Genomic DNA, 57,309 nt, shown 5'->3' with positions numbered 1-57,309 from the left:
GGCAGCACCGGGATCAGGGCCCGCTCGGCGAGCGCGCCGTGCCCGATCTCGCGCCGCTTGGGCGAACCGACCCGGCCGGTCTCGCCGGTGGAGAACGGCGGGAAGTTGTAGTGGTGCATGTACCGCTTGGAGGTTTCCGGCCCCAGCGAGTCGATCTGCTGGGCCATCTTGACCATGTCCAGCGTGGTCACGCCCAGGATCTGGGTTTCGCCGCGCTCGAACAGCGCGCTGCCGTGCGCCCTCGGGACCACCGCGACCTCGGCCGAAAGGGCGCGGATGTCGGTGATGCCGCGGCCGTCGATGCGGAAGTGGTCGGTGAGGATGCGCTGGCGGACCAGCTTCTTGGTCAGCGAGCGGAAGGCGGCGCTGACCTCTTTTTCACGGCCTTCGTAGGTGCCGGCCAACCGCTCGAGGACCTCCGCCTTGAGCTCGTCGGTGCGCGCGTCGCGCTCGGCCTTGCCGCCGATGGTCAGCGCCTTGGCCAACTCATCGGTGGCCACCGAGGCGACCGAGTAGTAGACGTCGTCAGCGTAATCGGGAAACGTCGGGAAGTCACCGGTGGGCTTGGCGGCCTTTTCGGCCAGCTCCTGCTGGGCAGTGCACAGCGCCGCGATGAACGGCTTGGCCGCCTCGAGGCCTTCGGCCACAACGGTTTCCGTGGGCGCCTGGGCGCCACCCTCGACGAGCTCGATGACGTTGTCAGTGGCCTCGGCCTCGACCATCATGATGGCTATATCTTTTTTGCCGTCGGCTTCACCGACAATGCGGCCGGCGACGACCATGTCGAACACCGCCCGTTCGAGCTGCTCGACCGTGGGGAACGCGACCCAGGTGCCGTCAATCAGCGCCACCCGCACGCCCCCGATCGGGCCGGAGAACGGCAGGCCGCTCAGCTGGGTGGAGGCCGACGCGGCGTTGATCGCGAGCACGTCGTACAGGTCGTTGGGATCCAGGCTCAGGATGGTCACGACGACCTGGATCTCGTTGCGCAGCCCGTTGACGAACGACGGGCGCAGCGGCCGGTCGATCAGCCGGCAGGTCAGGATCGCGTCGGTGGAGGGACGGCCCTCGCGACGGAAGAACGAACCGGGGATCCGACCGGCGGCATACATCCGCTCCTCGACATCCACGGTCAGCGGGAAGAAGTCGAAGTGCTCCTTGGGACTCTTGCTGGCGGTGGTCGCCGACAGCAGCATGTTTTCGTCGTCCAGGTATGCGACGACGGCGCCGGCGGCCTGCTGGGCCAGCCTGCCGGTCTCGAAACGGACGGTGCGGGTGCCGAAGCTCCCGTTGTCGATGATGGCGGTCGCCTCGAACACGCCCTCTTCAATTTCAGCTACAGACATGGGTGTCCGTATGGCCTCTCTCAAGTTATTCGGCTTTTTCGCGCGCCCACGCAGAACCCGGAGAGCACAAGTCTGGATGCGGCTGCGGCCATCGATCGAAGCGGCCGACCTGCTCCAGATCCGGAGAGCCCGGCAGCCACTACCGAAGACCGCCCGATGCAGACTGGGCTGCTTCCTTGGACGTGCATAGCGGCACGCTGGAACGGCACGCGCGGATCTGCGCGGACCGCACCGTTTGCTCGGGCCGAACCGGCCCAGAACGCTCCCACTCTACACGGGCGAACCTGGCCCGCCAGAGGGCTGGTGGATTTGCCAGGCCGTCAGCGACGCAGACCCAGGCGCTCGACCAGCGAGCGGTAGCGCTCCACGTCGATCTGGGACACGTACTTGAGCAGTCGGCGCCGGCGACCCACCAGCAGCAGCAGTCCCCGCCGCGAGTGGTGGTCGTGCTTGTGCACCTTGAGGTGCTCGGTCAGGTCGGCGATCCGCTTGGTCAGCAGCGCGACCTGCGCCTCCGGCGAGCCGGTGTCGGTGTCGTGCAGGCCGTAGGTGCCCAGGATTTCTTTCTTCTGTTCGGCAGTCAGCGCCACGAAAATATCTCCATCAATTGGTCCGCGATGTGAATTTCCGGCGTGGCCACCGCGAACCGCAGCACGCGCCGATGTCGACCGGCAGTTTAGCAGCCGCGCGTCGCCCGCCCCGAATCGTCGGTCGGATGGTGGCGACCCGCTACGCCCGGCTACGCCGCGCTTGCGATCGCCAGTCGGATGGTGGCGACCCGCTACGCCCGGCTACGCCGCGCTTGCGATCGCCGGTCGGATCGTGGCGACCCGCTGCGCCCGGCTACGCCGCACTTGCGATCGCCAGTCGCGCCCTAGTCGGTGAGCAGGGTGCGGGCGCGCTCGGTGTCCGCGCCCATCGCGGCCACCAGGTCCTTGACCGAATCGAACTTGCACTGTCCGCGGATGCGCGCGACGAAGTCCAGCGCGACGTGCTGCCCGTACAGGTCGGCGGTGGTGTCTAAGACGAACGCCTCGACGGTGCGGGTGCGGCCGGAGAATGTCGGGTTGGTGCCGACGGATACCGCGGCCTGGTAGCGCTCCCCCGGGATGACGGTGCCGGTCACCGGCCCGTGCCCGAGCACGGTGAACCAGGCGGCGTACACGCCGTCGGCCGGGATGGCCGAATACATCGGCGGCGCCACGTTGGCGGTGGGAAAGCCCAGCTCGGCGCCGCGGCCGTAACCCCGGACGACGACGCCCTCGACGCGATGCGGGCGGCCCAGCGCCTCGGCGGCCGCCACCACGTCCCCGGCGTCCACGCAGGACCGGATGTAGGTCGACGAGAACGTCACGGTCTCGTTGCTGTGGTGCTCGGACAGCAGCGACATGGACTCCACCGCGAACCCGAACCGCTCGCCGGCGCGCCGCAGGGTCTCGACGTTGCCCGCGGCCTTCTTGCCGAAGGTGAAGTTTTCCCCCACCACGACCTCGACCACGTGCAGGTTTTCCACCAGCAGCTCGTGGACGTAGCGCTCCGGGGTGAGCTTCATGAAATCGCTGGTGAACGGCATCACCAGGAAGACGTCGATGCCCAGCTCCTCGACGAGCTCGGCGCGCCGGGTGAGCGTGGTCAGCTGCGCCGGGTGGCTGCCGGGATAGACGACTTCCATCGGGTGCGGGTCGAATGTCATGAGCACGGCGGGCACGTTGCGCGCGCGGCCGGCCTTGACCGCGTGCGCGATCAGTTCGGCGTGGCCGCGGTGCACGCCATCGAACACCCCGATGGTGAGCACGCATCGGCCCCAGTCCGTGGGAATCTCGTCTTGGCCGCGCCACCGCTGCACGACGCAAGCCTACGGCGCCGCGCCGGTCCATGGCGTGCCAGATCACGCGTCGGGCTGTGGGCGCCGAGCCTGCGCCCAGATCGCCACTTGGCGACTCGCGGGCGCTCTCACCGCAGGCTCGGCGGCGCCGGGTGGTGGCGACTGGCCAGACAGGCGCCGGATTAGGCCTGGGTTGCCTAAACTTTGTGCTTGTGAGGGCGGATGACGAGCCTGGCGGCATCACCGCGGTCGGCCAGGACTATCTCAAGGTCATCTGGAATGCCCAGGAGTGGTGCACCGACGGGCGCCCCGAAAAGGTCAGCACCAAGATGCTGGCCGACCGGATCGGGGTGTCGGCCAGCACGGCGTCGGAGTCGATCCGCAAGCTCGCCGAGCAGGGTCTGGTCGATCACGCAAAGTACGGCGCGGTGACGTTGACGGAGGCCGGGCGGCGAGCGGCGCTCGAGGTGGTGCGACGACACCGGCTGTTGGAGACCTTCTTGGTCAACGAGCTCGGTTACGGCTGGGACGAGGTGCACGACGAGGCCGAGGTGCTCGAGCACGCGGTGTCGGATCGGCTGGTGGCCCGCATCGACGCCAAGCTTGGGTTCCCGCGGCGCGACCCGCACGGCGACCCGATCCCGGCGTCCGACGGGCAGGTGCCCACGCCGCCGGCCCGTCAGCTGTGGGCGTGCGGTGACGGGGAGACCGGGACGGTGGCCCGCATCTCCGACGCCGACCCGGAGATGCTCCGCTATTTCACCGACGTGGGGATCAGCCTCGACTCCCGGCTGCGAGTGCTGACCCGCCGCGAGTTCGCCGGCATGGTCTCGGTGGCCATCCAGTCCGCCGACGGGGTCGAGAACACCGTCGACCTGGGCAGCCCCGCGGCGCGGGCGATCTGGGTGGTGGGCTGACCCCGGCGACCGCCAACGCGGCGACGCCGGGCGCAGCTTGTAGTCCCCTCTAGGGTGGCGCGACGGCAAGTTCCCACTCGGTGCCGCTCGCGCATAAATATGAGTTTTCTATGTGTTGGAGCAGACGGCGTTCATCCGTTGCGACAATTGCATACTGTATGCAATCAACAGCAGGCGCAGGCGAAGAGTGGGGGCCACGGATGGATTTCGGGGCGTTGCCTCCGGAGGTGAATTCCGGCCGGATGTATCGGGGGCCCGGACCTGCCACCCTGCTCGCCGCGGCCGCGGGATGGGAGGGCTTGGCCTACGAGATGTACACCGCGGCCGGCTGCTACGAATCGGTGATCACGGCTCTGGCCGGCGAATCGTGGACGGGCCCTTCATCGAGGGCGATGGCGGCCGCCGTCGCGCCCTACCTGCTGTGGATGGGGGCCACAGCGGCCCAGTGCGAGGAAGCGGCCAACGGGGCCACTGCGGCGGCGGCGGCCTACGAGACGGCGCACGCGATAACGGTGCCGCCACCGATGGTCGCCGCCAACAGAATTCAGCTTGCGGCGTTGATCGGCACCAACACCTTCGGGCAGAACACGCCGGCGATCATGGCCACCGAGGCCGAGTACGGCGAAATGTGGGCCCAAGACGCTTCGGCGATGTACGGCTACGCGGCCAGTTCGGCTGCCGCCGCAACCCTTTCGGCCTTCGCGCCGCCGCTGCCCACGACGAAACCGGGCGGCCCTGTTGTGCCCTCGGCGCCGCGAATGCTGCAAGCACTGGCAAGACCTGGATCAGGGTGGAGTTCCGCAGGGTCGTCGACCGCGGTGGGCGCCGGGGCACCGCTGGCATCATCGGGGGCTTTCGCACCGGTTGCGGCCCTGTCCGGCATGGCCGGCCCCCTCGACCAAAAGCGCCACCCGCACCGCGGGTTTGGGTACCCAAGCCGCCTCGCAGCTAGCCTCCGCCGCGATGACAAGCTTGTTGACCGCCGGCACCGCCGCCACGCCTGAGCTCGGTACGCACGCATTCGGGCTGGCGTCAGACGGCTTCGGGCTGGGAAGCGATATAAGCGGGCTCGGCTTGGACCTCGCCGGTTCCGGCCTCGAATTCGTCGGAAGTGATTCGCTCGTGGGCGCCGCGGAAGTTGCAGCTCCGGCCGAGTTGGGCGCCGTGGAACCGCTGCAGGGCCTAGGAGGCTTCGCCGATCCACTGGCAGGAGCCGACGGCGGGGCGTATGCCGTTCTGGGTCAAGCGCCTTCGCTGGGAACGTTATCGGTACCGCCCAGCTGGGCCGAAGCGCTACCGGCTGCGTCGGCCGACTCGGCCGGGACCACGGGGCTTCCGGCCGCCCACCTCCGGTCAATCGGAGCCATGGTCGGCCGTGGGTCCGCAGCAGCGGCTCACCGAGTCGGCTCACACGTCTTTCTGATCCCACGCTCGCCGGTCGGGGGCTAGCTCGGCCAGGCCCGAACATGCGCCGGACGGCTTGCTTGATTCGTCCAAGCTATCAACGGATCACGAATGTCCATCAACGACGGGTCCACACGGGTGCCGGCGGTATATATCCTTGCGGTGGAACGCATTGGAATGGGATGCAAGGTATTACGGCCCTCGCCAACGACTGAGTGGAGGAAACCCGTTGATCCGCCCCTCGATAGGCGACGCGATACGTGAGTTGCTCTTCAGCCACCACCGCACGGTCGATGACGTCATGAACGCGTTTTTCGCCGACGACTACGAGCATCGTGACAACGGAAAAGCCTACACCCGCGCTGAATTCGCAAGCGCGGCATGGGCGGCACGAGCAAACATCTCGCACGGGACCGTCATCACGCTCGATGAGCTTCGATACTGGAACCGCTACGCCGAACGGCATATTCTCGAGGTCACGAAGGTCGACGGCTCGGTAGAATGCACGGAGGTGTACGTCATCGGCCGTTACGCCATCGACGGGCGATTCGCCACGCTGCATGAGGCTCGTCTCCCGTTGGCAAGCCCGAACGAGACACCGTCGCGGCCCGAGCCCGAACGCAGGGTCGCTCGTTAGCCGGTCAAGAGAGCCGGGGCCTTTGTCTCGCAGCGCTTTCCATGCAACGGCCGATTCGCTGAGCCCGGACTATCAGCTGTTCACGCTTCGGGCCGGGCGCGACAAGTGCAGTGATCGGCCGAGTGCCAGACCAAGGGCCGTAGCGCCGCTGACCATGCCGTAGCGCACCGCTACCGAACCCAGCCGCCGGTGAATCACGCGGCCCAACATCGAGACCGCATCACCAAACGTGCCCCGTGCGCCGCCGCGGCCACCCGTCCACCGGGACGGCATCCCACGGCGCATCGCTCCTTCGGCCTCCTCCACGATGCGTGCCATCGTGGCGACCGCATGTGCCGGATACGCCCCGACGCTTGTTTCGGCCGAAAGCATGACGGCGTCGGTGCCGTCCAAGACGGCATTGGCGACGTCGGAGACTTCTGCCCGGGTGGGACGCCGGTCCGAGACCATCGAATCGAGCATGTGCGTCGCCACGATCACCGGTTTCGCCGCCTCCCGGCACAGGCGTATCACCCGCTTCTGCACCAGCGGCACCTGCTCCAAAGGCATTTCGACACCGAGGTCACCGCGGGCCACCATCAAGCCGTCGAAGGCCCCGACGATCGCCGGTAAACACGAGACCGCCTCGGGTTTTTCCAGTTTGACGATCAGCGGCACTCTCCTGCCCACCCGATCCATGACGGTGTGGGCCAGCTTTGCCTCTTCGGGGGCGCGCACAAACGACATGGCGACCATGTCCACACCGAGCCGCAAGGCAAACTCCATGTCATCGATGTCTTTGTCGGACAACGGTGGAGCGCTGACGGCGACTCCGGGTAACGAGATGCCCTTGTTGTCGCTGACCGGTCCGCCGTGGATGACCTCGCAGCTCACGTCGCCCCCGTTGACCCGCACCACCGCCAGGTCGACCTTGCCGTCGTCGACGAGGAGGCGATCGCCGGGTTTGACGTCCGTCGCCAATCCGTCGTAGGTCGTGGAGACCCGGTCGTGATCGCCCGGACAGGTCTGCGTGGTGATCACCACCTGCTCGCCGGCGCTCCACACGACGGGCCCGACAGCGAATCGCCCCAGCCGGATCTTGGGTCCCTGAAGATCCGCGAGCACCTGCACAGGACGCCGGCGTTCGGCCGCGATCTGGCGGACCAAGTCATAGAACGCCGAATGCTCCGCTTGCGTGCCGTGGCTGAAATTGAGCCGCGCCACGTCCATTCCGGCATCGACCAGCTCGGTCAATCGCGGGGCTGTGGCGGTCGCGGGCCCTAGGGTGCAGACGATTTTCGTTCGGCGCTTCACGGGTTTTCCTTCCGTTAGGGCAGGGCTGGTTGCGGTTCTTTGGCGATGGCATCACCGCTGTGTGATGGCCCTAGTCCGCCGGCACGCGCAAGCAGTTCGGTAGCCGCGTGGACCGTGCGAAGGGTGGGGGCGGTCGCTCCGGTCAGGTCGGCAAGCTCGACCACCGCGGACACGATGGCGTCGAGCTCCAGCTGCTTGCCCGCTTCGAGGTCTTGCAGCATCGAGGTCTTGTGGTGGCCCACCTTTTCCGCGCCGCGCAGCCGCTTCTCGATGGAAATGTCCGGTTTGCAGCCGAGGCGGGCGGCGATGTCGAGGGTTTCCTCCATCAGCTGTATGACCACTTGCCGGGTCCGCGGATGCTGGCACATCTCCACCATCGTCGCCCTGGTGAGCGCACTCAGCGGATTGAACGCCACATTGCCCATGAGCTTGATCCAGATGTCGCTGCGCAAATCGGTCTCCACCGGGCATTTGAGGCCGCCGGCCACCATGGCGTCACTCAACGCCCGACAACGTTCGGAGAGTTCTCCAGACGGCTCACCGATGGAAAACCGGGTGCCTTCCAAGTGCCGAACCACCCCGGGAGCCTCGAGCACGGTTGCCGGAAACACCACGCAGCCGATTGCGCGCTCGGGCGGTAACACGGCGCTCGTCGCACCACCGGGATCGACGGCCTCGATCCGGGTGCCCCGGTACGGACCTGGCAGGCCGTGGAAATACCACCAGGGAATCCCGTTCTGCGCGGCCACGATTGCCGTCTGCTCACCGAGCAGCGGCCTGACCAGGGGACCGCAGGTCGGATAGCTATGTGCCTTGAGTCCGAGGAAAACGTAGTCGACAGGCCCGATCTCGGCCGGGCGATCCGTAGCGTTCGGGTGGGCCAGGAAATCACCACGAGGGCTGAGGACGCGGACACCGTTTTCCCTCATGGCGCGCAGGTTTTCGTTGCGCGCGATCAGATGGACCTCGGCGCCACCACGGTGCAACGCTGCACCCCAGTAGGCGCCGATCGCACCGGCGCCAACGACTGCAATCCTCATGCTGACTCCTCACCGCATACCGATGCACTCGTCGCGAGCGCCAAGGCCCCGTCCCGGAATTGATGATTGCATACAGTATGCGGTGCCGGTACCTTAAGTCCATCCTCGGTGTTGCATTGGTCTGCTGACGAATGGACAGATCTGGCGCCGCCCCGAGCGTTCTCCCGGCCACAGCCAAGGAAAGAAGGATATGTCGGTAATCGGAGTGCCCCGGGAAACCACTGTCGGCGAGCGGCGAGTCGCGTTGGTACCCAAAGTTATCGAGGGCTTGCATCGCGCCGGCCATGCCGTCGTCGTCGAGGCGGGCGCGGGAGCGGGAGCGCTCATCGGCGACGACGATTACGAAAAGGCCGGAGCCACGATCGGTTATCCCTGGTCGGCCGACATTGTCGTCAAGGTCAATCCGCCGACCGCCGCAGAGATCGACCGATTGAAGCGCGGATCAACCCTGGTCGGATTCCTCGCACCGCGCACGCGACCGGAGCTCGGGCAGCAGCTGCGACTGGCAGGAGTCACGGGCTTGGCGATGGAAGCCGTCCCCCGGATCTCCCGCGCGCAGACCATGGATGCGCTGTCCTCGCAGGCCAACGTGGCCGGATACAAAGCGGTGCTGTGCGCCGCCCAATGCTCTACGCGCTTTTTTCCGATGATGACCACGGCCGCCGGAACCGTGAAACCGGCCACGGTTCTGGTGCTTGGTGTCGGCGTCGCCGGGCTTCAGGCGCTGGCGACAGCGAAACGACTGGGCGCGCGCACCACCGGATTCGACGTCCGACCCGAGGTCGCCGAGCAAGTGCAATCACTTGGCGCACAATGGCTCGAGCTCGGCGTCGAAGCGACGGGCGTAGGGGGGTACGCCCGGGCGCTGACGACAGAGGAGCAGGCCGAGCAGCAACAGCGCCTCACGGAGGCGATCTCGCGCTTCGACGTGGTGATCACCACCGCCCTGGTGCCCGGCCGTCCCGCACCCATCCTCGTCACCGCCGAGGCGGTGCGCCTGATGCGGGCGGGCAGTGTGATCGTCGACCTCGCCGGCGAAGCGGGGGGCAACTGCGAACTCACCGCGCCCGGCGAAACCGTAGTTCGCCACGACGTCACCATCGCGTCACCGCTGAACCTGCCGGCTACCATGCCCGAGCACGCGAGCGAACTCTACGCGCGAAACGTTCACGCCCTGCTCGAGCACCTGCTGGCCGGTGGCGACGCCACGGCCGATGAGGCCGACGAGATCTTTGGCGCCTGCTGCATAACCAAATCCAGCGCACAGTTGACGGAGGTCCGATGACTCTGCTGTCCAACCTGGCGATCCTGCTGCTGGCCGGCTTCGTCGGCTTCACCGTCATCTCCAAGGTGCCCAACACGCTGCACACGCCGCTCATGTCCGGTACCAACGCGATTCACGGCATCGTCCTGATCGCCGGCCTGGTGCTGCTGGGGCGGTCGGCGTCCGATCCGTTCGACCGGATCCTGCTGGTGATCGCGATCGCGTTCGGCGCCATCAACGTCGTGGGCGGTTTCCTGGTGACCGACCGCATGCTCGGCATGTTCAAGAAAAAGCCGACAGCTCAACCAGGAAAGGTCGCCTAAGCCCGTGAGTGAGCTCATCGCGGTTCTCTACATCGTCGCTTTCGCGCTGTTCATCTACGGCCTCATGGGTTTGACGGGACCACGCAGTGCGGCGCGCGGCAACGTGACCGCCGGCGTCGGCATGGTGCTTGCGATCGTGGCAACGTTGCTGGCGCCCGGGACGAGCAACTGGTGGCTGATTGTGCTCGGGCTGGCCCTCGGTTCGGTCATCGGCGTGCCGTCGGCGCGGCGGGTGAAAATGACCGCAATGCCCCAGATGGTGGCGCTGTTCAACGGAGTTGGCGGCGGAGCGGTGGCCTTGGTCTCCTGGGTGGAGTTCCGCGACAGTCACGGCTACGTCTTGGCGCCGGCGTATGTGGCCATCGCTTCGCTGTTCGCTGCGATTGTCGGTTCGGTGTCCTTTTGGGGCTCGCTCATCGCTTTCGGGAAGTTGCAAGAGGTTCTGCCGGGCCGGCCGATCGGGCTGGGGCGAGCACAACAGCCGCTGAACCTCGTGCTGCTGGCGGCCTCGGTCACGTGTGCCGTGGCCATCGGATGGGGTGGACAATCACAGCTTCTGTTCATCGGTGTCCTGCTCTCGGCGGCGGTGCTCGGCGTGATGGTGGTGTTGCCGATCGGGGGCGCCGACATGCCGGTGGTGATCTCGCTGCTCAACGCGCTGACCGGATTATCCGCCGCGGCAACGGGATTGGAGCTGGACAACACCGCGATGATCGTCGCGGGCATGATCGTCGGTGCCTCAGGCACGATCCTGACAAACCTGATGGCAAAGGCGATGAACCGATCGATACCGGCCATCGTCGCTGGAGGGTTCGGGGGCACCGGCACCGGCACGGGCGCCGAGGGCGACCCCGCCAACCAGCCGGTGCGGCAGACCACCGCGGCCGACGCGGCGTTGCAGATGGGTTATGCCAACCAGGTGATCATCGTGCCCGGCTACGGTATGGCCGTCGCGCAAGCCCAGCACGCGGTGCGCGAAATGGCCGGATTGCTCGAGGGGCGGGGCGTAGAGGTACGCCACGCCATTCACCCTGTCGCGGGTCGAATGCCCGGCCACATGAACGTTTTGCTCGCCGAAGCCGACGTTCCCTACGAACAGCTCAAAGAGATGGACGACATCAACGGGGAGTTCAGCCGGACCGACGTGGCTCTGGTGATCGGTGCCAACGATGTGACAAATCCCGCCGCCCGGTCGAATGCCTCCTCGCCGATCTATGGCATGCCGATTCTCAATGTGGACCATGCAAGGTCGGTCATAGTGCTCAAGCGTTCGATGAATCCGGGGTTCGCCGGCATCGAGAACGAGCTGTATTTCAACGACAAGACATCGATGCTCTTCGGCGACGCCAAGGCTTCCGTCGCCGAGATCACCGCCGAACTCAAAGTCCTGTGACTGCACGGCAATAGCGTGCGTGGGCGCACAAGCTTGACCGCCACGTCAGCGCGGCGGCAGAAAAGAGCCGAGATCCGGCGATAGGAAAGGAATCGAGTATCTATGTCAAAAGTGGTGTGTGTGCTCTACGACGACCCGGTCACCGGTTACCCCACCGCGTACCCGCGTCAAGGCCTGCCTCGGCTGGACCGCTACCCGGACGGCCAAACCCTGCCCACCCCGTCGGCGATCGACTTCGCGCCCGGCGCATTGCTCGGCAGCGTTTCCGGAGAACTGGGGCTGCGCTCCTATCTCGAGGACCTCGGCCACGAATTCGTCGTGACCTCGGACAAAGAAGGCTCCAATTCGGTCTTCGATCAGCACCTTTCCGACGCCGAAGTGGTGATATCCCAACCCTTCTGGCCCGCCTACCTGACTGCCGAGCGAATCGCGCGCGCTCCCAAACTCAAGCTGGCCGTCACCGCCGGAATCGGTTCCGATCACTACGACCTGGATGCCGCGATCGACCACGGCATCACGGTGGCTGAAGTCACGTTCTGCAACAGCATCAGCGTCGCCGAGCATGTCGTCATGATGATCCTGTCGCAGGTCCGCAACTACCTGCCGTCCTACCAATGGGTCATCGACGGCGGCTGGAACATCGCGGACTGCGTGCAACGCTCTTACGATCTCGAGGGAATGCACGTCGGCACCGTCGCCGCCGGTCGAATAGGGCTGGCGGTGCTGCGCAGGCTCGCGCCGTTTGACGTCCATCTGCACTACACCGACAAGCACCGGCTGCCCGGCGACGTCGAGCAACAACTGAACCTCACCTATCACCCGAGCGTGCAGGACATGGTTCCCCACCTCGATGTCGTGACCATCAACGCTCCGCTGCACCCCGAAACTCGTGGGTTATTCAACGACGAGCTGATCGCCACGATGAAACGCGGTGCATACCTTATCAATACGGCACGGGCGCTCATTTGTGACCAGGAGGCGATCGTTCGCGCCCTGCAGAGCGGGCAGTTGGCCGGCTACGCCGGCGACGTGTGGTATCCGCAGCCGGCACCGGCCGACCACCCGTGGCGGACTATGCCTCATCACGGCATGACGCCGCACATCTCGGGGTCCACGTTGTCGGCGCAAGCCCGGTATGCGGCCGGTACCCGGGAAATCCTGGAGTGCTACTTTTCCGGAAAGCCCATCCGGGATGAATACCTCATAGTCGACGGGGGCGCCTTAGCCGGTGTGGGAGCGCGCTCGTACACGGCCAGAGCCACCTCCGAGGTGGGGTAGCACCGGGTCGGTCCAGGCCGATAGCCGCCGTTGGGCACTCCCGCACCCACCGTCGGCCCGGGAGTGCACAACGGCTCGGCGCAACACGTTTTCGCGCGTTCCACCGCACATCCGCCATTCCGCCGCCATTTCGCCGCCAGGACGCCTTCGGTTCCAGCGCTTTGCCGCCCATGCTGCGCGTGCCTGGCCCGGTCCGGGCGAGCGCGTACCCGCCGTCGCCTGAGGCCGTGACCGTGACTACCTAGCCGCGCAGACAGCCCGTCCGGCGCGCCGCCCACCGAATTGCGGCTACTCCTCCAGCAAGCTGTATTCTGTATCCAATCGCCGGGCTCGAGGACCCATCCGTTGACCGGGTCTGCCGCACAGGTCACAGCGTCGTGGCTGCATTTTGGATGCTGTGAACTGTATGCTGAATACCTGAGAGTCTCCAGTGCGGCAACTGTCATGGGCACAACGACGAGAGCAAGGAAAGGCTTCATGGTGTCAATCCGGGCGAGGGAAGCAAGCGGTGGATCGCCGGCCGGCGGACGAATGCGTTTGGAGCGTCCGGCACCCTTGCGCGAGGCGGCCTACGAAGCGCTTGTCGAGATGATCGTGACCCGTGAGCTGCAGCCCGGCCAGCACCTGGTGGAAAACGAACTGGCGGTCGAGCTCGGAGTCAGTCGACAACCGGTTCGAGAAGCGTTGCAACGCTTGCAAAGTGAGGGGTGGGTAGACCTGCGTCCCGCCTTGGGCGCTTTCGTACATGTGCCCACCGACGCCGAGGCGGATGAACTGCTGGCCGTACGCACCCTGCTAGAGGCCGAGTCGGCCCGGCTGGCCGCGCGTCAGGCCAAGCCGCCAGCGGTAGAGCGCCTGTGGGAGCTGCACCGTGCCGGCGAAAAGGCGCTCGCGGGCGGCAGCACGGACGACCTGGTCGCCGCCAACGATGCCCTGCACGCCCACATCGTTTCCATGTCGGGCAACAGCGTGCTGGCCGATCTGATCGCCCAGGTCGGCCGCCGGGTGCGCTGGTATTACCAGCCGATTGCCCTGACCCGTGGCAAAGACGCCTGGGACGAACACGCAGAGCTCATCACCGCCATCGCCGCGCGCAGCGGCAGGCGTGCCGGCGACCTGATGCGCCGACACACCGAACGCACCCGCGAGACGTATCACCAACGACGTCAAGAAGCCGCTCAAGGAGCCGAGGGCGTGGCCTGAGCAAGCAAGCCCCCCTCCTCGGCGCCCCTTGCCCGGCGGCCCGGCTGTCTCAGGAGCGCCGCGGTGATCGCTGAGAGCAGCGCGCTTGCCGCGGCCACCCAATAGGCTCCGGTGTAGCCCCACGCATCAATCACGCTCGCGCCCACACCAATTCCGAGCACGGAGCCCACCAGCTTCGCGCTGTAGACGATTCCGTAGTTGCTGGCGTTGTTGTTTTCGCCGAAGTAGTCGGTGGTCAGGGTGGCGAACAACGGATAGAAGGCGCCGCCGCCAAATCCCACGAGCACGGCGAAGAAAATGAAAGCGATCTGGTTTTTGGCCAGGCCGGTGTAGAGGAGGCCGATGAGCGCCACGACCGATACGAGCAGCACGACGAGCAGGGTCTGCTTACGTCCGATCCGGTCGGAGACCAAGCCGGTCGCGGCCCGGCCGACGCCGTTGATGACCGAGAGGGCGCCGGCCGAGGACGCCACTATCAGCGCTCCAAAACCAAGGTGTTTGGCGAACGGGACCATATAGCTGATGCCGAAGAGGGAAACGCCGGTGGTGATTCCCAACGACACCCACATCAGGGGCAGCATGCCAGTCTTTATGGCCTCGGGCGGTGTGTACTGCCGGACGGCAGGAGGGTTTTTTCTCAGGCTCCTGGTGTGGGATTCGTTGGCGGCCGCGTTGTGCAACGGGTCGACCTCTGCCGGCCACCAATTCTTCGGCGGGTCTTGGAAGTAGGCGCCACATACCGCGACGACCACCAGCATGAAAGCACCCACTAAGTCGAGGACCCATACGTAGGTGTTCGGGCGCAGAGCGTAGCTGAAAATGAAGATGAACGGCACTGCCCCGTAGGCGAATCCCCCACAGACGAAACCTGTTTTGGCCCCTCGCCGTTCTGGGTACCACTTGCCCACAATGGTGATCCCCGTCGAGTACACCAAACCCACGCCGCACCCGCCGCACACGGCAAAGCCGAGAAAGGCGAGCAGCAGATTGCTGCTGTGCGCAACCGTGATGAAGCCAACCCCGGAGAGCACCGCGGCGGCCAGCATGGTGGACCTGGCGGAGGTGATGCCCTTTTCGCGGAGCCGGCCGGCGGGGTAGGCGACGGCTGCCTGAAACACCGCCCACATTGAGAGCAGCCAGAATGTCTGGGCAAGGCTCCAACCATGCGCGTGCCTCAAAGTGTCTGCGGCCGCGCCATAGCCGTACTCGAAGACGCTGACTGCCATCATGGCGATCCATGGCAGCCAAACCATTGAAGCCCGGGATCTGCCGAGAAGATCCCGGTCACTTTCTCCGACGCGATAGACGCGTCCGTTCGCGTCGGCTATCTCGCGATAGGTTGCGAGGGTTGAAGACATCGTGGACTCACTTTCGAATAAGAGCGGGGAGGAGGCTGTGCGCGCCGAACGGCGGCGGCGATTGGACTACTGGTTGCGCTTGCAGAGGGTTTGGAGGCGCCCCACCTCGGGCGGTGCACGTCCAGTGATCACGTCCGTCCAGTGGACGTCGCGCGCTTCGCCCGGAACCCTGTACCAGGGCCGGCCAGCGAGCACCCACGTCGGTCTCGAACCGGGTGCCGCGCCGCCATCTCCCATAACCGGGTCCTCTTCCCCCGAGCCAGTGAATCGTTAGCCGTTCCTGAACAGTCAGCGCCGAGCGTTCAGATGACTCCGGCACTTTTGAACAGCCGCAGCTGTTCTGGCGAGTAGCCGAGCTCTGTGCAGATGCCTTCCGTGTGCTCGCCTAGCATCGGCGAACGAGTGATGGTCACCGGTGAGTCCGAGAGCCGAAGTGGGCTGCCGACGGTCTTGAACGGCCCGCGCTCGGGGTGATCGACGGTGACGATCATGCCGAGTTCGGCCAGGGTCTCGTCCTCGATGAGTTCTTTGGTGCTGAGCACCGGGCCGCAGGGGACGTTCAGGGCGGTGAGCGCCTCCATCGCCTCCCATTTGGTGTGGCGTTGGCTCCAGTCCTCGATAAGGGCAAACACCTTGTCCAGCTTCGGGAGTCGATCTTCGGGCCGCGCCCAATCGGGGTGGTCGGCCAGCTCAGGCCGGCCGATCAGCTCCGCGAGCGGGGCCCACACGGCGGGCTGGACGATGATGTAGATGTAGTCATTAGGCCCGCAGCCCTTGGTTCTAACCGCCCATCCCGGCTGCCCGCCTCCGGAGGCGTTCCCCGAGCGCGGCACCTCGTCACTGAAGCACTCGTCGGGGTATTCATGCAGCGAGCCGCGGACGAGTCGTTGCTGATCGCGCAGCTTCACCCGACAAAGGTTGAGCACGGCATCTTGCATCGCGACCTCGACACGCTGTCCCCGGCCGGTGTTGGTGCGCTGGTAAAGCGCGGCAAGAATTGCTGCCACCAAATGGATTCCGGTACCTGAGTCGCCGATCTGTGCACCCGTGGCGGTGGGCGGCCCGTCCGGGAAGCCGGTTGTGGCCATTGAGCCGCCCATTGCCTGCGCGATGATTTCGTAGGCTTTGAAGTTGAAGTACTTGCCGGGGCCGAATCCCTTGATCGAGGCATAGATGAGCCGCGGGTTGATCTCCTGCAGCCGCGCCCAGCTGAAGCCGAAGCGGTCGACGACGCCCGGGCCGAAGTTTTCGACGAGGATATCGACACCGGACACCAGTCGGGTGAAGATCTCCTTGCCCTCATCACTTTTCATGTTGAGGGTGACGCTGCGTTTGTTGCAGTTGAGCATCGCGAAGTAGAGGCTGTCCACCCCCGCGATGTCGCGAAGCTGTGTGCGGGTGACATCTCCCTTGCCTGGCGCCTCGAGCTTGATGACGTCTGCGCCCAGCCAGCCCAGCATCTGCGTGGCCGAGGGGCCGGATTGAACGTGCGTCAGGTCGAGCACGCGCACACCATCGAGCGCCGTACTCACGAAATCCCCCGACCGAAGCCGTCGGGACGATGCGGGGTTTGGCTGCCCGCGGGCGCCGCGCAGGTGCGGCGGGGGTCACGGTCCCCGGCACGGGGGCCCATCGCGAAGGTGTTCGTACCCATTACCTCGACATCCTTGAGTCGGCCGCCGGCCAAACCTGTTCGCGCTTAACGGCTGGACGACAGCAGCCCGCATGGGCCCGCCTTGTGTACCGCAGACTGTATACGGTATGCGATAAGTGTTACCTCGATTACACCGCGTTGTCTAGCGGCGGATGAGGTTTTGTTTACCGAAGCGGCCGCGGCGCGCCCTCGGCGAGAATTGACGCCTGTGGCAAAAGCATCGCCACTCATGCCCAAATTCGTTTGCCGAAGCCGTTGTGCGCGAGGCGCTCACGGACTTCTCTGGCCCCGTCACCGCTTTCCATCCACACTTCGGTGGACACATCACCGTTATGGGGGTACAACGGTTGGATACTGTATACAGCAAGGGTGGGATATGGACTCGCACGGTGAGGGAATCGCAGTCGTGCAAGTCAGGGATTTGCACGGACGCTCCTACCGCGTGGGCGAACGCCCGCACGACATCATGTCGCGTTCGAGGACCTGGATGCTGTGGTTGCCCTGGACGGCCATGGCCTGCCTCAGCGTTCTCCAATACGGCTACGGTGTGGCGGCCGTCGCTCTGCGCAGGACTGACGAAGGTCCCGGTGTCTTCTGGGTGCTTGCCCTATGGGTGGTGTGTCAAGCCGGCGTTGCGGCGGCGACGGCGGCGTTGCGCCATCGCGTCGGGTTCGGGCCCTCGCGAGCGATGCTAATCGGCGCTGTCTTATGCGCTGCCGGCCCGTTAACTGTCGCTACCACAAACAGTTTCGGGATTGCGGTGCTGGGCTATTCTCTGCTCGGTGGCGCCGGCGGTGGGATCGTATATGGCACGTGCGTGTCCGTTGTGGCCAAGTGGTATCCGGAGCGACGTGCGTCGAGGGTCGGGCTGGTGTCCGGGGCTTTCGGCTACGGATCGGTGCCGTTCATCGCAGTGTTCGCCGCCGTCCTGGCACCGCAGAACCGCGGTCCGGTCTTTACCGCTGTAGGGATCTGCATTCTGGTGGTGGTGGCGCTCTGCGGCCTGTTCTTTCGTGACCCGCCGCCCGGGTGGTGGCCGGCCGAAGTCGACCCGAAAATGTGGGCGGTCGACAAGCGCTTGAACCGCAGCCTGCTGAGCAATGCCCCTGCGATACGTCAGTATTGGCCCAGCGAGACCGTGCGAACACAGACCTTCGCACTGGTGTATCTCATCGTCGTGTTGTCGTCCGCGGCGGCGTTGCTGGCCATCGTGTATCTACCGGAGTTGGCGATCGACAGCGGTTTTGGGCTGGCGCTGGGCGCGGCTGCGGTGGCCCTGCTTGCGGTGGTCAACGGTTGCGGGCGCAGCGTTGCCAGCTGGCTTTCCGATCGTTTCGGGCGCCGTCGAACGTTGAGCCTGGCCTTGGTGATTGAGGGCTGCGGGCTTGTGGGCCTGGCGCTTTCGGCGTCGGCGGCTTCGCCCGCCGGGTTCATGGCTTCCGCGGCGCTCAGTGGCCTGGCCGGCGGTGCGTTTTATTCGCTGTTGCTGGGTATGGTCGCCGACTATTTCGGGGAACGCAGTGCCGTCGGGAACTACGGCCTCGTTTATGGCGCCAAGCTGTTCGGGGGCGTCCTCGGAGTGGGATTGCCTGCATCGCTGGTCCCGGCGCAGCGGCTGGAGATGGCCTTCATCGCGGCCGGCCTGCTGTGCTTGGGCGCCGCGCTCTTGCCGCGGCTGCTCCGGCGTCCCGGTTACCCCGTGTGCAGCATCGGCTTTTGACGGATTTCGGCGGTTTTGACGGGTGCCCGACGACGGGGCCTGGCGGCGGCCATCGTTATCCCCCGCGCATGCGGTAGCGGTCTGTGGTAACGGCCGGGGCAGTGTCAGCGGAGGACTCCGAGGACAGCTCGCATCCGATCACGGTCTCCCCGCGCTGGCAATCCTCGTGCACCGCAAGTGATCCGACGGTGCTGCGAACCAAGCGAATGGCCCCAGGCTACTTGCCTGGGGCCATTCGTAGGATGCACCGATACCGGGCGCCGTCTTAGACGACGATATTGTTCTCCCGCCACGTGGCGATTGTGGCGGCGTCATAACCGAGTTCGGTAAGGACATCGTCGGTGTGCTCGCCGAGGAGCGGTGCGCCCTTGATCTCGGGCTTGAATTCCGAGAACTTGATCGGGCTGCCGACGGTCAGGAAGCTGCCGCGGCCTTTCTGCTCCACCTCGACGATGCTGCCGCTCTTGCGCAGGTCGGGGTCAACGGCAAGCTCTTTCATGGAGAAGACCGGTGCGCACGGCACCTCCCACTTGCGCAAGATGTCGACGGCCTCGTATTTGGTCTTGTCGGCCAACCACTTTTCGATCTCGGCGAAGATGTCGAAGATCTTGTCCTGCCGGGCTTGTGCGGTGTTGTAGCCGGGATCGTCAGCCCACTCCGGCCGCCCGATCGCTCCGGCGGTACGCGCCCAGTTCTGTTCCTGGACGGTGAAGTAGATGTAGGCGTTCGGGTCGGACTCCCACCCTTTGCACTTCAGCACCCAGCCCGGCTGCCCGCCGCCACCCGCGTTGCCGCCCCGCGGCACCGCGTCGCCGAATTCGCCGTGCGGGTATTGCGGGTACTCCTCCAAGTACCCCACTCGCTCCAGGCGCTGCTGGTCACGCAGTTTCACCCGGCACAGGTTCAGCACAGCGTCCTGCATCGACGCCGACACCCGCTGCCCCTTGCCCGTCTTGTCACGCCCGATCAGCGCCGTCAGGATGCCGATGAGAAGGTGCATACCGGTGTTGGAATCGCCGAGGGCGGCGCCGGTAACGGTGGGCGGGCCGTCCCAGAAGCCGGTGGTGGAGGCGCTGCCGCCGGCGCACTGCGCGACATTCTCATAGACCTTCAGGTCATTCCAGGACGAGTCGTCGTTGAAGCCCTTGACCGATCCGAAGATCAGGCGCGGGTTCCACGACTGCAATTTGTCCCAGGACAGGCCCATCCGGTCCATGGCGCCGGGGGCGAAGTTTTCCACCAGCACGTCGGCCTGGCGGATCAACTTCTCCATTACTTCCAAGCCTTGTGGCGACTTCGTGTTGATGGCGAGGGAGCGCTTGTTGCTGTTGAGCATCGTGAAGTACAAGGCGTCGGTATCGGGGATGTCGCGCAATTGATTACGCGTCACATCTCCCCCGCTCGTGCGCTCGACCTTCAAGACGTCGGCTCCGAACCAGGCCAGCATCTGAGTACAGGCCGGGCCTGCCTGGACGCCGGTGAAGTCGATGACTTTCAGGCCGGCTAACGGTAGTTCGCTCATGATGCGGTTCCTCTCCTCATGCGGTGCAGTTGTCTTGGTTAGGTTTTCGGCCGGCACGGATCCGACGGTTCGGGCGATCAACGCTTGACGGAGATCCCCTTGGGGTTGAGATGGGCGATGTTGCCGCTTTCGGTGCCGTCGGACGGATCGATCACGCAATCGATCAGTGCGGGCTTCCCGGCGGCCAGGGCCTTTCGCAGTGCCGCCGCGACTTCTTCAGGCGTTTCGGCGCGGTATCCGGTACCACCGAAAGCCTTGATCATGAACTCGTGGCGGGCCTGCAGCGCCGTCGGTGCCGGGTCGGCCGAACCCGAGGGCTCATCGCCGCGGTAGACGCCCCCGTTGTTGAGGATGACGGTGACAATCGGCAGCCTGTAGCGGCAGATCGTCTCCAATTCCATTCCGCTGAAACCGAAAGCGCTGTCACCCTCGATGGCGACGACGGGTTCGCCGGTCTCGACGGCGGCCGCGATGGCATAGCCCATGCCGATGCCCATGACCCCCCATGTCCCGCTATCCAGCCGGCGCCGCGGTCGGCCCATGCCGATTGTGTTGCGGGTCAGGTCGAGGGCGTTCGCGCCCTCATTGACCAGGCAGACCAGCGGGTTGTCCTGAAGGACATCCCGGATTGCCTGTAAGGCGCCGAGGAACTTCATCGGGTGCGCGGTGCGCGCGGCGGTCAAACGGTCAGCCATCTTGGCGACGTTTTGCGCCGCCCTCGCCGTGAGCTCCTGGCGCCATTGCGCAGACATGCTGATCTGGGTGGGCTTGATGCGCTGCACCAGCGCATGCATCACTGATCCGATGTCACCGACGAGGGGGGCAGCGATCGGCTGATTGCTGTCCATTTCGCTCGCCTCGATGTCGACCTGAATGAACTTGGCATTGGGATTCCATTGCGGCGCATCGCCATGCCCGAGCAGCCAGTTCAGCCGCGCTCCCACCAACATGACGACATCGGCCCTGCGCAGGGCCAGCGATCGGGCGGTCGCCACGGATTGCGGATGGTCGTCGGGCAACAGTCCCTTGGCCATCGACATGGGCAGGAACGGCACCCCGGTGCTTTCCACGAATTCTCGGATCTGCGGGTCGGCCTGCGCGTAGGCGGCCCCCTTTCCCAGGATGACCAATGGCCGCTCGGCGGCGGCCAGCAGATCGATTGCGGCATCTACGGCTTCGAGATCCGGCTGCTGCCGCGGCGCCGGGTCCACGACGCGCCATACGGTGTCCGCGGCGGCTCGCGCGTCAACCACCTCTCCCAGCACGGCCGCCGGGATGTCCAGGTAAACGCCGCCGGGGCGCCCGGAAACCGCGGTGCGAATCGCACGGGCCACGCCGCGACCGATGTCTTGGGCCCGCGATACCCGGTAGGCCGCCTTGACGAAGGGCCGGGCCGCGGCCAGCTGATCCATCTCCTCGTAGTCGCCCCGTTGGAGATCAACCAGATGACGCTCGCTCGAACCCGAGATCTGCACCATGGGAAAGCAATTGGTGGTCGCGTTGGCTAGCGCCACGAGGCCGTTGAGGAATCCGGGGGCCGACACGGTCAGGCAGATACCGGGCTTTTGGGTCAAGAATCCCGCCGCTGCCGCCGCGTGCCCGGCGGCGCTTTCATGACGAAAGCCTATGTAGCGGATGCCCGATGCCTGCGCAATCCGGGCCAGATCGGTGATCGGGATGCCCACTACCCCGTAGACGGTGTGCACATCGTTGAGTTGGAGCGCGTCCACCACCAGATGAATCCCATCGGTGAGGGCACCCGCGTCCTCGGCCTCGATGTCTTCCATGGGAGCGGCGGTCATTGGTACCCTTTCCGGCGATTGGCGCCTTGCGTATTTCACTGCTGCAGTTCACTTTTCCGCACCACCGGGCGGTACGTCCAAGACTTGCTGCGACTCACTCGATAAACGCCGGTTATCACGACGGTGAGCGGATCGGACGGGCCGGGCACCGCAAGAATCGGCGCATTCAGGCCAGGGACCATCCCCCCACCGACGACGCGCTGCCAACATTCCCGTCCAGATCCGCGTCGAAATCGCCAACTGTGTCGCGGTGGATGTCGCTGAGGCCCTCACCCAGCGACGCCCCTACCGCCACGTTCAGGAATGCCCTGGCCGCCGTGGAACCCGGCCCCGCCGCGTGAACGGCGATCGAGATCCACGCCCCCTTATTCGGCTCAACCAGGCGCAGACCTCTGACCGTGCCGGGCATCGGCATCGCTCGAATCCAGCTGTGTGGCACGATGCTTGCCCAGGCGCCGGTAGCGACGTGTGCGCACAGGGAGGCTACGGAATCCGCTTCTATCTGGGGCGTGACCGCTGCACCCACGCTGGCGAACGCGTCGTCGATGAATTGCCGGAATCGCATATCCGGGGTCAACAGCGCCAGTGGCAGCTCGGCCGCCTCCGCCCAGGTGATGGTGCGCGCGGCCGGCAAGGGCTGCTTGCCCGACACCAGCAGCACACACTGTTCTTGGTAGAGCGGCGCCACCTCTAAACCGGAATGCTCACCCGGATCGAAATGGGCGATCGCCGCGTCGAGTTCGAAAGAACGCAATTGCCGGAGCAATTCCGTTGTCGACAAACCAGAACAGACCTTGACGCGTGCCAGCGGGTGTAACGCGCAGAAAGTGGCGATGGGAAGCGGTGTTGTCGTCGACACCGTGGGACCGGTCCCGAGCCGCAGCAGCCCGGAGATGCCTGACCGCATGGCGGCCGCCTCGGCCTTCAGGCCGGCGTGCACCGCGAGAACGCGTTGGGCCCAGACGATAAGCCGTTCCCCTTCCGTGGTGAGACCCTCAAAATTGCGCCCCCGATTGATCAGAGTGACATTGAGTTCACGTTCCAACTTGGCGATCGACGCCGACAGTGCGGGTTGGGAGACGTAGCAGGCTTCCGCCGCGCGCGCGAAGTGTCGTTCCCTCGCCACCGCGACGAAATACTCCAGTTGACGTAGCAGCATTACGACTCCTCCTCGCCTTCTCGCGCGCGTGGCGCTCGAGCCAGCTGGCCCAGCGGGCGATGGTATGCAGTATCCATTATGCAGTAGACTACTACTCGTGCGTAACGTAATGGATGTGGGACGTTTCACTGAAGCGGTAAGGCCATCGAACGGAAGGGATGATCGTGAGTTCGACTGACACGGCGACACCGAGACCGCAACGAAGCCCCGCCCCGGCCAAGGCCGGCACGACGGACGAGTGGCTAGCTGGAGCCGTCGTAATTGCTGCACCCGAGGCGATTGTGGTGTCCGACCCCGAGGGAATCATCCGGTTGTGGAATGGCGGGGCGGAGCGGATGTTCGGGCATCCGGCGGCTGAGGCGGTGGGGCGAAACCTTGATTTGATCATCCCGGAGAAACTGCGGGGACGGCATTGGGAGGGCTACCGCAAGACGATGGCCACGGGACACACCCGCTACGGCGACAGACTCTTGGGTGTGCCCGCGATTCACCGGGACGGGCATCGGCTGTCGATCGAATTCAGCGTCGCCCTGCTGCGTGACGAAAACGGCCGGATTGTGGGGATTTCGGCGATAATGCGCGAGGTAACCGAGCGCCGTAACGCCGAGCAGGAGCTGCGCGCCAGGCTGGCCGAACTCGAGAAGAACCAAACCGCAGGCTGAGCCATGGCTGGCCCGACGGCACCCGTGGCCGCCGGCTCAATCGGCCAAGAGCCCCTTGGCGATGTGGGTGACCTGAACCTCGTTGCTGCCGGCGTAGATCATCAGCGACTTGGCGTCGCGGGCCAGCTGCTCCACCCGGTACTCGGCCATGTAGCCGTTGCCGCCGAACAGTTGCACGGCCTCCATCGCGACGTCAGTGGCCGCCTCCGACGAGTACAGCTTGATCGCCGACGCCTCGGCCAGCGTCAGCGGTTTGCCCGCCTGCTGCCGCTCGATGCTGTGAAACACCATGTTCTGCACGTTCATTCGGGCGATCTCCATCTTGGCCAGCTTGAGCTGGATCAGCTGGAACTGCCCGATGTTGCGGCCCCACAGCGTGCGAGTCTTGGCGTATTCCACGCACAGCCGGTGGCATTCGTTGATGATGCCCAGCGCCATCATCGCGATCCCGATCCGTTCGGCCGCGAAATTGTCGCGGGCGCTGTCGCGGCCGTCCCCGGCGGCGTGCTGTTCGCTTTCGCCGAGCAGGCGGTCGGGAGTCAGCCGCACGTTGTCGAAGAACAATTCGCCCGTCGGCGAGGACATCATGCCCATCTTCTTGAACGGCTTGCCCTGCGTCAGGCCCGGCATGCCCGCATCGAGCACAAAGACGAGCACCGGCCGGTTGCGCGGATCCAGAGCGGAGTCACCGTCTTCGGCGAGTTTGGCGTAGACCACCAGCACGTCGGCGCTGGGCCCGTTGGTGATGAACGTCTTCTGCCCGTTGAGGATGTAGGCCCCATCCCCGTCGCCGGAGCGCCGGACGGTGGTCTTCATGCCGCCGAACGCATCCGAGCCCGAGTCCGGCTCGGTGATGGCCCACGCCGCGATCTTTTTCAGCGTCATCAGGTCGGGCAGCCAGCGCTCCTTCTGGGCCAGCGTGCCGCGGCTCATGATGGTCGCCGCCCCCAGCCCGAGGCTGACCGAAGCGGTGCTCAGCAATCCGATGCTGACCCGGGCCAATTCGGAGACCAGCACGGCGATCATCGACGCCTGGGCGCCCATCCCCCCGGAATCGCCGGCGCTTTCCCGCTTTTCGCTCTTCCCCGCGCGCTCGCGCTCCAGCATGGACTTGACCGACTCGGCCGCCATCGCGTCGAGGCCGAATTGGCTGAACAGCTTGCGCGCGATCGGGTAGGGCGACAGCTCGCCCGTTTCCAGCTCGTCGAGATGCGGCCGAATCTCCTTGTCGACGAAACGGCGAACCGCGTCGCGAACCATCAGATCGGTGTCGGACCACTCGATCACGGTGTGCCCCCGGGTGCGCGGTTCAGCGTTCGGCGCGCTGGTACGCCGTCACGACGGCGGCGCCACCGAGACCGATGTTGTGCTGCAGCGCCGCGCTCACGTTGTCGACCTGGCGCGCCTCAGCGGCCCCCCGCAGCTGCCAGGTCAGTTCGGCGCACTGCGCCAAACCCGTGGCGCCCAGCGGGTGCCCCTTGGAGATCAGCCCGCCGGACGGGTTGACCACCCAACGCCCGCCATAGGTGGTGTCGCCGTTGTCGATCAGCTTCGGCGCCTCACCGGGGCCGCACAGGCCCAGCGCCTCGTACAGCAGCAGCTCGTTGGCCGAGAAGCAGTCGTGCAGCTCGATCACCTGGAAGTCCTCGGGACCCAGCCCAGACTGCTGGTAAACGCGTTGCGCCGCTTGGACGTTCATATCGTAGCCGATGAGGTTCTTGGCGCTGCCATCGAACGTCGAGTCGAAGTCGGTGGTCATCGCCTGGCCGACGATCTCCACCGCCTGCCCCGCCAGCCCGTGGCGCTCGACGTAGGACTCCGAGGCCAGGATCGCCGCGCCCGAACCGTCCGACGTCGGCGAGCACTGCAGCTTGGTCAGCGGGTCGGAGATCATCCGCGACGCCAGCACGTCGTCGAGCGTGTAGGACTCCTGGAACTGGGCGAAGGGGTTGTTCACGGAGTGCTTGTGGTTCTTGTAGCCGATCTTGGCGAAATGCTCGGCGGTGGTGCCGTATTGCCGCATGTGCTCGCGGCCGGCGGCGCCGAACATCCACGGTGCGACGGGCATCGCGAACTCGTCGATCTCGGCCATCGCCTTGACGTGTTTGCCCATCGGGGATTCCCGGTCCTGGGCGCCGCCGCTCAGCGAGCCGGGTTGCATCTTCTCGAAGCCGAGTGCGATCGCGCAGTCCACGATGCCGCCGCGGATGGCCTGGGCCGCCAGGAACAGCGCGGTCGAGCCGGTCGAGCAGTTGTTGTTGACGTTGACGATCGGGATGCCGGTCATGCCGAGCTCGTAGAGCGCCCGCTGCCCGGACGTCGAATCGCCGGCGACATAGCCGACGTAGCCCTGCTCGACGTCGCGGTAGTCGATGCCGGCGTCGGCCAGCGCGTTGGTCCCCGACTCGCGCGCCATGTCCGGGTAGTCCCAGCCCTCGCGGCGGCCGGGCTTCTCGAACTTCGTCATGCCGACGCCGACGACGTAAACGTTGTTGGACATTTTTGGCCCCTTCCGAACGCCTTAGGCTCTCAGTCTGCAACCTGCCCGTGCCGAGCGGTCGCCCGGGACCCGTTGCGCGTTCGCCGAGCCGGTAATTTTGTAGGCCCTAGTCGCACTTTGTCTGCAGATTTACCGGCTCGGCGAGCGCCTACAGCGTCGCCGGGCGGATCACTACCACCGACTTGGTCCTTGACCCCTCGTCGCGCAGCAGCGCGATTACCCGGCCGTCGGGATCGGTGGCGGCATAGACGCCGTCGACTCCGGCCGGCGCAAGGGCCCGGCCGTTGCCGGCGGCTTCGGCCTCGTCGGCGGTCAGGTCGCGGCGGGGGAACATCAGCAGGCAGGCCTCGTCGAGGGTCAGACTCAGCCGCGGCCGCTCGGCCAGGTGCTCGAGCGATAACGCCTGGTGCAGCGCGAAGCGGCCGACGCGGGTGCGCCGCAACGACGTCAGATGCCCGCCGACGCCCAGCGCGGCGCCGAGATCGCGCGCCAGCGCCCGGATGTAGGTGCCCGACGAGCAGTCGACCTCGACGTCGACGTCAATGACGTCCGGGATTTCGGCTTCATGGCGCGCGCCCAGCATCTCGAATCGGTCGATGCGCACCGGCCGGGCTTGAAGCTGGACCGCGTGGCCCTCCCGGACCAGCCGATAGGCGCGCCGCCCGTCCACCTTGATCGCGCTGACCGCCGACGGCACCTGCTCGATCTCGCCACGCAGCCCCGCCATCGCGGCGGCGATCACCTCGGCGGTCAGGTGCCCGGCCGAAACGCTGTGCAGCAGTTCGCCTTCGGCGTCCTCGGTGGAGGTGGTCTGGCCCAGGCGGATGGTGGCGGCATACGACTTCGACGCCGCCGTCAGCAGGCCGAGGATCTTGGTGGCGCGGTCCACGCCGATCACCAGGACGCCGGTGGCCATCGGATCCAGCGTCCCCGCGTGGCCCACCCGGCGCGTGCCGAAGATGCGCCGACACCGTCCCACGACGTCGTGGCTGGTCATCCCGGCCGGCTTGTCCACCACAACCAGCCCCGGTCCGGTGGCGCTGTGGGTCATAGCACGATGGCTGTGATCACCAGCCCGCGCTCGACCGACCAGCGGCCCCGCAGCGCGGTCAGCGGCGGACCCGACAGCGCCTCCGGATCGATCAGGATTTTGGAGACGAACACCCCCGTGGATCCGCCGGGCGGATCGACGTCGAACACGATGTGGGCATCCTCGAAACCGAGCCAGCGCCTGGTCAGCGGGAACCATGCCTTGTACGTCGCTTCCTTGGCACAGAACAGGATCCGGTCCCAATGCAGGCCTTCGGGCAACGCGGCGATCTCGTGGCGTTCCTCGTCGAGCGTGATCGCGTCCAGCACCCCGTTCGGCAACACGTCGTGCGGTTCGGCGTCGATGCCCACCGAGCGCACCGCCGGGGTGCGCCCGACCACGGCGCCGCGGTACCCGGTGCAGTGGGTGAGGCTGCCCACCACGCCGTCGGGCCAGCACGGTTCGCCCTTCTCGCCCTTGAGGATCGGCGCCGGCGGCAGGCCCAGCTCGCCCAGCGCGATGCGCGCGCAGTGGCGGACGGTGATGAACTCGTTGCGCCGCTTGGCGACCGACTTGGCGATCAGCGGCTCCTCTTCGGGCAGCGGGCTCAGGCCCGGCGGATCGGAATACACCTCCGCGTACGCCAGATCCTGCGACACCGTGTCGGGCAGCACCGACGACACCAGCGTGCGGCCCGTCATCGAGACTGCCGCTGCCGCAACCGTTCCCGGAACTGCTCGGCCTGCCGGCGCATCTCCGGGGTGATCACGAAATGACCGCCGAAGTCGTTGAGATAGCCGGGCGCGTACTGGGGATCCGGCAACACCTGACGCAGCCAGCTGTACGGCTTGCGGCGCCGCCACTCCCGCGGATAGCCCACCGACACCTCCTCGAAGCGCACGCCGTCATACCAGGTGGTGCGCGGGATGTGCAGGTGCCCGTAGACCGAGCAGACGGCGTTGTAGCGGGTGTGCCAGTCGGCGGTCTTGGTGGTGCCGCACCACAGCGAGAACTCCGGGTAGAACAGCGCGTCGCAGGGTTCCCGCACCAGCGGAAAGTGGTTCACCAGGACGGTCGGCGTCATCCAGTCGAGCTCCTCGAGGCGGGCGCGGGTGACCGACAGGCGCTCGCGGCACCACGCCTCGCGGGTGGGGTACGGCTCGGACGAGAGCAGGAATTCGTCGGTGGCCACCACGTTGCGCTGCCGCGCGATCGCCAGGCCCTCGGCTTTGCTCTGCGCCCCCTCGGGCAAGAAGGTGTAGTCGTACAACAGGAACATCGGCACGATCGTGGCCGGGCCGCCGCGCTCGGTCCACACCGGGAACGGATGCTCGGGGGTGACCACGCCCAGCTCGTCGCACATGTTGACCAGATAGTCGTAGCGGGCCCGGCCGAAGACCTGCATCGGGTCGCGGTTGGTGGTCCACAGCTCGTGGTTGCCCGGAACCCAGATCACCTTGGCGAACCGCTTCCGGAGCAGGTCGAGCGCCCAGCGAATCTCGTCGGTGCGTTCGCCGACGTCGCCGGCGACGATCAGCCAGTCGTCGGGCGACGACGGGTACAGCGATTCGGTGACCGGCTTGTTGCCGAGGTGCCCGGTGTGCAGGTCGGATACCGCCCACAGCGTCGGCTGCGCGCCGTTCGTCGATTCCTGTCCCGCCACGACTAAACAGCCTAACGACCCGTCTGAGTAGCCGGTTTCGCCCAGGCCCTTGCTCGCGGGATTAGAACGTGTTCTTGTTTCACTGTGACCGTGCTGAGGCGACTTGTACACTCCCGCGAGGGGAGCGCCGAGGCGTGACCGGGCGGGGGTAGGGAGATGTCAGTGTTCGCCAGGGTGCGTCTGTTGGGTGCGGTCGCAGCGCTGGTCACCGCGGTCGTAGGCGGCGCGGTGGGCTGGCGGCACGTCCCGCCGGGCCCGGCCGCGGGTGGGACGGTCGAGCTGCGGTCGACCGCCCAGCCGATGGAAACCACCATGAAGAGTCCCATCGTGGCGACCACCGACCCGCGCCCCTTCGACGCGTGCGAGGACATCCCGTTCGGCGCCCTCCAGGGCCTGGGGTTGGCGTTCACGCCGCCCGAACACGAGGACGGCCTGCGCTGCCACTTCGACGCGGGCAACTACCAGCTGGCCGTCGAGCCGATCATCTGGCGCACCTACGAGGCGTCCCTGCCGGCCGACGCCGTCGAGACCACGGTCCAGGGTCACCGCGCCGCGCAGTACTGGGTGATGAAGCCGACCTATCACAACAGCTACTGGTATTACTCGTGCATGGTCGCGTTCAAGACCAGCTACGGGGTGCTGCAGCAGGCGCTGTACTTCTCGACGATCTACTCCAACCCCGAGGTCGACTGCATGTCGACCAATCTGCAACGCGCCAACGACCTCGCGCCCTACTACAAGTTCTGAGCGCCGCGCGCATCTAGCCTGGGGATCGTGAGTACCACGACCACCCGGCCGGCGCAGCCGAAGCTGGGCACGCTGCGGCAGCTCGGCGGCAACGCCGTGGGCCGGCTGTTGGGTTTACCGGGGGCCACCACCGACTACACCGTGGAACGCGTCGGGGTGCCGATGCGCGACGGGGTCCAGCTGATGGCCGACCACTACGCGCCGACCACACCGAATCCGGTCGGCACCTTGCTGGTGCGCGGGCCGTATGGGCGCGAGTTCCCGTTCTCGCTGGTGTTCGCCCGGCTCTACGCGGCCCGCGGCTACCACGTCGTGCTGCAGAGCGTGCGGGGAACGTTCGGTTCGGGTGGCGAGTTCGACCCGATGGTCAACGAGGCCGCCGACGGCGCCGACACCGCGGCCTGGCTCCGGCAGCAGCCCTGGTTCACCGGTCGCTTCGGCACCGTCGGAGCGTCCTACCTGGGATTCACCCAGTGGGCCCTGTTGTCCGACCCGCCGCCGGAGCTGGCCGCGGCAGTCATCACCGCTGGTCCGCACGATTTCAACGACTCGGTGTGGGGCACCGGCTCGTTCGCCGTCAACGACTTCCTGGGCTGGAGCGACCTGGTGTCCCGCCAGGAGGACCCGCAGCGGATCCGGGTGGCGCTCCGCCAGCTGCAGGCGTCGCGCCGGGTCCCGCGGGCGTTGGCCGAAATGCCGATGGGCACCGGGGCGAGGGCGCTGCTGGGCGAAGGCGCGCCGTGGTTCGAATCGTGGATCGAACACACCGAGCCCGGCGATCCGTTCTGGAACGCGCGGCGGTTCGGCGACGCGCTAAACCGGGCGCGGGTGCCGGTGCTGCTGATCGGCGGCTGGCAGGACACCTTCTTGCGGCAGACGCTGCGGCAATACCGGCGCCTGCGCGACCGCGGTGTTGACGTCGCGCTCACCGTCGGCCCGTGGACGCACGCCCAACTGCTCAGCAAGGGGCTGGCCACCAGCGCGAGGGAATCGCTGGATTGGCTCGACCATCACCTGGCTGGCGCGCCCGCCCTGCGCCGCCCGAGCCGGGTCCACATCCGCGTCACCGGCTCGGACCGGGGTCAGGCCTGGCGCAACCTGCCCGACTGGCCGCCCGCCACCACCGAACGGGCGCTGTATCTGCGGCCCGGCGGCCACCTGGGCGAGACGGCGCCCACGGGCCTAAAGGGTTTGGCGCCGGCCACCTTTCGCTACGACCCGGCCGATCCGACGCCGACCACCGGCGGCCCGCTGCTGGCCCCCACCGGCGGCTACCGCGACGACGGCCGGCTGGCGCTGCGCGACGACGTGCTCGCGTTCACCAGCCTCACCCTGACCCAGGAACTGTACGTCTACGGGAACCCCGTCATCGAGCTGACGCACTCCTCGGACAACCCCCACGTCGATCTGTTCGTCCGGGTGAGCGAGGTCAGCGCCAAGGGCCGGTCCCGCAACGTGAGCGACGGGTACCGACGGCTGGGCGCCGCCCGAAAGTCGAAGAAGACCGTCAGCATCGAGCTCGACGGCATCGCCCACCGCTTTCGCGCCGGCTCACGCATCCGGGTGCTGATCGCCGGCAGCTGGTTCCCCCGCTATGCGCGCAACCTGGGCACCTCCGAGCCCGTGTTGACGGGCCGCCAATCCACGCCGGCCACCCACGCCGTGCACTACGGGCGGTCCCGGCTGCTGCTCCCGGCCGGCCCCGCCGATCCTTGAGCTGAGGGCGTCGACCCTCTGCGCCCGGCTTCGCCGCGCTTGCGATCGCCGCTAGCCGACCGCGTCGCGGACCCGCAGCGCGACCCGGTTTAGCGCTGCTTCGTCGTGCACCGGCGCGGCCAGCGAGACGTCGGCCGCCGTCAGCGGCAGCTGCACCCAGCTGGTGCAGCCCGCGTACTCCGGGGCGCGCGCGATCCGCACCGGCTCGGTCAACGGAATGACCGAGACGACCAGCACGGCCAGCTTGCGCTTGGGCCGGAAGTCGAGCCGATCGGCGCGCACCGACTCGGCGGTCCAGATGTGTAGATCCTCGATCTCCGCGAGCCCCTCGGGCCGATTGACCTCTTGCGCCGCAACGACTTTCGCCGCGGACCGCAGGATCAGGTGGTCGTCGCCTGCGTCGGCGGCGCCGGCTTCCAATAGGTCGCGATGCTCGGGCCGGACGCGCTCCGCGTGGCTGTGGGCGACCGTCGGGAACATCAGGAACTCGCGGGCCGCCAACTCGAACCGCTTCTCGCCGATGCCGCCCTTGCGTAGCAGCACCCACTGCCGCCCGGCCAGCAGCGCGTGCACCGCCGCGCCCCACTCCTTGAGCGCGGGCGCGGTGGCGGTCTGCGTCATCTGAGGGTCATTTCGCCGCGGCGAGGCGGGCCACCACCTCGGGCCGGCGCAACGGCGGGACCGTCTTCGGCGGCTGGCGGCGCGGCGGCAACGCCCGCAGTAGCCGCGTCGTCGTCTCGGTGACCTCGGCGACGGCCGCCTCGAAGGCTTCGCTGTGGGCGCTCGTCGGGCGGGTGATACCGCTGACCTTGCGCACGTACTGGCGCGCGGCCGCCGCGATCTCCTCCGGCGTGGCCGCCGGCTCGAGGCCGCGCAGTTCGGTGATGTTCCGGCACATGGCTCAACGATAAACGCGCCCGGCGGTCAACGGGGCGCATCGAGCCTGCGCTCAGCGCGCCGAGCCTGCGCCCAGCGCCTGGATTCCGGCGCGCCGACGCTCTGGGCGCAGGCTCGGCGCCGCCGCCCATCCGGCCTGGCTACCGTGATGACATGAGCGACGACATCCTGCTGATCGACACCGGCGAGCGCGTACGCACCCTGACCCTGAACCGGCCCCAGGCGCGCAACGCGCTGTCGTCGGCGCTGCGGGACCGGTTCTTCGGCGCCCTCACCGACGCGGACACCGACGACGACGTGGACGTCGTCATCGTCACCGGCACCGATCCCGTGTTCTGCGCGGGGCTGGACCTCAAGGAGCTGGGCAGCGAGTCGGCCCTGCCGGACATCTCGCCGCGCTGGCCCCCGATGACCAAGCCGGTGATCGGTGCGATCAACGGCGCCGCCGTCACCGGCGGGCTGGAGCTGGCCCTGTACTGCGACATCCTGATCGCGTCGGACCAGGCCCGATTCGCCGACACGCACGCCCGGGTGGGCCTGCTGCCGACCTGGGGGCTGAGCGTGCGGTTGCCCCAGAAGGTCGGCGTCGGCATGGCCAGGCGGATGAGCCTCACCGGGGACTACCTGTCCGCCACCGACGCGCTGCGCGCGGGCCTGGTGACCGAGGTGGTGCCGCACGACCAGCTGATGTCGACGGCCCGCGGGGTCGCGGCGTCGGTCGTGGGCAACAACCAGAATGCGGTGCGGGCGTTGCTGGCCTCCTACCACCGGATCGACGACACCCAGACCAGCGCGGGGCTGTGGCTGGAGGCGACGGCAGCCAGGCAATTCCGCACCAGCGGCGACGACATTGCTGCCAACCGGGAGGCGGTGCTGCAACGCGGACGGGCCCAGGTGCGATAACCCATAAGATCCGACCAATGCAGAGATTGACCCGGGAGGAAACGATGAGCGGTGGCCCCCTCACCTTGGGGGCCCGCACCGTGCGGGCCCTCGGCGGCCTGAGCCTGGCGGCGGCATCGGCGATCGCGGCGCCCGCGCCGCCGGCGGGCGCGCTGCCGCCCTCCGGATTTCCCAATCTCGACGGTTTCACCGCCGTCCCCGTGGACGGCTACCTGACGACCGCAGGCCCGGGCTCCCCGGCCCGGGTCAGTTTCTCCGCCACACCCACCCTGGTCTGCGACTTCTACGGCGGGCCGGCGCCGGCGCCGCAACCGTCGCAGGACATCAAGTGCAGCGGCGACATCCCGGGACTGGACGACATTTCGTTTCCGGGCGGGGGTCACCCAAGACCCGGCGATTGCGTGGTGGGCCAGGTGAATTTCAAGGGGCCCGGCTACGACTTGAGCCGGATGTCCTACGGCGGCTGCGGGGGCAACCCGCCCCCGTTGCCGTCCGGCGCCAAAGTGCTGGGTGTGGGACAGAAACTGTCCTACCTCAACGTCACCTGCGCCGTCGGACCCGACAACCTCGTCGCCTGCCTGGACACCACCAGCGGCGACCACGGATTCGTGCTGCAGCGCTCGGCCAGCTGGTCGTTCTAGCGAGCGCTCAGCCCAGCGCCACGCGCAGCGAAGCCACGACGTCGCCGGCCGAACCGGCGGTCGAGTACCCGGCGGCCAGCCGGTGGCCGCCACCGCCGAAGGTCGAGGCGACCGCGGCCAGATCCACCTCGGCCTTGGCCCGCATCGACACCGACCACTGCTGCGGGGCGACCTCCTTGAAGACGGCCGCCACCTCGGCCTGCTGGGTGGTCCGCACGATGTCGACGATGCTCTCGACCTCCTCCGGCCGAGAACTGATCCAGTCCTGATACTCGACGACCGCGTAGACCAGCCCGCGTCCGCCGGCCGCGTCCGGCAGCAAGCGGGCCGAGCCCAGCACGCGCGACAGCAGCGGGAGCCAGCCGAACGGATGGCTGTCCATCAGCGTTCGGCTGATCGCGGCGTTGTCCACACCGACGTCGACCAGCCGGGCCGCCAGGCGCAGGGCGCGGGCGCTGGCCCAGCGGAACGACCCGGTGTCCGTGGTCAGGCCGGCGTAGATGCAGTGCGCGACCTCCGGCTCGATGGGCTTGCGCCACGCGTCGAGAATGTCGGCGATCATCATCGTGGTGGAATCCGCCGACACGTCGATGAAGTTGGCCGTGCCGAACAGGTCGTTGGAGGCGTGGTGATCGATGACCAGCACCTGACCGGCGCAACCGGCCACGTCGCCCAGCCCGCCCAGCCGGTGGACGCTCGGAACGTCAACGGTCACAACGAGATCCACATCGCGGCGCATCGCCTCCGGGCTGACCAGCAGGTGGCAGCCCGGCAACGACGCCAGCGACTCGGGCAGGCTCGCCGGCGTGGCGAAACTGACCTCGACACGCTTGTCGCAGCGGTCCAGCACCAAGGCCAGTGCCAGGCCCGCGCCGATGGTGTCGGCGTCGGGGTGGACGTGGGCGATCACCCCGATCGTCTCGGCGCCCGACAGCAGATCGACGGCGCCGTGGGCGTCGACGCGTGCCCCCATGCGCGGGGCACCCGCCCGGTCAGTCTTCGGGTCGATCGTCGTCACCGGCGCTCCTGACACGGTATGGATCGGCATCCCCCGCCGGTTTCGCCCCCGACCGAACCCGCGCCACGTCGGCGTCCGCCGCGCGGGCACGGGCCAGCAACTCGTCCATTCGCTGGACGTTGTCCGACGTCGTGTCGCGGGTGAACGTCAGCGTGGGCGTGAACCGCACGCCCGTGCCCGCGCCGACCTTGGTGCGCAGCGCGCCCTTGGCCCGCTCCAGCGCGGCCGCGGCGCCGGCGTAGTCGGGCTCGTCGTCGAGCGTGCGGCCCATCACCGTGTAGAACACCGTCGCGTCGTGCAGGTCGGCGGTAACCTTCGCGTCGACGATGGTCACCCCGTCCAGCCCCGGATCCTTGATCTCGAACTCGATCGCCGAGGCGACGATGGTGAAGATCCGTTTGGCCAGGCGGCGCGCCCGGGCCGGGTCAGCCATCAGGCGCGCTCCTTCTGGACCAGCTCGTAGGACTCGATGATGTCGCCTTCCTTGATGTCGGAATAGCCCAGCGTCATACCGCATTCGAAGCCCTCGCGGACCTCGGTCACGTCGTCCTTCTCCCGTCGCAGCGAGGTGATGGTGAGGTTGTCCGCGACCACGATGTTGTCGCGCAACAGCCGGGCCTTCGCATTGCGGCGCACCACACCCGAGCTGATCATGCAGCCGGCGATGAGGCCGACCTTCGAGGAACGGAACAGCGCGCGGATCTCGGCGCGGCCGAGCTGGTTCTCCTCGTAGATCGGCTTGAGCATGCCGCGCAGGGCCTTCTCGATCTCGTCGATCGCCTGGTAGATCACCGAGTAGTAGCGGATCTCCACGCCCTCGCGGTTGGCCAGCTCCGTCGCCTTGCCCTCGGCGCGCACGTTGAAGCCGATGATGATCGCGTCCGAGGCCGACGCCAGGTTGACGTTGGTCTCGGTGATGCCGCCGACGCCGCGGTCGATGACGCGCAGCGCAACCTCGTCGTCGACCTGGATGCCCAACAGGGCCTCCTCGAGCGCCTCGACCGTACCGGCGTTGTCGCCCTTGAGGATCAGGTTCAGCTGGCTGGTTTCCTTCAGCGCCGAGTCCAGGTCCTCCAGGCTGATCCGCTTGCGGGAACGCGCGGCCAGGGCGTTGCGCTTGCGGGCGCTGCGCCGGTCGGCGATCTGGCGGGCGATGCGGTCCTCGTCGACGACGAGGAAGTTGTCGCCCGCGCCGGGCACCGACGTGAAGCCGATGACCTGCACCGGCCGCGACGGCAGCGCCTCCTCGACGTCTTCGCCGTGCTCGTCGACCATGCGGCGGACGCGGCCGTAGGCGTCGCCGGCGACCACCGAGTCGCCTACGCGCAGCGTGCCGCGCTGGACCAGCACCGTGGCGACCGGACCGCGACCGCGGTCCAGGTGCGCCTCGATCGCCACACCCTGGGCCTCCATGTCGGGGTTGGCCCGCAGGTCCAGGGCGGCGTCGGCGGTCAGCAGCACCGCCTCCTCCAGCGCCTCGATGTTGGTGCCGTTCTTGGCCGAGATGTCGACGAACATGGTGTCGCCACCGAAGTCCTCGGCCACCAGGCCGAACTCGGTGAGCTGTCCCCGGATCTTGGCCGGGTCGGCGCCCTCCTTGTCGATCTTGTTGACCGCCACCACGATCGGCACGTCGGCGGCCTGCGCGTGGTTGATCGCCTCCACCGTCTGCGGCATCACGCCGTCGTCGGCTGCCACCACCAGGATGGCGATGTCGGTGGCCTTCGCGCCGCGGGCACGCATGGCGGTGAACGCCTCGTGACCCGGGGTGTCGATGAAGGTGATCGGGCGGACGACGCCGTCGTGCTCGACCGTCACCTGGTAGGCGCCGATGTGCTGGGTGATGCCGCCGGCCTCGCCCTCGCGGACGTTGGCCTTCCGGATGGTGTCCAGCAGGCGGGTCTTGCCGTGGTCGACGTGACCCATCACGGTCACCACCGGCGGGCGGGTCTGCAGGTCTTCCTCGCCGCCCTCGTCCTCTCCGTAGGTCAGGTCGAAGGATTCGAGCAGCTCGCGGTCCTCGTCCTCGGGGCTGACGACCTGGACGTTGTAGTTCATCTCGCTGCCCAGCAGCTCGAGCGTTTCGTCGCCGACCGATTGGGTGGCCGTGACCATCTCGCCGAGGTTGAACAGCGCCTGCACCAGAGCCGCGGGATTGGCGTCGATCTTCTCGGCGAAGTCCGACAGGGACGCGCCGCGCGCCAGCCGGATCGTCTCGCCGTTGCCGTGCGGCAACCGCACGCCACCGACGACCGGCGCCTGCATCGAGTCGTATTCCTGGCGCTTCTGCCGCTTGGACTTGCGCCCGCGACGGGGCGCACCGCCGGGACGGCCGAACGCGCCGGCCGCGCCGCCGCGCTGGCCGGGGCCGCCACCACCGCCGCCACCGCCACCGGGACGGCCCCGGAAACCTCCCGCACCGCCCCCGGGCGGGGCACCAACACCGCCGCCACCGCCGCGGTAGTTACCGCCGCCCCCGTCGGAGCGGCCGCCGGGTCCACCCGGCCGCCCACCGCCGGGACGCGGGGCACCGGGCCGCGCGGGGCGGCCCTGGCCTGCGGCGCCGCCGGGACGGGGCGGCATGCTGCCGGGCGACGCGCCCGGGCGGGGCGCGCCCGGCCGGGGCGCTCCGGGGCGCGGCGCCTGCGGGCGCGGGATGGGCCGGTCGACGGGTTGTGCCGACGAGAACGGGTTGTTGCCGACCCGCGGGGTGCGCATTCCCCCGGGCTTCGGCATCGGACCGGGACGCGGGCCCGGCGTCATGCCGGGGTGCGGGCCGGGTTGTCCGGGCTGTCCGGGCTGCGCGGCTGGCGGTGCCGACGGCCGCGGGGCCGGGGTCGGCGGGGCGGGCGCGTCGCTGGTGGGCGCCGGGGCGCCCGGCGCGGCGGCCACCACGCCGCCGGCGGCGGGCCTGGGGGGCGCCGCAGTCGCTTCGCCGTTGCCGGCGGGCTTGCTGATCGCCTTGTCGAGGGCTTGATCAAGGGATTTGTCGAGCGACGCGTCGGGACCCTTAGCGGGGGCTTTCGCGGTGGCCTTCGCGGGGGCCTGGGCGGCCGGCTTGCCGCCGCCGAACGACTCGCGAAGCCGGCGGGCCACGGGAGCCTCTACCGTCGACGACGCGGATTTGACGAATTCGCCCTGTTGATTCAGCCGGGCGAGCACTTCCTTGCTGGTGACACCGAGTTCCTTGGCCAACTCGTGTACGCGGGCCTTACCTGCCACTACATCTCCTGTCTATGAGGCGACAGTCGTAGGGCCGCGCCTCGGGTTTAGCTATGACGCATTGTCATCGGGACTTCACGGTGTGCTCATGTTCTTTGCTACCTGTTCTGTCGCCGGGCGAATCGGGCGTGCTGACACGCTCAACCACCGCGGATGTGTCCAGTGGACCCGCGATGCGCAGCGCTCTGGTGAAAGCCCGCCGCCGAATCGCCTGTTGCGCGCACTGCGGCACGGGATGCAGCCAGGCACCCCGCCCCGGCAGGCTACTGCCCGTGTCAACGATCGCGGCGTATTCGCCGTTCCCGGTCGACACAGCCACCACTCGAAGCAGTTCGACGGCCAACTCTCGCTTCCGGCATCCCACGCACGTCCGCACCGGAGTGTTTCTGTGCGCCCGACTGGTTTCGGGAGCCGAAAGTTCGCGCTGGATCACGGCTCAGTCTAGCGTCACCGAACCGATGGTCAGAACCGCCCGCGCAGAGCGCTTGGTGAGATCAGCGGTCGTGCGCCATCGGGTGGCTCGCCCCGTGTTCGGTCTGGCCTTCGGACTGCCCGGGCGAGTCCCCGCGAATGTCGATGCGCCAGCCGGTGAGCCGGGCGGCCAGCCGGGCGTTCTGGCCCTCCTTGCCGATGGCCAGCGACAGCTGGAAGTCCGGCACCACCACGCGGGCGGCCCGGGCACTCTGGTCGATCACCGACACCGAGACCACCTTGGCGGGCGACAGCGCGTTGGCGACGAAGCGCGCGGGGTCCTCGTCGTAGTCGATGATGTCGATCTTCTCCCCGGACAGCTCGCTCATCACGTTGCGGACCCGCTGCCCCATCGGGCCGATGCAGGCGCCCTTGGCGTTCAGGCCCGGAACGATGGACCGCACCGCGATCTTGGAGCGATGGCCGGCCTCGCGTGCCACCGCCACGATCTCGACCGCCCCGTCGGCGATCTCGGGCACCTCCAGCGAGAACAGCTTGCGGACCAGGTTGGGATGGGTCCGCGACAGCGTGATCAGCGGCTCACGGGACCCGCGGGTCACCCCCACCACGTAGCAGCGCAGCCGGTTGCCGTGCTCGTAGCTCTCGCCGGGAACCTGTTCGGCCGCGGGGATGACGCCCTCGGAGGCCTTCGTCTCGGAGCCCATCCGGACGACGACGAGGCCGCGGGCGTTGGCCCGGCTGTCGCGCTGGATGACGCCCGCGACGATCTCGCCCTCGCGGGTGGAGAACTCGCCGTAGGTGCGCTCGTTTTCGGCGTCGCGGAACCGCTGCAACATCACCTGGCGGGCCGTCGTCGCCGCGATGCGCCCGAAACCCTCGGGGGTGTCGTCCCATTCGCTGATGACGTTGCCGTCCTCGTCGGTCTCGCGGGCGATCACCCGAACCACGCCGGTCTTGCGGTCGATCTCGATGCGGGCGTCCATCTGGTGGCCCTGGGTGTGCCGGTAGGCGGTGAGCAGCGCGGATTTGATGGTCTCGAGCAGTTCGTTGACCGAGATGCCCCGGTCCACCTCGATCGCGTGCAGCGCGGCCATGTCGATGTTCATCAGCGCCGCTCCTTCTCATCGCTACGCTCTGCATCGTCGCTGGCGCGGTTCATCAGCGCCGCTCCTTCTCATCGCTACGTCCCCCTCGCCGCTTCGCGGCTGGGGGCACCCCCAGTGCATCGTCGCCGGCGCGGTTCATGCTCCGGCCTCCGTCCTGTCGGACCGACCCCTGATCACCCCAGTCGCCAGCTCCAGCTCGGTCTGGGCCGGCGACGAAAACTCAACCTGCGCAACGGCTTTGACGATCTCGTCGAGCGGTATCGCGCGCACCGTCCAGCCCCGGCCCGCGCGGAGGACCAGCGCGACGGTGTCATCGCGCGTCTCGCCGAGGCGGCCGGTCAGCCGCGACCCGTCGGACAAGGCCACCTCGACCTTGCGGCCCCGGGCGCGGCGGAAGTGCTTGTCGGTGGTCAGCGGACGGTCCACGCCGGGCGAGCTGACCTCGAGAACGTACTGGTCCCGGACGCCGTCCAGGCGGTCCAGCAAATCCGACGCGGAACGCGACAGCGTGGCTATCGTGTCGAGGTCGAGGGGGTCGTCGCCGTCGGCGATCACCGCAATGCGTGGCGGGCGCGTCCGCGCGTCGATGACCACGTCTTCGATTTCGTAACCGGCGCGCGCGAACTCGCCACTGAGTAGCTCGATCACCTGCGTCTGCGAAGGTAGCCCGGTGGTCACGGCGAGCTCCTCATCTTGAGTTGTCCGGTCATCTGCGGATGTCGCCGCGCGGGCGGCTTCCGGTGCCCCGGGGAACGCACCCGCTGCAGTTCCGCCAGAGTCAGCTATCAACGATACGCCAGGAATCGCCGATCACGGCGTGATCGAGCCGTGGTCACGGTCCCCGGACCAGCCAACCTTCGTAGCCGGGTCTTCCGATGGCAGGATGTTGCTGTGCCTAGCGGAGGACCCCCCATCAACAGGCGGGGTGTGCTCGCCGGTGGCGCGGCCCTTGCTGCGCTGGGGGTGGTGGTAGCCGCCTGTGGCGAGTCCCCGCCCAAGCCGCCCACCGTCGAGGACTTGTTGGGGCCGTTGGACCAGGCCCGGAAAGACAGTGCCCTGGCCAGCGCCGCCGCCGCGGACATCGGCCACCCGCCCCAGATCGCCGCCGCGCTGACGGTGGTCGCCACCCAACGCGCCGCGCAAGCGCGCGCCCTGTCGACGGAGATCTCCCGCGCGGCCGGCAAGTTCACCTCCTCCTCGTCGAGCGAAACGACGAGTCCCTCCAGCCCGAGCCCCAGTCCCGCCGAACCGGCGGGCCCGCCGCCGCCACCGCCGCCGGTGTCCGACGTGATCAATTCGCTGCGCGCCTCCGCCGAGAGCGCCAGCCGCCTGGTGGCCACCGAGTCGGGCTATCGGGCCGGGCTGCTCGCCTCCATCGCCGCGTCCTGCACCGCGTCCTATACGGTCGCCCTGGTGCCCGGGGGCCCGTCGATATGAGCTCCGGCAAGGACGCCGACAACGCGGCGCTGGCCGACGCGCTGGCCATCGAACACTCGACGATCTACGGCTACGGCATCGTGTCGGCGCTGTCGCCGCCCAGCGTCAACGACATGGTGGTCGAGGCGCTGACCGTGCACCGCCAGCGCCGCGACGACGTCATCGCCATGCTGGCCGCCCGCAAGGCCAACGCCCCCGTTGCCGCGCCCGGCTACCAGCTGCCCCTGCTGGTGGCCAGCGCGGCCGACGCGGCGCGGCTGGCGGTGCGGATGGAGAACGACGGCGCGACGGCCTGGCGCGCCGTCATCGAGCACGCCGACACCGCCGATGACCGCGCGTTCGCCTCCACGGCCCTGACGCAGAGCGCGGTGATGGCCGCTAGATGGAACCGGGTGCTGGGCGCCTGGCCCATCACGACCAGCTTCCCCGGCGGCAACGAGTAGCTCGCCGAGCTAGGACGCGATGGCCGACGCGATGTCGGTGGCCAGCGAGTCGCCGGCGGCCAGCTCGCGGGTCTGTCCGCCGAAGCGGTCGCGCAGCTCGACCACGCCGTCCGCCCAGCCCCGCCCCACCACGACGATCCACGGCACACCCAGCAGCTCGGCGTCCTTGAACTTCACCCCGGGCGAGGCCTGCCGGTCGTCGAGCAGCACCTCGACGCCGAGCCGGTCCAGGTCGGCGGCCAGCGCGGTGGCCCCGGCACGCGCCTCCGCGTCCTTGTTGGCGATCACCAGGTGCACGTCGAACGGCGCGACCGCCGACGGCCAGCGCAAGCCCAGCTCGTCATGGTGCTGCTCGGCGATGACGGCCACCATCCGCGACACCCCGAGGCCGTAGGACCCCATGGTCAGGCGCACCGGCCTGCCGTCCTCGCCGAGCACGTCGACGGAGAACGCGTCGGTGTATTTGCGGCCGAGCTGGAAGATGTGGCCGACCTCGATGCCGCGCGCCGACACCAGCGGGCCGGCGCCGTCCGGGGACGGGTCGCCGTCGCGCACCTCGGCGGCCTCGATGGTGCCGTCCGCGGTGAAATCGCGCCCGGCCACCAGGCCGACGACGTGCCGCCCGGGTTCGTCGGCCCCGGTGATCCAGCTGGTGCCGTCGACCACGCGCGGATCGACGAGATAGCGAACTTCGTTGTCGCGCAAGGCCTTCGGACCGATGTAGCCCTTGACCAAAAACGGATACTTGGCGAAGTCGGCGTCGTCGAGGAACGCGTACTCGGCCGGTTCCAGCGCCGCGCCCAACCTCTTGTCGTCGACCTCGCGGTCGCCGGGCAGCCCGATGGCCAGCAGCTCCCACTCCCCGCCGGGCTGGCGGACCTTGAGCAGCACGTTCTTCAACGTGTCCGCCGCGGTGACCTCGCGACCAAGGTCGGCCGTGTTGGCCCAGTCGACCAGGGTGGCGATCGTCGGGGTGTCACCGGTGTCGTGGACCACCGCCTCGGGCAGCCCGGCCACGACTTCCGCTGGCCGCGCCTCCGGGCGAGCCGTGACGACCGCCTCGACATTGGCCGCATAGCCCGACTCCAGGCACCGCACGAAGGTGTCCTCGCCGACCGCGCTCTCGGCCAGGAACTCCTCCGAAGCGCTGCCGCCCATCGCGCCCGACACCGCGGACACGATGACGTAGCGCACCTGCAGCCGGGAGAAGATGCGCTGATAGGCCTCGCGGTGCGCGTGGTAGGCGGCCTTGAGGCCGGCGTCGTCGACGTCGAAGGAGTAGGAGTCCTTCATCAGGAACTCCCGCACCCGCAGGATGCCCGCCCGCGGCCGCGCCTCGTCGCGGTACTTGTTCTGAATTTGGAACAGCAGCAGCGGAAAGTCCTTGTAGGAGCTGTATTCGCCCTTGACGGTCAGCGCGAACAGCTCCTCGTGGGTGGGACCCAGCAGGTAGTCGTTGCCGCGGCGGTCCCGCAGCCGGAACACCCCATCGCCGTATTCGGTCCACCGGTTGGTCGTCTCGTACGGCGCGCGCGGCAGCAGCGCCGGGAACAGGATCTCCTGGCCGCCGATCGCGTTCATCTCGTCACGGACGATGCGTTCGATCCTGCGCAGCACCCGTAGCCCCAGCGGCAGCCAGCTGTACAGGCCGGGCCCCACGGGCCGGATGTAGCCGGCGCGGATCAGCAGTTTGTGGCTGGGCACTTCGGCGTCGGCCGGGTCGTCGCGCAGGGTGCGCAGGAACAGCTCGGACATCCGGGTGATCACAGCGGGCCAGCCTAGCGGCGGGCGGCGGCCCGCCGAAAATCGTCGGGTTTTGCTCGCTGCCACTCAGGCTTTCCTTAGCCGCCGGCGATACGGTTCCGCGCATGGGCACGACCGCATCCCGCACGGTCTCCGATGATGGGAGCCGCCCCGCTGCAGGCACTGTGGTGGCACTGACGGTCTTGTACTCGATCGAACTGATCGGGATCCTTTGGGCGGCAATGGTTGTCGCGAGCCTCGGCCGCCCGCACCTGGGTCGCGGCGCCGGGCTGCTGGCAGTGGCCTTGCTGGTGGCCGCGGCGCTGGCCGGTCGGGACGCGATGCGGCTGCTGCGGGGGCAACACCGGCTGGGCGTGACCGGGCTGGCCGTGCAGTCGGCGCTCGTGATCGGCGCGATCGCGCTGGCCACGCAGCGGCCGGCTGTGGGGGCGGCGGGCATCGTCGTCGCCGCCGGTGTGCTGGTGGGATGGGGTCGACTGGCCAGGCCGGCCCGATCGGCCGAGCCGCCGGCCGTGTCACCCGAGGCACCGCGGAGGTCGTCAGATCCCAGTGTGACGAAGCCGGGCGCCGGCGGTGCCCTCCTGGTGCTGCTGACGGCGGCGCTGGTGCTGGCCGCGCTCAGCGTGCGCGGCGGAATCGTCGTCGGCATGGTCGCGCTGGCGATCATCTTCATCCCGCTCGAGCGGCTGTTCGCGCTGCGTCCGCGCCGGATACTGCGAACGGGATGGCGCACCGACGTGGTCCACTACCTGATCAACGGCGCCGCGCTCAAGGTCGGAATCGTCATCGCGGTCGCGGTCGTCGGCACCGTCTTGCGGGCCTTCGTCCCCGCGCCGTGTCGCGCCGCGATCGCCGCCAGCCCGGGTGCGGCTCAGGTCGTCGCCGCCTTGGCGATCGCGACCGTCGGCGGCTACGCGGGACACCGTGCCGCGCATGAGGTTCCGCTACTGTGGCGGTTCCACCGCGTACACCACAGCATCCGCGAGCTTGATTGGCTCGCCGCCAACCACCTGCACCCGCTGGACCAGATCTTCATCCGATCCGCTGCGGTGCTACCGCTGTACGCGCTGGATTTCGGCCGAATCAGCTTGGGCGCCTTCGTGATTGTGACCACGCTGCAGGCCATCTTCGTCCACGCCAACGTGCGGCTCACGTTCGGCCCGCTCCGATGGGTGATCGCCACGCCGCAGTTTCACCATTGGCATCACGCCCGCGAACCCCGGGCCTACAACTCCAACTACGCCGGCGAGTTCCCCGCCCTCGACGCGTTGTTCGGCACGCTCTACCTGCCCGCGCAGCGATGGCCCGCGCACTACGGCATCGACGACAGGGAACCGGACGGATACCTGCGCCAGCTGGTGTGGCCACTAACGCACTAGGCCGAACTAGGACCGAACGAGGCCGGTATGGTTCATCACCGCGGACGCGCGGGCGAGTTAGATCTCTCCGGCGTCGATCGCGTCCTTGACCTCTTGCGCGTGGGCGACCTGCTCGGGGGTATAGCCGATGAGCAGCGCCGCAGCGCCGACGATGACGGCCACGCCGGCCACCCACAGCAGGCCGTACGTATAGCCGTGGTCTAGCGCGTGCAGTTGTGCGTCGTTCATGAACTTCACCGGGCCGTTCGTGCCGCCCAGGTACAGCGTGCGGGAGGTGATCACGGCCTGGATGACGGCCAGCACCAGCGGCCCGCCCAGGCTCTGCAGCATCAGCGCGATGGCCGACACCGGGCCGATCTGGTCGAAGCCGACACCGGCGATCGCCGACAGAGTCAGCGGCACCACGCAAATCCCGATCCCGATCCCGCCAACGATGATGGGCACTACCAGGTTGGGGAAGTAGGGCACGCCCCGATGCATGAAAAACGAGCCGTAGATCATCGCCCAGAAAAGCAGAAGTCCGCCGCCGATTGTCAGCACCCGCGGTGAGTACCGCGACACCAGCTGCGAGGACACGCCCAGGCCGATCCCCATCGCGATGACGAACGGGATGAAGCCGACGCCGGCACGCAGCGCGCTGTAGCCGAGGATGTCCTGCACGTACAGGCCGATGCACACGGTCAGGCTGAACATGAGTCCGCCGGCCAGGAAGATTGCGCCGAAGGTGACCAACCGGTTGCGGTCTCGGAACAGGGCGAACGGCACGACCGGGTTTTCGGCGGTGCGCTCCACGACGACGAAGGCGAGGGCGGCCGCCAAAGCCACCGCGCCCGAGCCGATGGTGGTGACCGAAATCCAGCCCCTTTCCGGGCCCATCGAGAAGGCGAAAACCGCAGCGGTGCAAGCCAGCGTGGCCAGCAGGGCCCCGGTGGCGTCGAGCTTCATCCGCTCCCGGTTGGTTTCCCGCAGCGCGGTGCGGGCCAGGTAGACCATCACCAGCCCGATCGGCACGTTCACCAGGAACGCCAGCCGCCACGACAGCTCGGTCAGCGCCCCGCCAACCACCAGGCCCATCACCGAGCCGACCGCCGTCATCGCGGCGAACACCGCCGTGGCGGCGTTGCGGGCCGGGCCCTTCGGGAAGGTGGTCGCCACCAGCGCCAGGCCGGTCGGCGAGGCGATGGCCGACCCGATGCCCTGCAACAACCGGGCGACGACCATGGTCGCCTCGTCCCAGGCGACCGCGCACAGCACGGAGGAGATGGTGAACAGCGCCACGCCGACGATGAAGGTCCGCTTGCGGCCGATGGTGTCGCCGAGGCGCCCGCCGAGCAGCATCAGCCCGCCGAATGTCAGCACATACGCGGTGATGACCCAGCTACGGCCGGCGTCGGAAAGACTCAGGTCGTTCTGGATCTTGGGAAGCGCGACGATGGCGACGGTGCTGTCCATGGTCGCCAGCAGCTGCATGCCGCCGATCGCGATCACGGCCGCGATGAATCGCCAGGAAGGCAGCCATGTGGGGTAATACCTGCTGATGCGTGAGGTGGCGGTCTCCGCCGGCTGCGTGGGCCGCACCGGGGCCGGACGATCGGGGCGCGCAGCTGTCCAGTTCTGGGCGGCGCGCTCTGTGTCGTTGAGAGCCGTCATAATGGATTACCTTACAGTAATCTTAAGATCCGTTTAAACGCCGAGCGGCGCTGAGCCCTACTACGGCACCGATCACGATGATCGCGGGAGGTCGGATCCCTTCGGCGCGGATCTTCTCCGGCGTGTCGGCGAGGGTGGCCCGCAACGTATGCTCGGCCGCCGTCGTCCCGTGTTGAACCACCAGCACCGGCGTATCCGCACGTCGGCCGCCTTTCAGCAGTACGTCGACGAAAAGTTCGATGCGCTCGACGGCCATCAGCAAAACGATGGTGCCCGTCATCGCGGCCAGTGCGTCCCAATTCACTAACGATTCGGGGTGTCCGGGCGCAACATGGCCGCTGACCACCACGAATTCGTGATTTATGGCCCTGTGGGTGACCGGGACGCCCGCCAGAGCGGGCACTCCTATGGCGCTCGTCACACCTGGCACCACCGTGACCGGAATCCCGGCGTCCACGCACGCGAGGACCTCCTCATAGCCGCGGGCGAACACGAACGGGTCCCCGCCTTTGAGGCGGACCACGAAGCTGCCCGACCGCGCCCGTTCGATCATGACGCCGTTGATCGCGTCCTGGGCCATGGCCCGCCCGTACGGGATCTTGGCGGCGTCGATGACCTCGACGTGCGGCGGCAGCTCCGCGAGCAGTTCGGGCGGCGCGAGCCGGTCGGCGACCACCACGTCGGCCTGAGCGAGCAGGCGGCGGCCGCGCACGGTGATCAGCTCGGGGTCACCGGGACCGCCGCCGACCAGCGCCACCCCGCCCCCCGCCACGTCGGAGCTCTCGGGTGCATCGGGGGCTTCCGGTGTGATGGTCCCCGTCTGCAACGCCTCGCGGATGGCCGACCGGATCGCCGCCGACCGGCGGTGTTCGCCGCCGGCCAGCACCCCGACCGACAACCCGGCGTAGCTGAAGGTCGCCGGGGTCACCGCGGAGCCCTCGACGGCGATGTCGGCGCGGACGCAGAAGATGCGGCGGCGGTCGGCTTCGGCGACCACGGCCGCGTTCACCTGCGCATCGTCGGTGGCCGCGATCGCGTACCAAGCCCCTTCCAGGTCGCCGTCGCGGTATTCGCGCAGCGACAGGATGATTCCGGTCATCGCCTCGACGGACCGGGTGGCGGTGCGCGAGATGACGTGCACGTCGGCGCCGCTCGCGATGAGCAGCGGTAACCGGCGCTGCGCGACCGTGCCCCCGCCGACCACGACGACCTTCTTGCCGGCCAGCCGCAATCCGGCCAGGTAGGCGCTCTCGGTCTCGGTCACCCGCCAAGCCTAGAAGCTGGCGCTAGCGGCCGCGGGCCGCGGCGTGGGCGACGAAGCGCACCACCGCTTCCGGCGCGGCGGCCGGGTGGGTGTGCAGGTATGACGCGTGCACCCCGGCGTGCACCACACCGTCGCGCACGGCGCCTGCGCCGTCGTCGCGGTACGCCCACGCGGGCTGGTAGCCCTTGCTGAACGTGACGGCGGTCCGGTGGAATTCGTGCCCGACCGCCCGACGGCCGACGGTGTAGAGCGGTGAATCGGCCACCGCGACGGCGTCGCGATAGGCCAACGTGAGGCGCGGCGTGAAGCGCGCCGACCCCGCCAGCACCCCGCACATCGGGTGGCCGTCGAGCTCGGAGGCCAGGTAGATCAGGCCGGCGCATTCGGCGTGCACGGGAGCGCCGGCGGCGGCCAGCTCGTGGATCTGGCGGCGGACGACGGCGTTGGCCGAGAGTTCGGCGGTGAACTGTTCGGGAAAGCCGCCGGGCAGCAGCACCGCGTCGGTGCCGTCGGGCAACGCGTCGGCGAGCGGGTCGAATTCGGCCACGTCGGCACCGGCGGCGCGGAGCAGCTCGGCGTGTTCGGCATAGCCGAAGCTGAACGCCTTCCCGGTCGCCATCGCGACGACGGCGTGGCCGGGCCGGCCGTCGCCCACGGCCGCCGCCGGGTCCCACGGATCATCAGCGCACCCGCATCCCGCGGCCGCGACGACGGCGGGGATATCGACGTGTGCGGCCACCAAGTCGGTCATCGCAGCGACCGCGGCCTGCGCTCGACGGCCGTACTCGACGGCCGTGACGAGCCCGAGATACCTTGTCGGAACCTCTAATTCGGCCGTGCGCGGAATGGCGCCCAGCACCGGGGCACCGGCCTGTTCGCACGCCTGCCGCAGCACCTGCTCGTGCCGAGACGAGCCCACCAGGTTGAGGATGACACCGCACACCCGGGTCGCGGCGTCGAACGTCGAAAAGCCGTGCAGCAGTGCGGCAATGCTATGGCTTTGGCCGCGCGCGTCGACCACCAGGATCACCGGGGCGCCCAGCAGGCCGGCGACGTGCGCGGTGGAGCCGGCCGCGGGAGCCGTCGCGCTCGTTGCGATGCGCCCGTCGAAGAGCCCCATCACGCCCTCCACCACGGCGATGTCCGCGCCCGCGGCACCGTGTGCGTACAGCGGGCCGATCAGCCGCTCCCCCACCAGGACCGGATCGAGGTTGCGGCCCGGGCGCCCGGCGGCCAGGCCGTGGTAGCCGGGGTCGATGAAGTCCGGGCCCACCTTGAACGGCGCGACCGGGTGGCCGGCCCGCCGCAACGCCCCGATCAAACCGGTTGCGACCGTGGTTTTTCCGCTTCCCGACGCGGGCGCGGCGATGACGATCGCGGGGACGGGCTTCATCGCGCCACCCGCTGCCGCGAGCGTGCGCAGAATGACACCTCGCACGGCGTGTCGCCGTGCAAACACGCACGCTCGCGGGGACCGGAGGGACCGGCGAGGGCGCTCACCACTCGATGCCCTTCTGGCCCTTGCGGCCCGCGTCCATCGGGTGCTTGACCTTGGTCATCTCGGTGACCAGGTCGGCGGCCTCGATCAGCCGCGGCGGGGCGTCGCGCCCGGTGATCACCACATGCTGTTGACCGGGCCTGGCCACCAGGACGTCCACCACGTCGTCGACGTCGACCCAGCCCCACTTCAGCGGATAGGTGAATTCGTCGAGCACGTAGAAGTCGTGGCGGTGGGCGGCCAGCCGGCGCGAGATCTCGGCCCACCCGTCGGCCGCGGCCACGGCGTGGTCGGCATCGCTGCCGGACTTACGCGACTTACGCGTCCAAGACCAGCCCGCGCCCATCTTGTGCCATTCGACGGCCCCGCCGATCCCCTGCCGCTCGTGCAGCTCGCCGAGCCGGGCGAAGGCCGCCTCCTCGCCCACCTTCCACTTGGCGCTCTTGACGAACTGAAACACGGCCACGTTGAGGCCGGCGTTCCAGGCGCGCAACGCCATTCCGAATGCGGCCGTCGACTTGCCCTTGCCCGGCCCGGTGTGCACCGCCAGCACCGGCGTGTTGCGCCGCGCCCGGGTGGTCAGGCCGTCGTCGGGCACCTGGAGCGGTTTCCCTTGTGGCATGGGCGGTTGTCTCCCGGTCGTTCAGGCGACGCTGCGCACGGCGTGCGTCAGGTGGTCGGCGCGCAATTGCTCGAGCCGTACGGCCGGCGCGCCGAGCTGGTGGGCGAGTTGACCGGCCAATCCCAGCCGCACATACGACGTCTCGCAGTCGACGACCACCGCGGCGGCACCCTCGGCGACCAGCCGGGCCGCCGCGATCCGAGTGCGGCCCAACGGGTCCGGGCCGGCGGTGGCGCGCCCGTCGGTGAGCACCACCACCAGCGGACGGCGCGCGCGGTCGCGCGCCTTTTCCCGGATGATCAGCTCGCGGGCGGCCAGCAGGCCCTCGGCCAGCGGGGTCTTGCCGCCGGTGTCGAAGCGGGCCAGTCGCCGGCCGGCGATGTGCGCCGACGACGTCGGCGGGAGCAGCAGCCGCGCCCCCTGCTGGCGGAACGTGATGACCGCGACCTTGTCGCGGCGCTGGTAGGCGTCGCGCAGCAGCGACAGGGTGGCGCCGCTCACCGCGGCCATGCGGTCGCGGGCGGCCATCGAGCCCGAGGCGTCAACGACGAAGATCACCAGATTGCCTTCGCGGCCTTCGCGGATGGCGCGGCGCACGTCGTCCGGCTCCGGCCGCAGCGGGCCCGCCCCGGCGCGCTCGGCGGCCGCGAGCAGGGTGGCGAACAGGTGCAGCCCGTGCGCGCCCGGGTCGTTCCCGTCGGCCGCCGCCATCGCGCTGCCAGAAGCGTTGCGGGCCCGGGACCGTCGGCCCGGGGCGCCCTCGCCGACGCCCGGAACCGTCAGCGCCCGGGCGCGGAAGACCGTCGCCGGCGGCGCGCTGGGCCTCGTCGCTTGTGTGGGTATCGCATTCGAATGCTGTTGTTGCGGAGCGGCATCCGCGCCGGGCGACTGCCCGCCGCCGGGCGGGTCGGGATCGGGCTCGGGTTCGGGTGTCGAGTCTTCGGCGCCGGCGCGCGCCAGGGCTTCGTCCAGCTGATCGCGATCGATGCCGGGATCGTCGAAGGGGTCGCGCCGGCGCCGGTGCGGCAAGGCCAGCTCGGCGGCCACCCGGATGTCCTGCTCCTCGACGACGCGGGCCCCACGCCAGGCGGCGTGCGCGACGGCGGTGCGGGCCACCACCAGGTCGGCGCGCATGCCGTCGACGTCGAACGCCGCGCACAACGCGGCGATGCGCCGTAACTCGTTGTCCGGCAACACCACATCATCGACCACGGCGCGGGCCGCGGCGATCCGGCGGGCCAGCTCGGCGTCGGCGTCGGCGTAGCGCTCGGCGAACGCGTCGGGATCGGCCTCGTAGGCCATCCGCTGCCGGATGACCTGCACGCGCACGTCGACGTCGCGCGACGCGTGCACGTCGACGGTGAGACCGAACCGGTCCAGCAGTTGCGGACGCAGTTCGCCCTCCTCCGGGTTCATCGTGCCGATCAGCACGAACCGGGCCTCGTGCGAATGGGAGATGCCGTCACGCTCGACGTGCACCCGCCCCATCGCCGCGGCGTCGAGCAGCACGTCCACCAGGTGGTCGTGCAACAGGTTGACCTCGTCGACGTAGAGCACGCCGCCGTGGGCGCGGGCCAGCAGCCCCGGCGAAAACGCGTGCTCACCGTCGCGCAGCACCCGCTGCAGGTCCAGCGAGCCGATCACGCGGTCTTCGGTTGCGCCGAGCGGCATTTCGACCAGGCCGCTCCCCGAACCACCACCGTCGCTGCCGGTCGCGGCGGACAGCAACGCCGCCAGCCCCCGCACCGCCGTCGACTTGGCGGTGCCCTTCTCGCCGCGGATCAGCGCGCCGCCGATCTCGGGGCGCACGGCGCACAACAGCAGCGCGAGCCGCAGTTGATCGTGCCCGACGATGGCGCTGAACGGATAGGGCTTCACGGCAGCTCCCCCAGCCCGGAGCCGCGCTTCAGCATCGGCACGTGGGGGATGCCGTCGTCGAGGAAATCGTCGCCGTCACGGACGAATCCGTGCTGGGCGTACATGTCGGCCAGGTAGGTCTGCGCGTCGATCCGGCACGGGTAGTCGCCGACCTCGGCCAGCGCGGCGCGCAGCAGCCGCGTGGTGTGGCCCTGCCCGCGCGCGCTGCGCTTGGTGCACAGCCGCCCGATGCGGAACGCCTTCTCGCCCCCGGCGTGCTCCTCCATCAACCGCAGGGTGCAGATCACCTCGCCGTCGGGCGTTTCCAACCAGAAGTGGCGCGTCTCGGTGAGTAGGTCACGCCCGTCGAGCTCCGGGTACGGGCAGGCCTGCTCGACGACGAACACCTCCACCCGCAGCTTGAGCAGCTCGTAAAGCGTCGGGGCGTCAAGGTCTTTGGACCAAGAGCGCCGCAAGGTTTCACTCATGGCGCCGCTCCTCCTCATCGCTTCGCTCTGCATCGTCGCCGGCGCGCCTCATGAAGCCTCCAGCTGCAACACCTTGGTCCCCCACGACCACACCTCGCCGAAGAGCGCGGGCTCACCGGACAACTCCACCCCCAAAGACGGCACCATCTCCTTCAACGCCGGCAACCACGACCGGTACCGATCGGCGAAGCAGCGCTGCAGCACGTCGAGCATGGCCGGCACGGCGGTCGACGCCCCCGGGGAGCCGCCCAACAGCGCGGCGATGCTCCCGTCGGCGGCACTGAGCACGGTGGTGTCGAAGTCGAGCACCCCGCCCTTGCGCCTGTCCGGACGGATGACCTGCACCCGCTGGCCGGCCACCGTCAGCTCCCAGTCGGAATCGGTTGCGCTGGGGGCAAATTCGCGCAGCGCCCGCACCCTGTCGGGCTCGGAGAGCCGCAGCTGGCCGATCAGGTAGTCGACCAGCTTGCGCTGGGTCACCCCGACGCCGAGCATCGACAGCACGTTGTCTGCCTTGATCGAGCGGGGCAGATCGGTGAGGCGGCCGTGTTTCAAGAACTTCGGCGACCAGCCGGCGTAGGGCCCGAACACCAGCCACGACTTGCCGTTGACGAACCGAAGGTCCAGATGCAGCGCGCCGAGCGGCGGGGCCCCCGGCGCAGGCACGCCGTACACCTTGGCGCGGTGGGCGGCGGTGAGCGCGGGGTTGTCGGTGCGCAGGAACCGGCCGCCGATCGGGAAGCCGGCAAAGCCTTTGACCTCCTTGATGCCCGACCTCTGCAACAGCGGCAGCGCGTCGCCCCCGGCGCCGACAAAGACGAATTTGGCATTCAACCGGTGCTTTTCGCCGGTGCGGCGGTTGCCGACCAGCAGCGTCCAACTGCCGTCGGATTGGCGGGTCAGGTTGCGCACCTCGTGACCGAACAGCGCGGTGGTGCCGCCCCGCACGCAAAAACCGATGAGCTGTCGCGACAGCGAACCGAAGTCGACGTCGGTGCCGTCGGGGGCCCAGTTGAGCGCGACCGGCTCGGAGAAGTCGCGTTTGGCCGCCATCAACGGCAGCCGGCGCGCGAACTCGTCCGGATGGTCGATCAATTCGGTCCGCGCGAACAGCGGGTTGTCGGCCAGCGCCCGCTGGCGCCGCCGCAGGTAGTCGACGCGCTGCGCCCCGTGCACGAAGCTGACGTGCGGGATCGGGTTACAGAAGCCGCGATCGGTCAGGATGCCGTTCTCGACGGCGTACGCCCAGAATTGGCGGGTCACCTGGAACTGCTCGTTGATGCGGACGGCTTTGCTGATGTCGATCGACCCGTCGGGGTTCTGCGGGGTGTAGTTCAGCTCGCACAGCGCGGAATGCCCGGTGCCGGCGTTGTTCCAGGGGCCGCTGCTTTCGGCCGCGACCGCGTCCAGCCGCTCGATCAGGGTGATCGACCACTCCGGTTCCAGCCGCCGCAGCAACGCCCCCAGCGTGGCGCTCATGATCCCGGCGCCCACCAGCACGACGTCGGTGCGTGCCGTCCTGGCTAGCTGTGCCACCGGATCGCTGGTCCTTCCCTCGGGGAGCGCCGGTCCCAGGTTATCCCGACGCAATCCGGGCACTAGCGTCATGCGGCCTCCCTGTAACCAGCAACACCTTTAAGCTGGCCTCGTGAGCGGCGGGGTGACTGGCTGGGTGCCCGATGTGCTGCCCGGCTATTGGCAGCGCACGATCCCGCTCGGGTCCGATCCGGCCGGCGAGGGCGACATCGTGGCAACTCTGGTCCGACTCGGCGACCAGGCCCCAGCGACCTCAGTGGCCACAGCGACCTCGGCGGCCTCAGGGGCCGGCCACGCGGTGCTGGCGGTGCACGGCTACACCGACTACTTCTTCAACACGGCGCTGGCCGATCACTTCGCCGAGCGCGGCTTCACCTTCTACGCGCTGGACCTACAGAAGTGCGGCCGATCGTGCCGCGACGGCCAGACCCCTCACTTCATCACCGACCTCACCCAATACGACGCCGAACTCGAACACGCCTTGTCGATCGTCCAAGAGGGCGGCCGGCCCACCCGCGTGCTGGTGTACGGCCACTCCTCCGGCGGACTCATCGTGTCGCTGTGGCTGGATCGGCTACGTCGGCGCAATCCCGCCGCGCACGCCGCCGTCAGCGGCCTGGTGCTCAACAGCCCGTTTCTGGACCTGCAGGGCCCTGCGGTGCTGCGCCTGCCGGTGACCTCGGCGCTGATCGCCGGCCTGTCGCGGGTGCGGTCCAAGGGCGTGGTGCGCTCGCCCACCGACGGCGGTTACGGCACCACCCTGCACCGCGACTACCACGGCGAGTTCGACTACAACCTGCAGTGGAAACCGGTGGGCGGCTTCCCGATCACCGCGGGCTGGCTGCACGCGATCCGGCGCGGGCAGGCCCGGCTGCATCGCGGGCTCGACGTCGGCGTGCCGAACCTGATCCTGCGTTCGGATCACACCGTCCCCGAAAGCAGCGATGCGGCGTCCATGCAATGCGGCGACGCGGTGCTCGATGTCACCCAGGTCGCCCGGTGGGCGGGCTGCATCGGGAACCGCAGCACCATCGTCCCGGTGGCCGACGCCAAGCACGACGTGTTCCTGTCGCTGACGCGGCCGCGCCAGGCGGCCTACCGCGAACTCGACTCGTGGCTCGACAGCTACCTCAGCATTCTCAGCACCGACAACACGGCCGGCCCCGCTAATACCGCTAATACCGAAGCCTCGGCACCTTCGCGGAAGGGGTGACGGCCAAGACCATGGAAACCTACGACCTCGCGATCATCGGAACCGGCTCGGGTAACAGCATTCTCGACGACCGCTACGCCGGCAAGCGGACGGCGATCTGCGAGCAGGGCGCCTTCGGCGGGACCTGCCTGAACGTCGGATGCATCCCGACGAAGATGTTCGTCTACGCCGCCGAGGTCGCCGCCACCGTCCGGGGCGCGGCACGGTACGGGATCGACGCGCACGTCGACCGGGTGCGTTGGGACGACATCGTTTCGCGCGTCTTCGGCCGCATCGACCCGATCTCACTCAGCGGCGAGGACTATCGCCGCTCGTCCCCCAACATCGACGTGTATCCCGAGCACGCCCGGTTCGGGCCGGTGCAGCCCGACGGCCGCTACCTGTTGCGCACCGGCGCCGGCGAAGAATTCGCCGCCGATCAGGTGGTCATCGCGGCGGGCTCGCGCCCGGTGATCCCGTCGGCGATCCTGGCATCCGGCGTCCGCTATCACACCAGCGACACCGTCATGCGGATCGCCGAGCTGCCCGAGCACCTCGTGATCATCGGAAGCGGCTTCGTGGCAGCCGAATTCGCGCATGTCTTCTCCGCGCTCGGCACGCGGGTCACCCTGGTGATCAGGGGCGCCACGCTGCTGCGGCATTTCGACGACACCATTTGCGAACGGTTCACCCGAATCGCCTCGACCAAGTGGGAGCTGCGCACGCACCGCAACGTCGTGCGTGCGGCGAACCGCGGCTCCGGCGTCGCCCTGGAGCTCGACGACGGGAGCACGATCAACGCCGATCTGCTCCTGGTGGCGACCGGCCGGATATCCAACGCCGATCTGCTGGACGCCGAGCAGGCCGGCGTCGACGTCGAGAACGGCCGGGTGGCGGTCGACGAATACCAACGAACCTCGGCCCGCGACGTTTTCGCGCTCGGTGACGTCTCGTCGCCGCATCAGCTCAAGCACGTCGCCAACCACGAGGCCCGCGTCGTGCAGCACAACCTGCTGCGCGACTGGGACGACACCGACGCCATGGTCAGGACCGATCACCGCTTCGTGCCGTCGGCGGTCTTCACCGACCCGCAGCTGGCGACCGTCGGGCTGACCGAAAACCAGGCCATCGCACGGGGATTCGACATTTCGGTGGCGATCCAGAACTACGGCGACGTCGGCTACGGCTGGGCGATGGAGGACACCACCGGGATCGTCAAGCTCATCGGCGAGCGCAACAGCGGGTGCCTGCTGGGCGCCCACATCATGGGTCACCAGGCATCGTCGATCATCCAGCCGCTGATCCAGGGGATGAGCTTCGGGCTGACCGCCGCGGAGGTGGCCCGCGGTCAGTACTGGATTCACCCGGCGCTGCCCGAGGTGGTCGAAAACGCGCTACTGAACCTGGGCTGACGCGTCGTCGCCCTGGCATTGCGGGCACAGTCCGCGCAGCGTCAGTCCGGCGGCCTCCGACAGGGAGAACGAGCTGCCCGCCATCGCGTGCTCGAGCGCCGAGCTCAGCTGCCGGGCGGGCACCTCGATGATCGAGCCGCACCGCGTGCACACCGCGTGGTGGTGGGGGGCGGTGGCCAGGCCGTACGTGGTGACGCCGCCGTCGAGCGTGAGCGCGTGCAGCAAGCCCTGGTCGACCAGGGTGGTCACCGTGCGGTAGATGGTCGCCACGTCGGGCGGCTGGGCGCCGGGCGGCAGGCACGCGCGCACCCGCTGGTGGATCTCGGCCACCGGTAGGTGACCGTTGACGGGCTCGAGCACCGCCAGCACCTGGATCCGCGACGCCATCCGCCGCAGTCCGCGGGCGCGCAGGTAGTCACCGATCCGCTCGGTGACGGCGGGGTCGAGCGCTGACGGCTTAGGCGTCACCCGTTCAGTGTCGCGCCCCATACCCGGGATTGCCAGTTCCCGCGGGCAACGCGCCCGGCCGACCGTCTGGGTGTAGACAGTGCTCATGGGGCTCACGGGGCAGGCTCCCGGGCGGACGCCGGTGATCGGCGATGCATGAACTGTCGCTGTGCCAAGCGATCGCCGATCTGGTCAAGACGCACGCCGGCGGCCGCCACGTCGAGGTGGTGCGCGTGCGGATCGGTGCCCTGCGGCAGGTGGTTCCGGAATCGCTGTCCTTCTGCTGGTCGCTGGTCCGCGACGCCGAGGACATGCCGGATGCCGAGCTGGAACTCGAGTGCGTCGGCGCCGAAGTGAAATGCCGTTCCTGCGGGCGGCAGTCGGAGATCACCTCGGCCTGGTCGATCTGGTGCCCGCGCTGCGACAGCCCCGACGTTGAGGTGCTGCATGGCAACGAATTTCTGGTGACATCGCTCGACGTCTCGTAGGCTGCCCCATAGCGCTGAAAGCGCCACCAGCTCAGGGGTTTTGAAAGTTATTCCGCGAGCGTGCAATCCACGACGCGACCCGCCCTTGAGTTCTAGGGATGGTTGCAACACTTCGTGATTTGGGGAGTGTTGATGGCTGGGTATGGGCCCTTGGTAT

At 68.3% G+C, this 57,309-nt stretch carries 53 protein-coding genes (1 of these 53 only partly in view); 21 read left to right on the top strand and 32 right to left on the bottom strand.

Features of this window, described 5'->3' with window-relative positions:
• From A5764_RS12075 to A5764_RS12065, 3 genes are all read right to left on the bottom strand, one after another.
• Nucleotides 1-1,346: the 5' portion of a polyribonucleotide nucleotidyltransferase gene (locus A5764_RS12075; protein ID WP_067113587.1), read on the bottom strand. The gene continues 925 nt to the left of window position 1, outside the view; the window shows 1,346 of its 2,271 coding nt (coding positions 1-1,346); the start codon lies at nucleotides 1,344-1,346; its stop codon lies off the left edge, out of view.
• 320 nt (nucleotides 1,347-1,666) lie between these two features.
• On the bottom strand, nucleotides 1,667-1,936 hold the full coding sequence (rpsO, locus tag A5764_RS12070; RefSeq protein WP_067113585.1) for a 30S ribosomal protein S15: 270 nt from the start codon (nucleotides 1,934-1,936) through the stop codon (nucleotides 1,667-1,669).
• Between the two features lie 284 nt (nucleotides 1,937-2,220).
• Entirely contained in the window at nucleotides 2,221-3,192 is a 972-nt protein-coding gene (locus A5764_RS12065) for a bifunctional riboflavin kinase/FAD synthetase (protein ID WP_067113580.1), read from the bottom strand.
• Between the two features lie 191 nt (nucleotides 3,193-3,383).
• On the opposite strand from A5764_RS12065, the gene mntR reads away from it, so the two are divergent.
• The 4 genes from mntR (at nucleotide 3,384) to A5764_RS12050 (ending at nucleotide 6,129) form a co-directional block, all read left to right on the top strand.
• Nucleotides 3,384-4,088 (top strand): manganese-binding transcriptional regulator MntR, encoded by a 705-nt coding sequence (gene mntR / locus A5764_RS12060; RefSeq protein ID WP_067113578.1) that lies wholly within the window; start codon nucleotides 3,384-3,386, stop codon nucleotides 4,086-4,088.
• 200 nt (nucleotides 4,089-4,288) lie between these two features.
• Complete coding sequence (locus A5764_RS30055) at nucleotides 4,289-5,092, top strand: PPE family protein (protein WP_156664636.1); 804 nt, start codon at nucleotides 4,289-4,291, stop codon at nucleotides 5,090-5,092.
• A complete protein-coding gene (locus A5764_RS30050; protein ID WP_156664635.1) occupies nucleotides 5,052-5,537 on the top strand; it encodes a hypothetical protein in 486 nt (161 codons plus the stop codon). Before A5764_RS30055 ends, A5764_RS30050 begins: the two co-directional genes overlap by 41 nt.
• A gap of 184 nt (nucleotides 5,538-5,721) precedes the next feature.
• Entirely contained in the window at nucleotides 5,722-6,129 is a 408-nt protein-coding gene (locus A5764_RS12050) for a hypothetical protein (RefSeq protein WP_067113576.1), read from the top strand.
• A 72-nt stretch (nucleotides 6,130-6,201) separates the two neighbouring features.
• Here A5764_RS12050 and pyk read toward each other — a convergent pair whose 3' ends face one another.
• A complete protein-coding gene (gene pyk, locus A5764_RS12045) occupies nucleotides 6,202-7,422 on the bottom strand; it encodes a pyruvate kinase (protein WP_082951661.1) in 1,221 nt (406 codons plus the stop codon).
• A gap of 14 nt (nucleotides 7,423-7,436) precedes the next feature.
• Nucleotides 7,437-8,462, bottom strand: a complete 1,026-nt coding sequence (locus A5764_RS12040; protein ID WP_067113574.1) for a 2-dehydropantoate 2-reductase — start codon at nucleotides 8,460-8,462, stop codon at nucleotides 7,437-7,439.
• Between the two features lie 190 nt (nucleotides 8,463-8,652).
• On the opposite strand from A5764_RS12040, the gene A5764_RS12035 reads away from it, so the two are divergent.
• From A5764_RS12035 to A5764_RS12015, 5 genes are all read left to right on the top strand, one after another.
• Entirely contained in the window at nucleotides 8,653-9,747 is a 1,095-nt protein-coding gene (locus A5764_RS12035; RefSeq protein WP_067113565.1) for a Re/Si-specific NAD(P)(+) transhydrogenase subunit alpha, read from the top strand.
• Entirely contained in the window at nucleotides 9,744-10,049 is a 306-nt protein-coding gene (locus A5764_RS12030; protein WP_067113562.1) for an NAD(P) transhydrogenase subunit alpha, read from the top strand. Before A5764_RS12035 ends, A5764_RS12030 begins: the two co-directional genes overlap by 4 nt.
• A gap of 4 nt (nucleotides 10,050-10,053) precedes the next feature.
• On the top strand, nucleotides 10,054-11,442 hold the full coding sequence (locus tag A5764_RS12025) for an NAD(P)(+) transhydrogenase (Re/Si-specific) subunit beta (protein ID WP_067113560.1): 1,389 nt from the start codon (nucleotides 10,054-10,056) through the stop codon (nucleotides 11,440-11,442).
• A gap of 102 nt (nucleotides 11,443-11,544) precedes the next feature.
• Nucleotides 11,545-12,720, top strand: coding sequence for an NAD-dependent formate dehydrogenase (locus A5764_RS12020; protein ID WP_067113557.1), 1,176 nt, complete (start codon nucleotides 11,545-11,547; stop codon nucleotides 12,718-12,720).
• A 555-nt stretch (nucleotides 12,721-13,275) separates the two neighbouring features.
• Nucleotides 13,276-13,923 carry a GntR family transcriptional regulator gene (locus tag A5764_RS12015; RefSeq protein ID WP_304441324.1) on the top strand — a complete coding sequence of 216 codons (648 nt, stop codon included), beginning with the start codon at nucleotides 13,276-13,278 and terminating at the stop codon, nucleotides 13,921-13,923.
• Here the strand turns inward: A5764_RS12015 and A5764_RS12010 are convergent.
• Both A5764_RS12010 and frc (A5764_RS12005) read right to left on the bottom strand, forming a co-directional pair.
• Nucleotides 13,899-15,281: an OFA family MFS transporter gene (locus A5764_RS12010; RefSeq protein WP_067113553.1), complete on the bottom strand. Its 1,383-nt coding sequence runs from the start codon at nucleotides 15,279-15,281 to the stop codon at nucleotides 13,899-13,901. The two genes, A5764_RS12015 and A5764_RS12010, sit on opposite strands and share 25 nt — an antisense overlap.
• Nucleotides 15,282-15,583: 302 nt before the next feature.
• Nucleotides 15,584-16,813, bottom strand: coding sequence for a formyl-CoA transferase (frc, locus tag A5764_RS12005; protein ID WP_067113552.1), 1,230 nt, complete (start codon nucleotides 16,811-16,813; stop codon nucleotides 15,584-15,586).
• A 498-nt stretch (nucleotides 16,814-17,311) separates the two neighbouring features.
• On the opposite strand from frc (A5764_RS12005), the gene A5764_RS12000 reads away from it, so the two are divergent.
• Complete coding sequence (locus tag A5764_RS12000) at nucleotides 17,312-18,655, top strand: OFA family MFS transporter (RefSeq protein WP_067113546.1); 1,344 nt, start codon at nucleotides 17,312-17,314, stop codon at nucleotides 18,653-18,655.
• 265 nt (nucleotides 18,656-18,920) lie between these two features.
• On the opposite strand, the gene frc (A5764_RS11995) is transcribed toward A5764_RS12000, so the two are convergent.
• The 3 genes from frc (A5764_RS11995) to A5764_RS11985 all read right to left on the bottom strand — a co-directional run bounded on the left by frc (A5764_RS11995) (nucleotide 18,921) and on the right by A5764_RS11985 (nucleotide 23,138).
• The gene (gene frc / locus A5764_RS11995) at nucleotides 18,921-20,177 is read right to left on the bottom strand and encodes a formyl-CoA transferase (protein WP_067113758.1); all 1,257 of its coding nucleotides are present in this window, start codon (nucleotides 20,175-20,177) and stop codon (nucleotides 18,921-18,923) included.
• Nucleotides 20,178-20,254: 77 nt separating this feature from the next.
• Nucleotides 20,255-21,979 carry an oxalyl-CoA decarboxylase gene (gene oxc / locus A5764_RS11990; RefSeq protein ID WP_067113544.1) on the bottom strand — a complete coding sequence of 575 codons (1,725 nt, stop codon included), beginning with the start codon at nucleotides 21,977-21,979 and terminating at the stop codon, nucleotides 20,255-20,257.
• A 166-nt stretch (nucleotides 21,980-22,145) separates the two neighbouring features.
• Nucleotides 22,146-23,138: a LysR family transcriptional regulator gene (locus tag A5764_RS11985; protein ID WP_082951660.1), complete on the bottom strand. Its 993-nt coding sequence runs from the start codon at nucleotides 23,136-23,138 to the stop codon at nucleotides 22,146-22,148.
• 164 nt (nucleotides 23,139-23,302) lie between these two features.
• Here A5764_RS11985 and A5764_RS11980 point away from each other — a divergent pair, with 164 nt between their 5' ends.
• Entirely contained in the window at nucleotides 23,303-23,800 is a 498-nt protein-coding gene (locus A5764_RS11980) for a PAS domain S-box protein (protein ID WP_231989688.1), read from the top strand.
• A gap of 36 nt (nucleotides 23,801-23,836) precedes the next feature.
• Here A5764_RS11980 and A5764_RS11975 read toward each other — a convergent pair whose 3' ends face one another.
• From A5764_RS11975 to A5764_RS11955, 5 genes are all read right to left on the bottom strand, one after another.
• Nucleotides 23,837-25,087 (bottom strand): acyl-CoA dehydrogenase family protein, encoded by a 1,251-nt coding sequence (locus A5764_RS11975; RefSeq protein WP_067113541.1) that lies wholly within the window; start codon nucleotides 25,085-25,087, stop codon nucleotides 23,837-23,839.
• A gap of 22 nt (nucleotides 25,088-25,109) precedes the next feature.
• Entirely contained in the window at nucleotides 25,110-26,300 is a 1,191-nt protein-coding gene (locus A5764_RS11970; protein ID WP_067113538.1) for a lipid-transfer protein, read from the bottom strand.
• A gap of 148 nt (nucleotides 26,301-26,448) precedes the next feature.
• Entirely contained in the window at nucleotides 26,449-27,351 is a 903-nt protein-coding gene (gene truB / locus A5764_RS11965; protein WP_067113535.1) for a tRNA pseudouridine(55) synthase TruB, read from the bottom strand.
• Nucleotides 27,348-28,031: a 4'-phosphopantetheinyl transferase gene (locus A5764_RS11960; RefSeq protein ID WP_067113533.1), complete on the bottom strand. Its 684-nt coding sequence runs from the start codon at nucleotides 28,029-28,031 to the stop codon at nucleotides 27,348-27,350. Before A5764_RS11960 ends, truB begins: the two co-directional genes overlap by 4 nt.
• The gene (locus A5764_RS11955; RefSeq protein ID WP_067113531.1) at nucleotides 28,028-28,993 is read right to left on the bottom strand and encodes a metallophosphoesterase; all 966 of its coding nucleotides are present in this window, start codon (nucleotides 28,991-28,993) and stop codon (nucleotides 28,028-28,030) included. The genes A5764_RS11960 and A5764_RS11955 overlap by 4 nt, the downstream gene beginning before the upstream one ends.
• A 162-nt stretch (nucleotides 28,994-29,155) precedes the next feature.
• Between A5764_RS11955 and A5764_RS11950 the strand changes: the two genes are divergently transcribed.
• Both A5764_RS11950 and A5764_RS11945 read left to right on the top strand, forming a co-directional pair.
• Entirely contained in the window at nucleotides 29,156-29,740 is a 585-nt protein-coding gene (locus A5764_RS11950) for a DUF3558 domain-containing protein (protein ID WP_067113755.1), read from the top strand.
• Between the two features lie 27 nt (nucleotides 29,741-29,767).
• Nucleotides 29,768-31,456 (top strand): CocE/NonD family hydrolase, encoded by a 1,689-nt coding sequence (locus A5764_RS11945; protein ID WP_067113529.1) that lies wholly within the window; start codon nucleotides 29,768-29,770, stop codon nucleotides 31,454-31,456.
• 51 nt (nucleotides 31,457-31,507) lie between these two features.
• Here the strand turns inward: A5764_RS11945 and A5764_RS11940 are convergent, their stop codons facing one another.
• Together A5764_RS11940 and A5764_RS11935 are read right to left on the bottom strand one after the other, a co-directional pair.
• Nucleotides 31,508-32,077: a DUF1802 family protein gene (locus A5764_RS11940; RefSeq protein ID WP_067113522.1), complete on the bottom strand. Its 570-nt coding sequence runs from the start codon at nucleotides 32,075-32,077 to the stop codon at nucleotides 31,508-31,510.
• A 7-nt stretch (nucleotides 32,078-32,084) separates the two neighbouring features.
• On the bottom strand, nucleotides 32,085-32,354 hold the full coding sequence (locus tag A5764_RS11935) for a DUF2277 domain-containing protein (protein WP_067113519.1): 270 nt from the start codon (nucleotides 32,352-32,354) through the stop codon (nucleotides 32,085-32,087).
• Between the two features lie 152 nt (nucleotides 32,355-32,506).
• Between A5764_RS11935 and A5764_RS11930 the strand changes: the two genes are divergently transcribed.
• Nucleotides 32,507-33,256, top strand: a complete 750-nt coding sequence (locus A5764_RS11930; RefSeq protein WP_067113516.1) for an enoyl-CoA hydratase — start codon at nucleotides 32,507-32,509, stop codon at nucleotides 33,254-33,256.
• Nucleotides 33,257-33,300: 44 nt separating this feature from the next.
• Nucleotides 33,301-33,897 (top strand): hypothetical protein, encoded by a 597-nt coding sequence (locus A5764_RS11925; RefSeq protein ID WP_067113513.1) that lies wholly within the window; start codon nucleotides 33,301-33,303, stop codon nucleotides 33,895-33,897.
• 7 nt (nucleotides 33,898-33,904) lie between these two features.
• Here A5764_RS11925 and A5764_RS11920 read toward each other — a convergent pair whose 3' ends face one another.
• The 6 genes from A5764_RS11920 to rimP all read right to left on the bottom strand — a co-directional run bounded on the left by A5764_RS11920 (nucleotide 33,905) and on the right by rimP (nucleotide 40,353).
• Entirely contained in the window at nucleotides 33,905-34,915 is a 1,011-nt protein-coding gene (locus tag A5764_RS11920) for a bifunctional oligoribonuclease/PAP phosphatase NrnA (protein WP_156664634.1), read from the bottom strand.
• Nucleotides 34,890-35,348: a 30S ribosome-binding factor RbfA gene (gene rbfA, locus A5764_RS11915; protein WP_067113508.1), complete on the bottom strand. Its 459-nt coding sequence runs from the start codon at nucleotides 35,346-35,348 to the stop codon at nucleotides 34,890-34,892. Before rbfA ends, A5764_RS11920 begins: the two co-directional genes overlap by 26 nt.
• Nucleotides 35,348-38,137 carry a translation initiation factor IF-2 gene (infB, locus tag A5764_RS11910; RefSeq protein ID WP_067113506.1) on the bottom strand — a complete coding sequence of 930 codons (2,790 nt, stop codon included), beginning with the start codon at nucleotides 38,135-38,137 and terminating at the stop codon, nucleotides 35,348-35,350. Before infB ends, rbfA begins: the two co-directional genes overlap by 1 nt.
• Nucleotides 38,138-38,201: 64 nt before the next feature.
• Nucleotides 38,202-38,450 carry a YlxR family protein gene (locus A5764_RS11905; RefSeq protein WP_369807311.1) on the bottom strand — a complete coding sequence of 83 codons (249 nt, stop codon included), beginning with the start codon at nucleotides 38,448-38,450 and terminating at the stop codon, nucleotides 38,202-38,204.
• Nucleotides 38,451-38,631: 181 nt separating this feature from the next.
• A complete protein-coding gene (gene nusA / locus A5764_RS11900; RefSeq protein WP_067113503.1) occupies nucleotides 38,632-39,675 on the bottom strand; it encodes a transcription termination factor NusA in 1,044 nt (347 codons plus the stop codon).
• Nucleotides 39,676-39,810: 135 nt separating this feature from the next.
• A complete protein-coding gene (gene rimP / locus A5764_RS11895; RefSeq protein ID WP_067113500.1) occupies nucleotides 39,811-40,353 on the bottom strand; it encodes a ribosome maturation factor RimP in 543 nt (180 codons plus the stop codon).
• A gap of 213 nt (nucleotides 40,354-40,566) precedes the next feature.
• On the opposite strand from rimP, the gene A5764_RS11890 reads away from it, so the two are divergent.
• Together A5764_RS11890 and A5764_RS11885 are read left to right on the top strand one after the other, a co-directional pair.
• The gene (locus A5764_RS11890; protein WP_067113495.1) at nucleotides 40,567-41,112 is read left to right on the top strand and encodes a hypothetical protein; all 546 of its coding nucleotides are present in this window, start codon (nucleotides 40,567-40,569) and stop codon (nucleotides 41,110-41,112) included.
• Nucleotides 41,109-41,555: a ferritin-like domain-containing protein gene (locus A5764_RS11885; RefSeq protein WP_067113493.1), complete on the top strand. Its 447-nt coding sequence runs from the start codon at nucleotides 41,109-41,111 to the stop codon at nucleotides 41,553-41,555. The genes A5764_RS11890 and A5764_RS11885 overlap by 4 nt, the downstream gene beginning before the upstream one ends.
• Before the next feature lie 9 nt (nucleotides 41,556-41,564).
• Here the strand turns inward: A5764_RS11885 and A5764_RS11880 are convergent, their stop codons facing one another.
• Nucleotides 41,565-43,322, bottom strand: coding sequence for a proline--tRNA ligase (locus tag A5764_RS11880; RefSeq protein ID WP_067113489.1), 1,758 nt, complete (start codon nucleotides 43,320-43,322; stop codon nucleotides 41,565-41,567).
• Between the two features lie 101 nt (nucleotides 43,323-43,423).
• On the opposite strand from A5764_RS11880, the gene A5764_RS27435 reads away from it, so the two are divergent.
• Complete coding sequence (locus tag A5764_RS27435) at nucleotides 43,424-44,698, top strand: sterol desaturase family protein (RefSeq protein WP_082951658.1); 1,275 nt, start codon at nucleotides 43,424-43,426, stop codon at nucleotides 44,696-44,698.
• A 57-nt stretch (nucleotides 44,699-44,755) separates the two neighbouring features.
• Here the strand turns inward: A5764_RS27435 and A5764_RS11870 are convergent, their stop codons facing one another.
• The 7 genes from A5764_RS11870 to mqo all read right to left on the bottom strand — a co-directional run bounded on the left by A5764_RS11870 (nucleotide 44,756) and on the right by mqo (nucleotide 53,556).
• Nucleotides 44,756-46,348: an MFS transporter gene (locus tag A5764_RS11870; protein ID WP_067113484.1), complete on the bottom strand. Its 1,593-nt coding sequence runs from the start codon at nucleotides 46,346-46,348 to the stop codon at nucleotides 44,756-44,758.
• A gap of 22 nt (nucleotides 46,349-46,370) precedes the next feature.
• Nucleotides 46,371-47,612, bottom strand: a complete 1,242-nt coding sequence (cobA, locus tag A5764_RS11865; RefSeq protein ID WP_067113481.1) for a uroporphyrinogen-III C-methyltransferase — start codon at nucleotides 47,610-47,612, stop codon at nucleotides 46,371-46,373.
• A gap of 22 nt (nucleotides 47,613-47,634) precedes the next feature.
• Nucleotides 47,635-49,005: a cobyrinate a,c-diamide synthase gene (locus A5764_RS11860; protein WP_067113479.1), complete on the bottom strand. Its 1,371-nt coding sequence runs from the start codon at nucleotides 49,003-49,005 to the stop codon at nucleotides 47,635-47,637.
• A gap of 103 nt (nucleotides 49,006-49,108) precedes the next feature.
• Nucleotides 49,109-49,732, bottom strand: a complete 624-nt coding sequence (gene cobO, locus A5764_RS11855) for a cob(I)yrinic acid a,c-diamide adenosyltransferase (RefSeq protein ID WP_067113477.1) — start codon at nucleotides 49,730-49,732, stop codon at nucleotides 49,109-49,111.
• 21 nt (nucleotides 49,733-49,753) lie between these two features.
• Nucleotides 49,754-51,610, bottom strand: a complete 1,857-nt coding sequence (locus A5764_RS11850; RefSeq protein WP_067113475.1) for a magnesium chelatase subunit D family protein — start codon at nucleotides 51,608-51,610, stop codon at nucleotides 49,754-49,756.
• Nucleotides 51,607-52,077 (bottom strand): GNAT family N-acetyltransferase, encoded by a 471-nt coding sequence (locus A5764_RS11845; protein WP_067113467.1) that lies wholly within the window; start codon nucleotides 52,075-52,077, stop codon nucleotides 51,607-51,609. The genes A5764_RS11850 and A5764_RS11845 overlap by 4 nt, the downstream gene beginning before the upstream one ends.
• A gap of 48 nt (nucleotides 52,078-52,125) precedes the next feature.
• Nucleotides 52,126-53,556 carry a malate dehydrogenase (quinone) gene (gene mqo, locus A5764_RS11840; RefSeq protein WP_067113749.1) on the bottom strand — a complete coding sequence of 477 codons (1,431 nt, stop codon included), beginning with the start codon at nucleotides 53,554-53,556 and terminating at the stop codon, nucleotides 52,126-52,128.
• 181 nt (nucleotides 53,557-53,737) lie between these two features.
• Here mqo and A5764_RS11835 point away from each other — a divergent pair, with 181 nt between their 5' ends.
• Together A5764_RS11835 and mtr are read left to right on the top strand one after the other, a co-directional pair.
• Nucleotides 53,738-54,826, top strand: coding sequence for an alpha/beta hydrolase (locus A5764_RS11835; protein WP_067113461.1), 1,089 nt, complete (start codon nucleotides 53,738-53,740; stop codon nucleotides 54,824-54,826).
• Between the two features lie 11 nt (nucleotides 54,827-54,837).
• Nucleotides 54,838-56,217, top strand: a complete 1,380-nt coding sequence (mtr, locus tag A5764_RS11830; RefSeq protein ID WP_067113745.1) for a mycothione reductase — start codon at nucleotides 54,838-54,840, stop codon at nucleotides 56,215-56,217.
• Here mtr and A5764_RS11825 read toward each other — a convergent pair.
• Nucleotides 56,200-56,706, bottom strand: a complete 507-nt coding sequence (locus tag A5764_RS11825; protein WP_156664642.1) for a Fur family transcriptional regulator — start codon at nucleotides 56,704-56,706, stop codon at nucleotides 56,200-56,202. The genes mtr and A5764_RS11825 overlap by 18 nt on opposite strands.
• Before the next feature lie 110 nt (nucleotides 56,707-56,816).
• Here A5764_RS11825 and A5764_RS11820 point away from each other — a divergent pair, with 110 nt between their 5' ends.
• A complete protein-coding gene (locus A5764_RS11820; protein ID WP_067113459.1) occupies nucleotides 56,817-57,152 on the top strand; it encodes a hydrogenase maturation nickel metallochaperone HypA in 336 nt (111 codons plus the stop codon).
• Nucleotides 57,153-57,309: the final 157 nt, after the last annotated feature.

The organism is Mycobacterium sp. 852002-51057_SCH5723018, from assembly GCF_001667035.1.
GTDB lineage: Bacteria > Actinomycetota > Actinomycetes > Mycobacteriales > Mycobacteriaceae > Mycobacterium.
Note: the sequence above shows the minus strand (reverse complement) of the source record. Positions and strands in the feature narration are given on the sequence as shown.

Bases quoted from the DNA above. Each gene is read 5' to 3' on its own strand.
- A5764_RS30055 (WP_156664636.1), top strand. From the start codon at position 4,289: ATGGATTTCGGGGCGTTGCCTCCGGAGGTGAATTCCGGCCGGATGTAT.
- A5764_RS30050 (WP_156664635.1), top strand. From the start codon at position 5,052: ATGACAAGCTTGTTGACCGCCGGCACCGCCGCCACGCCTGAGCTCGGT.
- A5764_RS12040 (WP_067113574.1), bottom strand. From the start codon at position 8,462: ATGAGGATTGCAGTCGTTGGCGCCGGTGCGATCGGCGCCTACTGGGGT.
- A5764_RS12035 (WP_067113565.1), top strand. From the start codon at position 8,653: ATGTCGGTAATCGGAGTGCCCCGGGAAACCACTGTCGGCGAGCGGCGA.
- A5764_RS12030 (WP_067113562.1), top strand. From the start codon at position 9,744: ATGACTCTGCTGTCCAACCTGGCGATCCTGCTGCTGGCCGGCTTCGTC.
- A5764_RS12020 (WP_067113557.1), top strand. From the start codon at position 11,545: ATGTCAAAAGTGGTGTGTGTGCTCTACGACGACCCGGTCACCGGTTAC.
- A5764_RS12010 (WP_067113553.1), bottom strand. From the start codon at position 15,281: ATGTCTTCAACCCTCGCAACCTATCGCGAGATAGCCGACGCGAACGGA.
- A5764_RS12000 (WP_067113546.1), top strand. From the start codon at position 17,312: ATGGACTCGCACGGTGAGGGAATCGCAGTCGTGCAAGTCAGGGATTTG.
- frc (WP_067113758.1), bottom strand. From the start codon at position 20,177: ATGAGCGAACTACCGTTAGCCGGCCTGAAAGTCATCGACTTCACCGGC.
- oxc (WP_067113544.1), bottom strand. From the start codon at position 21,979: ATGACCGCCGCTCCCATGGAAGACATCGAGGCCGAGGACGCGGGTGCC.
- A5764_RS11985 (WP_082951660.1), bottom strand. From the start codon at position 23,138: ATGCTGCTACGTCAACTGGAGTATTTCGTCGCGGTGGCGAGGGAACGA.
- A5764_RS11970 (WP_067113538.1), bottom strand. From the start codon at position 26,300: ATGTCCAACAACGTTTACGTCGTCGGCGTCGGCATGACGAAGTTCGAG.
- truB (WP_067113535.1), bottom strand. From the start codon at position 27,351: ATGACCCACAGCGCCACCGGACCGGGGCTGGTTGTGGTGGACAAGCCG.
- A5764_RS11960 (WP_067113533.1), bottom strand. From the start codon at position 28,031: ATGACGGGCCGCACGCTGGTGTCGTCGGTGCTGCCCGACACGGTGTCG.
- A5764_RS11940 (WP_067113522.1), bottom strand. From the start codon at position 32,077: ATGACGCAGACCGCCACCGCGCCCGCGCTCAAGGAGTGGGGCGCGGCG.
- A5764_RS11935 (WP_067113519.1), bottom strand. From the start codon at position 32,354: ATGTGCCGGAACATCACCGAACTGCGCGGCCTCGAGCCGGCGGCCACG.
- A5764_RS11930 (WP_067113516.1), top strand. From the start codon at position 32,507: ATGAGCGACGACATCCTGCTGATCGACACCGGCGAGCGCGTACGCACC.
- A5764_RS11925 (WP_067113513.1), top strand. From the start codon at position 33,301: ATGAGCGGTGGCCCCCTCACCTTGGGGGCCCGCACCGTGCGGGCCCTC.
- rbfA (WP_067113508.1), bottom strand. From the start codon at position 35,348: ATGGCTGACCCGGCCCGGGCGCGCCGCCTGGCCAAACGGATCTTCACC.
- nusA (WP_067113503.1), bottom strand. From the start codon at position 39,675: ATGAACATCGACATGGCCGCGCTGCACGCGATCGAGGTGGACCGGGGC.
- A5764_RS11885 (WP_067113493.1), top strand. From the start codon at position 41,109: ATGAGCTCCGGCAAGGACGCCGACAACGCGGCGCTGGCCGACGCGCTG.
- A5764_RS27435 (WP_082951658.1), top strand. From the start codon at position 43,424: ATGGGCACGACCGCATCCCGCACGGTCTCCGATGATGGGAGCCGCCCC.
- A5764_RS11870 (WP_067113484.1), bottom strand. From the start codon at position 46,348: ATGACGGCTCTCAACGACACAGAGCGCGCCGCCCAGAACTGGACAGCT.
- A5764_RS11860 (WP_067113479.1), bottom strand. From the start codon at position 49,005: ATGAAGCCCGTCCCCGCGATCGTCATCGCCGCGCCCGCGTCGGGAAGC.
- cobO (WP_067113477.1), bottom strand. From the start codon at position 49,732: ATGCCACAAGGGAAACCGCTCCAGGTGCCCGACGACGGCCTGACCACC.
- A5764_RS11845 (WP_067113467.1), bottom strand. From the start codon at position 52,077: ATGAGTGAAACCTTGCGGCGCTCTTGGTCCAAAGACCTTGACGCCCCG.
- mqo (WP_067113749.1), bottom strand. From the start codon at position 53,556: ATGAGCGCCACGCTGGGGGCGTTGCTGCGGCGGCTGGAACCGGAGTGG.
- mtr (WP_067113745.1), top strand. From the start codon at position 54,838: ATGGAAACCTACGACCTCGCGATCATCGGAACCGGCTCGGGTAACAGC.
- A5764_RS11825 (WP_156664642.1), bottom strand. From the start codon at position 56,706: ATGGGGCGCGACACTGAACGGGTGACGCCTAAGCCGTCAGCGCTCGAC.
- A5764_RS11820 (WP_067113459.1), top strand. From the start codon at position 56,817: ATGCATGAACTGTCGCTGTGCCAAGCGATCGCCGATCTGGTCAAGACG.